The 57,671-nt window shown below is 68.1% G+C and carries 47 protein-coding genes (1 of these 47 cut by a window edge); 18 read left to right on the top strand and 29 right to left on the bottom strand.

All coding sequences use genetic code 11. The features are described 5' to 3' along the window. On the bottom strand, positions 1 to 236 hold the beginning of the coding sequence (gene betI, locus F3H57_RS09675; protein WP_149755697.1) for a choline-binding transcriptional repressor BetI. Its footprint begins 364 nt before the window's first position; 236 of the gene's 600 nt are visible here — the first part of the coding sequence; the start codon lies at positions 234 to 236; the stop codon falls past the left edge of the window. 172 nt (positions 237 to 408) lie between these two features. On the opposite strand from betI, the gene choW reads away from it, so the two are divergent. Beyond that, a complete protein-coding gene (choW, locus tag F3H57_RS09670; RefSeq protein WP_149755838.1) occupies positions 409 to 1,245 on the top strand; it encodes a choline ABC transporter permease subunit in 837 nt (278 codons plus the stop codon). Next, positions 1,242 to 2,276, top strand: a complete 1,035-nt coding sequence (gene choV, locus F3H57_RS09665; protein WP_149755696.1) for a choline ABC transporter ATP-binding protein — start codon at positions 1,242 to 1,244, stop codon at positions 2,274 to 2,276. Before choW ends, choV begins: the two co-directional genes overlap by 4 nt. Before the next feature lie 20 nt (positions 2,277 to 2,296). Here choV and F3H57_RS09660 read toward each other — a convergent pair whose 3' ends face one another. Both F3H57_RS09660 and F3H57_RS09655 read right to left on the bottom strand, forming a co-directional pair. Beyond that, positions 2,297 to 2,809 carry a hypothetical protein gene (locus F3H57_RS09660; protein WP_149755695.1) on the bottom strand — a complete coding sequence of 171 codons (513 nt, stop codon included), beginning with the start codon at positions 2,807 to 2,809 and terminating at the stop codon, positions 2,297 to 2,299. 124 nt (positions 2,810 to 2,933) lie between these two features. Next, on the bottom strand, positions 2,934 to 4,304 hold the full coding sequence (locus F3H57_RS09655) for a M20/M25/M40 family metallo-hydrolase (protein WP_149755694.1): 1,371 nt from the start codon (positions 4,302 to 4,304) through the stop codon (positions 2,934 to 2,936). 325 nt (positions 4,305 to 4,629) lie between these two features. On the opposite strand from F3H57_RS09655, the gene hemA reads away from it, so the two are divergent. The 3 genes from hemA (at position 4,630) to ispG (ending at position 8,887) form a co-directional block, all read left to right on the top strand. Beyond that, positions 4,630 to 5,853, top strand: coding sequence for a 5-aminolevulinate synthase (hemA, locus tag F3H57_RS09650; protein ID WP_149755693.1), 1,224 nt, complete (start codon positions 4,630 to 4,632; stop codon positions 5,851 to 5,853). 152 nt (positions 5,854 to 6,005) lie between these two features. Beyond that, positions 6,006 to 7,658, top strand: a complete 1,653-nt coding sequence (locus F3H57_RS09645; RefSeq protein WP_149755692.1) for a helix-turn-helix domain-containing protein — start codon at positions 6,006 to 6,008, stop codon at positions 7,656 to 7,658. A 95-nt stretch (positions 7,659 to 7,753) separates the two neighbouring features. Beyond that, on the top strand, positions 7,754 to 8,887 hold the full coding sequence (ispG, locus tag F3H57_RS09640) for a flavodoxin-dependent (E)-4-hydroxy-3-methylbut-2-enyl-diphosphate synthase (protein WP_149755691.1): 1,134 nt from the start codon (positions 7,754 to 7,756) through the stop codon (positions 8,885 to 8,887). 80 nt (positions 8,888 to 8,967) lie between these two features. Here ispG and F3H57_RS09635 read toward each other — a convergent pair whose 3' ends face one another. Together F3H57_RS09635 and F3H57_RS09630 are read right to left on the bottom strand one after the other, a co-directional pair. Further along, positions 8,968 to 9,498 (bottom strand): hypothetical protein, encoded by a 531-nt coding sequence (locus F3H57_RS09635; protein ID WP_188129657.1) that lies wholly within the window; start codon positions 9,496 to 9,498, stop codon positions 8,968 to 8,970. Then, the gene (locus F3H57_RS09630; protein ID WP_149755689.1) at positions 9,495 to 10,244 is read right to left on the bottom strand and encodes a DsbA family protein; all 750 of its coding nucleotides are present in this window, start codon (positions 10,242 to 10,244) and stop codon (positions 9,495 to 9,497) included. Before F3H57_RS09630 ends, F3H57_RS09635 begins: the two co-directional genes overlap by 4 nt. Before the next feature lie 261 nt (positions 10,245 to 10,505). On the opposite strand from F3H57_RS09630, the gene F3H57_RS22785 reads away from it, so the two are divergent. From F3H57_RS22785 to prfB, 4 genes are all read left to right on the top strand, one after another. Beyond that, complete coding sequence (locus F3H57_RS22785; RefSeq protein WP_262504504.1) at positions 10,506 to 10,628, top strand: hypothetical protein; 123 nt, start codon at positions 10,506 to 10,508, stop codon at positions 10,626 to 10,628. A 56-nt stretch (positions 10,629 to 10,684) separates the two neighbouring features. Further along, positions 10,685 to 11,908, top strand: coding sequence for an N-acetylmuramoyl-L-alanine amidase (locus F3H57_RS09625; RefSeq protein ID WP_223163030.1), 1,224 nt, complete (start codon positions 10,685 to 10,687; stop codon positions 11,906 to 11,908). A gap of 79 nt (positions 11,909 to 11,987) precedes the next feature. Further along, on the top strand, positions 11,988 to 14,540 hold the full coding sequence (locus F3H57_RS09620) for a penicillin-binding protein 1A (protein WP_149755688.1): 2,553 nt from the start codon (positions 11,988 to 11,990) through the stop codon (positions 14,538 to 14,540). A 546-nt stretch (positions 14,541 to 15,086) separates the two neighbouring features. Next, positions 15,087 to 16,208 (top strand): peptide chain release factor 2, encoded by a 1,122-nt coding sequence (gene prfB, locus F3H57_RS09615; protein WP_149755687.1) that lies wholly within the window; start codon positions 15,087 to 15,089, stop codon positions 16,206 to 16,208. A gap of 10 nt (positions 16,209 to 16,218) precedes the next feature. On the opposite strand, the gene F3H57_RS09610 is transcribed toward prfB, so the two are convergent. From F3H57_RS09610 to F3H57_RS09600, 3 genes are all read right to left on the bottom strand, one after another. After that, the gene (locus tag F3H57_RS09610) at positions 16,219 to 16,977 is read right to left on the bottom strand and encodes a helix-turn-helix domain-containing protein (protein ID WP_188129647.1); all 759 of its coding nucleotides are present in this window, start codon (positions 16,975 to 16,977) and stop codon (positions 16,219 to 16,221) included. Positions 16,978 to 17,287: 310 nt separating this feature from the next. After that, positions 17,288 to 17,848, bottom strand: coding sequence for an acetolactate synthase small subunit (gene ilvN / locus F3H57_RS09605; protein ID WP_149755685.1), 561 nt, complete (start codon positions 17,846 to 17,848; stop codon positions 17,288 to 17,290). Positions 17,849 to 17,970: 122 nt separating this feature from the next. After that, on the bottom strand, positions 17,971 to 19,725 hold the full coding sequence (locus F3H57_RS09600; RefSeq protein ID WP_149755684.1) for an acetolactate synthase 3 large subunit: 1,755 nt from the start codon (positions 19,723 to 19,725) through the stop codon (positions 17,971 to 17,973). 372 nt (positions 19,726 to 20,097) lie between these two features. Between F3H57_RS09600 and F3H57_RS09595 the strand changes: the two genes are divergently transcribed. After that, positions 20,098 to 21,078, top strand: a complete 981-nt coding sequence (locus tag F3H57_RS09595; protein ID WP_149755683.1) for a serine hydrolase domain-containing protein — start codon at positions 20,098 to 20,100, stop codon at positions 21,076 to 21,078. Positions 21,079 to 21,200: 122 nt separating this feature from the next. On the opposite strand, the gene F3H57_RS09590 is transcribed toward F3H57_RS09595, so the two are convergent. The 3 genes from F3H57_RS09590 to F3H57_RS09580 form a co-directional block, all read right to left on the bottom strand. Then, the gene (locus F3H57_RS09590; RefSeq protein ID WP_149755682.1) at positions 21,201 to 23,231 is read right to left on the bottom strand and encodes an ASKHA domain-containing protein; all 2,031 of its coding nucleotides are present in this window, start codon (positions 23,229 to 23,231) and stop codon (positions 21,201 to 21,203) included. A gap of 227 nt (positions 23,232 to 23,458) precedes the next feature. Next, positions 23,459 to 24,607: a CaiB/BaiF CoA transferase family protein gene (locus F3H57_RS09585; RefSeq protein WP_149755681.1), complete on the bottom strand. Its 1,149-nt coding sequence runs from the start codon at positions 24,605 to 24,607 to the stop codon at positions 23,459 to 23,461. A gap of 174 nt (positions 24,608 to 24,781) precedes the next feature. Then, positions 24,782 to 25,753, bottom strand: a complete 972-nt coding sequence (locus F3H57_RS09580; RefSeq protein WP_149755680.1) for an NAD-dependent epimerase/dehydratase family protein — start codon at positions 25,751 to 25,753, stop codon at positions 24,782 to 24,784. A 100-nt stretch (positions 25,754 to 25,853) separates the two neighbouring features. Here F3H57_RS09580 and F3H57_RS09575 point away from each other — a divergent pair, with 100 nt between their 5' ends. The 4 genes from F3H57_RS09575 to F3H57_RS09560 all read left to right on the top strand — a co-directional run bounded on the left by F3H57_RS09575 (position 25,854) and on the right by F3H57_RS09560 (position 31,858). Continuing rightward, complete coding sequence (locus F3H57_RS09575) at positions 25,854 to 26,735, top strand: LysR family transcriptional regulator (protein WP_149755679.1); 882 nt, start codon at positions 25,854 to 25,856, stop codon at positions 26,733 to 26,735. A gap of 87 nt (positions 26,736 to 26,822) precedes the next feature. Further along, positions 26,823 to 28,271, top strand: a complete 1,449-nt coding sequence (gene guaB, locus F3H57_RS09570) for an IMP dehydrogenase (RefSeq protein ID WP_149755678.1) — start codon at positions 26,823 to 26,825, stop codon at positions 28,269 to 28,271. A gap of 10 nt (positions 28,272 to 28,281) precedes the next feature. After that, the gene (locus tag F3H57_RS09565) at positions 28,282 to 29,436 is read left to right on the top strand and encodes an RsmB/NOP family class I SAM-dependent RNA methyltransferase (RefSeq protein ID WP_149755677.1); all 1,155 of its coding nucleotides are present in this window, start codon (positions 28,282 to 28,284) and stop codon (positions 29,434 to 29,436) included. Positions 29,437 to 29,563: 127 nt separating this feature from the next. Continuing rightward, positions 29,564 to 31,858, top strand: a complete 2,295-nt coding sequence (locus F3H57_RS09560; RefSeq protein ID WP_223163029.1) for a hybrid sensor histidine kinase/response regulator — start codon at positions 29,564 to 29,566, stop codon at positions 31,856 to 31,858. Here the strand turns inward: F3H57_RS09560 and F3H57_RS09555 are convergent. From F3H57_RS09555 to trpD, 5 genes are read right to left on the bottom strand one after another with little or no spacing between them, the layout of a single operon-like run. Then, complete coding sequence (locus F3H57_RS09555; protein WP_149755675.1) at positions 31,831 to 33,006, bottom strand: molybdopterin molybdotransferase MoeA; 1,176 nt, start codon at positions 33,004 to 33,006, stop codon at positions 31,831 to 31,833. The genes F3H57_RS09560 and F3H57_RS09555 overlap by 28 nt on opposite strands. Beyond that, positions 33,003 to 33,479 carry a cyclic pyranopterin monophosphate synthase MoaC gene (gene moaC / locus F3H57_RS09550; protein WP_149755674.1) on the bottom strand — a complete coding sequence of 159 codons (477 nt, stop codon included), beginning with the start codon at positions 33,477 to 33,479 and terminating at the stop codon, positions 33,003 to 33,005. The genes F3H57_RS09555 and moaC overlap by 4 nt, the downstream gene beginning before the upstream one ends. A gap of 3 nt (positions 33,480 to 33,482) precedes the next feature. Beyond that, a complete protein-coding gene (trpC, locus tag F3H57_RS09545) occupies positions 33,483 to 34,286 on the bottom strand; it encodes an indole-3-glycerol phosphate synthase TrpC (RefSeq protein ID WP_149755673.1) in 804 nt (267 codons plus the stop codon). Next, positions 34,283 to 34,933 (bottom strand): uracil-DNA glycosylase, encoded by a 651-nt coding sequence (locus F3H57_RS09540; RefSeq protein WP_149755672.1) that lies wholly within the window; start codon positions 34,931 to 34,933, stop codon positions 34,283 to 34,285. The genes trpC and F3H57_RS09540 overlap by 4 nt, the downstream gene beginning before the upstream one ends. After that, the gene (trpD, locus tag F3H57_RS09535; RefSeq protein ID WP_149755671.1) at positions 34,930 to 35,943 is read right to left on the bottom strand and encodes an anthranilate phosphoribosyltransferase; all 1,014 of its coding nucleotides are present in this window, start codon (positions 35,941 to 35,943) and stop codon (positions 34,930 to 34,932) included. The genes F3H57_RS09540 and trpD overlap by 4 nt, the downstream gene beginning before the upstream one ends. Positions 35,944 to 36,138: 195 nt before the next feature. On the opposite strand from trpD, the gene F3H57_RS09530 reads away from it, so the two are divergent. After that, positions 36,139 to 37,887: a polysaccharide deacteylase family 2 protein gene (locus tag F3H57_RS09530; protein WP_149755670.1), complete on the top strand. Its 1,749-nt coding sequence runs from the start codon at positions 36,139 to 36,141 to the stop codon at positions 37,885 to 37,887. On the opposite strand, the gene F3H57_RS09525 is transcribed toward F3H57_RS09530, so the two are convergent. The 3 genes from F3H57_RS09525 to F3H57_RS09520 form a co-directional block, all read right to left on the bottom strand. Continuing rightward, on the bottom strand, positions 37,881 to 38,528 hold the full coding sequence (locus F3H57_RS09525; RefSeq protein WP_188129646.1) for a DUF1638 domain-containing protein: 648 nt from the start codon (positions 38,526 to 38,528) through the stop codon (positions 37,881 to 37,883). The two genes, F3H57_RS09530 and F3H57_RS09525, sit on opposite strands and share 7 nt — an antisense overlap. A 7-nt stretch (positions 38,529 to 38,535) precedes the next feature. Continuing rightward, positions 38,536 to 38,709, bottom strand: a complete 174-nt coding sequence (locus F3H57_RS22170) for a hypothetical protein (protein WP_188129645.1) — start codon at positions 38,707 to 38,709, stop codon at positions 38,536 to 38,538. A gap of 103 nt (positions 38,710 to 38,812) precedes the next feature. Further along, positions 38,813 to 39,517 carry a corrinoid protein gene (locus F3H57_RS09520; RefSeq protein WP_149755668.1) on the bottom strand — a complete coding sequence of 235 codons (705 nt, stop codon included), beginning with the start codon at positions 39,515 to 39,517 and terminating at the stop codon, positions 38,813 to 38,815. Positions 39,518 to 39,711: 194 nt separating this feature from the next. Between F3H57_RS09520 and F3H57_RS09515 the strand changes: the two genes are divergently transcribed. Continuing rightward, positions 39,712 to 40,797: a PA0069 family radical SAM protein gene (locus tag F3H57_RS09515; protein ID WP_149755836.1), complete on the top strand. Its 1,086-nt coding sequence runs from the start codon at positions 39,712 to 39,714 to the stop codon at positions 40,795 to 40,797. A 240-nt stretch (positions 40,798 to 41,037) separates the two neighbouring features. Then, positions 41,038 to 44,283 (top strand): calcium-binding protein, encoded by a 3,246-nt coding sequence (locus F3H57_RS09510; RefSeq protein ID WP_149755667.1) that lies wholly within the window; start codon positions 41,038 to 41,040, stop codon positions 44,281 to 44,283. A gap of 131 nt (positions 44,284 to 44,414) precedes the next feature. On the opposite strand, the gene bmt is transcribed toward F3H57_RS09510, so the two are convergent. The 7 genes from bmt to F3H57_RS09475 all read right to left on the bottom strand — a co-directional run bounded on the left by bmt (position 44,415) and on the right by F3H57_RS09475 (position 52,285). Continuing rightward, the gene (gene bmt / locus F3H57_RS09505) at positions 44,415 to 45,425 is read right to left on the bottom strand and encodes a betaine--homocysteine S-methyltransferase (RefSeq protein WP_149755666.1); all 1,011 of its coding nucleotides are present in this window, start codon (positions 45,423 to 45,425) and stop codon (positions 44,415 to 44,417) included. 72 nt (positions 45,426 to 45,497) lie between these two features. Further along, positions 45,498 to 46,796 carry a branched-chain amino acid ABC transporter permease gene (locus F3H57_RS09500; RefSeq protein WP_188129644.1) on the bottom strand — a complete coding sequence of 433 codons (1,299 nt, stop codon included), beginning with the start codon at positions 46,794 to 46,796 and terminating at the stop codon, positions 45,498 to 45,500. Then, the gene (locus tag F3H57_RS09495) at positions 46,793 to 47,803 is read right to left on the bottom strand and encodes a branched-chain amino acid ABC transporter permease (protein WP_149755665.1); all 1,011 of its coding nucleotides are present in this window, start codon (positions 47,801 to 47,803) and stop codon (positions 46,793 to 46,795) included. Before F3H57_RS09495 ends, F3H57_RS09500 begins: the two co-directional genes overlap by 4 nt. A 76-nt stretch (positions 47,804 to 47,879) precedes the next feature. Continuing rightward, on the bottom strand, positions 47,880 to 48,701 hold the full coding sequence (locus F3H57_RS09490; RefSeq protein WP_149755664.1) for an ABC transporter ATP-binding protein: 822 nt from the start codon (positions 48,699 to 48,701) through the stop codon (positions 47,880 to 47,882). An 82-nt stretch (positions 48,702 to 48,783) separates the two neighbouring features. After that, positions 48,784 to 49,560: an ABC transporter ATP-binding protein gene (locus tag F3H57_RS09485; protein WP_149755663.1), complete on the bottom strand. Its 777-nt coding sequence runs from the start codon at positions 49,558 to 49,560 to the stop codon at positions 48,784 to 48,786. Positions 49,561 to 49,709: 149 nt separating this feature from the next. Further along, entirely contained in the window at positions 49,710 to 50,903 is a 1,194-nt protein-coding gene (locus F3H57_RS09480) for an ABC transporter substrate-binding protein (RefSeq protein WP_149755662.1), read from the bottom strand. Between the two features lie 380 nt (positions 50,904 to 51,283). Further along, on the bottom strand, positions 51,284 to 52,285 hold the full coding sequence (locus tag F3H57_RS09475) for a GlxA family transcriptional regulator (protein ID WP_149755661.1): 1,002 nt from the start codon (positions 52,283 to 52,285) through the stop codon (positions 51,284 to 51,286). 182 nt (positions 52,286 to 52,467) lie between these two features. On the opposite strand from F3H57_RS09475, the gene F3H57_RS09470 reads away from it, so the two are divergent. Further along, positions 52,468 to 53,835, top strand: coding sequence for a class II 3-deoxy-7-phosphoheptulonate synthase (locus tag F3H57_RS09470; RefSeq protein ID WP_149755660.1), 1,368 nt, complete (start codon positions 52,468 to 52,470; stop codon positions 53,833 to 53,835). A gap of 267 nt (positions 53,836 to 54,102) precedes the next feature. Here the strand turns inward: F3H57_RS09470 and ggpS are convergent, their stop codons facing one another. Genes ggpS through F3H57_RS09455 form a run of 3 tightly spaced genes read right to left on the bottom strand, consistent with a single transcriptional unit; the run spans position 54,103 to position 57,442 of the window. After that, positions 54,103 to 55,596, bottom strand: coding sequence for a glucosylglycerol-phosphate synthase (ggpS, locus tag F3H57_RS09465; RefSeq protein ID WP_149755659.1), 1,494 nt, complete (start codon positions 55,594 to 55,596; stop codon positions 54,103 to 54,105). Between the two features lie 15 nt (positions 55,597 to 55,611). Further along, the gene (locus tag F3H57_RS09460; RefSeq protein WP_149755658.1) at positions 55,612 to 56,358 is read right to left on the bottom strand and encodes an HAD-IIB family hydrolase; all 747 of its coding nucleotides are present in this window, start codon (positions 56,356 to 56,358) and stop codon (positions 55,612 to 55,614) included. Position 56,359: 1 nt separating this feature from the next. Further along, the gene (locus F3H57_RS09455) at positions 56,360 to 57,442 is read right to left on the bottom strand and encodes an NAD(P)H-dependent glycerol-3-phosphate dehydrogenase (protein ID WP_262504503.1); all 1,083 of its coding nucleotides are present in this window, start codon (positions 57,440 to 57,442) and stop codon (positions 56,360 to 56,362) included. Positions 57,443 to 57,671: the final 229 nt, after the last annotated feature.

The following is a 57,671-nucleotide window of genomic DNA, read 5'->3' as shown; positions in this document are numbered from 1 at the left end:
GAACCCTGTGCCGTGTCGAGCGCGTCGCGCACGTCGCGCGCGTAGTCGCGCAGGATCGACCGCATGGTGGCGAGAAACAGCGCCTCCTTGTCGCCGAAATAGTGGAAGGCGAGGCCGGGCGAGACGCCGGCCCTGCGCGCGATCTGCCCCACGGTCACGTTCAGCGTGCCGTGCTGGCCTATCTCGCGGATGGTCGCCGCGATCAGGTCGCGCCGGCGCTGGACCTCTTTTCCCATGCGTGCGGGATCCCTTGCCAAATTGGCGGTTGCGGCGCGGACCATATCGCGGCATTAATTGACCCGTCAATCAACAACGCGCCGCCGGGCGTCGCGAGGCCATGAGCCGCCGCGACCGGACATGCGATGAAAGAGCGCCCGACGCGGCGCCGTGACTGGGGGACGACCCGTGCTGGACTGGCTGACAGACTACAAGATTCCCGTGGGCGACGTGGCGGAAATCGTCTTCGACGGCATCCGCACCCATGCAGGCTGGCTGCTCGACGCGCTCGCGCGCGGGATGGAGGGGCTGATCGACGGCGTGCTCTGGGCGCTGGAAAGCCCGCACCCCTTCGTGATTATCGCCCTATTCATGGCGCTGGCCTACGCGCTGCAGCGCAGCTGGAAGGTGGCCTTGTTCGTGGGTCTGGGCTTTCTGTTCGTGCTCAACCAGGATTACTGGGAAGAGACGCTTGAAAGCCTGACGCTTGTCCTGTCGGCCTGCGTGGTGTGCATGGGGGTGGGCGTGCCCATTGGCATCGCAGCGGCGCACCGCCCGCGCCTCTATACCGTGATCCGGCCGGTGCTGGACCTGATGCAGACGCTGCCGACCTTCGTCTATCTGATTCCGGCCATCGTGTTCTTCGGCATCGGCATGGTGCCGGGCCTTATGGCGACGGTGATCTTCGTGGTGCCGGCCCCGATCCGGCTGACCTATCTCGGCGTCTCCTCCACGCCCGAGCCGTTGCTTGAGGCGGCGCGGGCCTTCGGCGCCACCGACCGGCAAGTGCTGTGGAAGGTGGAACTGCCGAGCGCCTTTCCGCAGATCATGGCGGGGCTCAACCAGACCATCATGCTGTCGCTGTCGATGGTGGTGATCGCCGCGCTCGTCGGGGCGGACGGGCTTGGCGTGCCGGTGGTGCGGGCGCTCAATCAGGTGAACACCTCGCTCGGCTTCGAGAGCGGTTTCGTCATCGTCGTCGTCGCCATCATGCTCGACCGGATGCTGAACGTCGGAGGCCGCAAATGACGCCTGCTGTCAAGATCGACAATGTTTCCATCGTCTTCGGGGAAGAACCTCAAGCGGCCTTGCCGCTGATGGACCAGGGCCAGGGCCGGGCGGAGATCCAGAAGCGCACCGGGCAGGTGCTGGGCGTGCACGATTGCTCCGTCGACGTCGCGCCGGGCGAGATGCTGGTGCTCATGGGGCTGTCGGGGTCGGGCAAGTCGACGCTCCTGCGGGCGATCAACGGGCTCAACCCGGTGGTGCGCGGGTCGGTGACGGTCAGCGACGGGCAGTGGACGTGCAACGTGACCCATGCCTCGGACGGGGACCTGCGGCAGGTGCGGCGCGAATGCGTGGCGATGGTGTTCCAGCAATTCGGGCTTCTTCCCTGGCGCAGCGTGCGCGAGAATGTCGGTCTGGGCCTCGAGCTTGCGGGGGTGGGCAAGGCCGAACGGACCGAACGGGTGGACCGACAGCTCGGGCTCGTCGGCCTCGACGGCTGGGGCGACCGCAAGGTGGGCGAGCTCTCCGGCGGGATGCAGCAGCGCGTCGGCCTTGCGCGCGCTTTCGCGACGGACGCGCCGATCCTCCTGATGGACGAGCCGTTCTCGGCCCTCGATCCGCTGATCCGCACGAAGTTGCAGGACGAGCTGCTGGAACTGCAGCGCGAGATGCAGAAGACCATCGTCTTCGTCAGCCACGACCTCGACGAGGCGTTCAAGCTGGGCAACCGCATCGCCATAATGGAGGGCGGCCGGATCGTGCAATGCGGACGACCGGAAGAGATTTATTCAGATCCGGCAGACGATTACGTGGCGGAGTTCGTGGCGCACATGAACCCGCTCGGGGTGCTTTGTGCGCGTGACGTGATGGAGCCGGCGACCGGCGCCGACACGGACGGGGAACTCGCGCCCGACGTGCCGGTGACCGACGTCATGGCGCGGCTGGCGGAGGGGCCGGAGCGGCTTCGCGTGGTGCGCGACGGCCGCGTCCTCGGCGAGGTGAGCGCCACAGGACTAGTCCGGCGCCTGGCCGCGCCGCGCCGGGGTGGCTGACGACACCTATGGTCGGTCGCTCAGCGCGCGGCGGTGAAGCTGATCGAGACGAGGTCGAACCCCACGCCATCCTGCATCGTCGCCCCGGCGCTGCGCAGGAGCCTTGACGTGTTGAAGTCGAGCATGGCGATTCCGGCCTCGAATATGCCGGTCGGGATGTGGCAAAACGCCATGGCGAAGAGGCCGCCGGCAAGGATCGATCCGCTCGTTCCGCGGTGCCCGCGCCGCAGCAGGCGGGCAAGATGGACGATCACCATGACCGCGCTGACCGCGAGCATTGCGGCGAGGCCGGCCATTACCCAGACCTGCGCATGGGGTGGCAGGGCGCTTGCCTCGATGCTGGCATGCAGGTGGCCTCGGTTCTGCGCCACGGAAACGGCGAGATAGATCCAGGCGAAACCCAGAAGGCCCAAGGCGAAAGGCGAACCCGATTGCGGCGGTGGTGCCGTCCGGCTTCGCCCGTAGCCGGGAGCGACCCGCTGCACACGAGCGGCGAAGTCGGCCTTGGTCTGTTTGCGGATCGCGTGTGTCATGGCGCGCAGGATGCGCAGGGATTGCGGCGTAAAAGCGGAAAGCTCCGGGCCACGAGGGGCAATTTCTTAACCGTTTCTTGGTAAACGCCCGCGCCGACGCTGCGGTGCGAGCGCGGCCGCAGGATCAGGCCAGCGCGTCGAGGATGCGCGCCCAGCTCCGGATTCCGCGGTGAAAGCTGTCGAGATCATATTTCTCGTTCGGCGAATGGATCTGGTCGTCGTCCTTGGCAAAGCCGATCAGCATCGCGTCGGTGTCCAGGACGGACTTGAAATGCCCGGCCACGGGGATGGAGCCGCCGGCTCCGATATACGCGGCCTCCTGAGGCCACTCGGCCGACAGCGCCTGCCGCGCCTGTTCGAAGGCCGGGTGATCGGTCGCCATCACCGAGGCCCCGGACGCGCCGTGGTCTCGGAAGGTCACCTTGCAATCCTCCGGCACCTGATCGCGCACCCAGGCGCGGAAGCTGTCGCGGATCGCCAGCGGGTCCTGGTCGCCCACAAGCCGGAAGCTCACCTTTGCCGAGGCGCGCGAGGGCAGCACGGTCTTGAAGCCGGCGCCGGTATAGCCGCCGAGAATGCCGTTGATCTCGGCGGTCGGACGCGACCAGATCTGTTCAAGCGCGCTGTGCTCGGCCTCCCCGGCGGCGAGGCCGAGCCCGACGCTGCCCAGAAAGCCGGTCGGATCGAACCCGAGCGCGTCCCAGCGCGACCGCAGGCCCGGGTCGAGGTCCGGCACACCGTCGTAGAAACCCGGCACGGTCACCCGGCCGGCGTCGTCGTGCAGGTTGCCGAGGATGCGTGTCAGCACCCGGATCGGGTTCATCGCCGGCCCGCCGAAAAACCCCGAATGCAGGTCGCGGTCGGGGCCGGTGATCTCCACCTCCTCGCCCAGAAGGCCGCGCAGCATGGTCACGATCGCGGGTGTCTCGGTGCCGTAGAGCGTGGTGTCGCAGATCAGCGCGACGTCGGCGCGCAACTCTTCGGCATTCTCCTTTAGGAAAGGCACCAGCGACGGCGAGCCCGACTCTTCCTCGCCCTCGAAGAAGAATGTGATGCGGCAGGGCATGCGGCCGGTCTCCGCGTGCCAGGCGCGGCAGGCCTCCACGAAGGTCATCAGCTGGCCCTTGTCGTCCGAGGAGCCACGGGCACGGATCACGCGGCCGCTTTCCGTGTCTTCCAGCGCCGGGTCGAACGGATCGCGGTCCCAAAGCTCCAGCGGGTCCACCGGCTGCACGTCGTAATGGCCGTAGAACAGCACGTGCGGGCCGTCGCCGGGTACGTGGCCGACGACCATGGGGTGACCGGGCGTGTCGCGCAGCCCCGCCTCCACGCCGATCGTGGCAAGGTCGGCAACCAGCCATTCGGCGGCGCGGCGGCATTCGTCCTTGTAGGCGGGGTCGGTCGAGATCGACGGGATGCGCAACAACTCGAACAGCCGCTCCGTGGCGGCGGGCAGGTCGGCGTCGATCCGGGCAAGGACGGCGTCGAGGGACATCGCGGCACTCCTGATCCTGTGGTCTGGCGGCGACGGTACCAGCGCGCCGGGCGGTGTCCAGCCCGCCTGGACGGCCAAGACCATCGGAGGGGTGGCGCGGCGAAGGCCCGGGATGGTCCCATAACAGCCGGATACCCATGACTCGGGAAAGTTTCCGAAAGGCGCGCAACCGATATGACTTATGTCAAAGCTGCGACTTTCGGTCTTGGGGTAACCGGTTGTTCGGGCGAGCTGTGCTCTATATGCACAGCATACGCGGAATACCGCCCGGGACGTGGGCGGCGCGGGCCGACTCGGCTTCGCGACAGGAAGTGGGAGACGCGGCGTGGACTATAACGCGCAACTGGAACAGGCCATCGACCAACTGCACGAAGAGGGCCGGTACCGGACGTTCATCGATATCGAGCGGCAGCGCGGACATTTCCCCCATGCCACTTGGCGCAAGCCCGACGGGTCGGAAACGCCGATCACCGTCTGGTGCGGCAACGACTACCTGGGGATGGGGCAGCACCCGGCGGTCCTGTCCGCGATGCACGAGGCGGTGGATGCCGCCGGCGCCGGTTCCGGCGGCACGCGCAACATCTCCGGCACCACGGTCTTCCACAAGCGTCTGGAAGCCGAACTGGCCGACCTGCACGGCAAGGAGTCGGCGTTGCTCTTCACTTCGGCGTACATCGCCAACGATGCCACGTTGTCGACCCTGCCGAAGCTGTTTCCGGGCCTCATCATCTATTCCGACGCTCTGAACCACGCCTCGATGATCGAGGGCGTGCGCCGCAACGGCGGCGCCAAGCGGATCTTCCGGCACAACGACGTTGCGCACCTGCGCGAACTGATGGCGGCGGACGATCCGGCCGCGCCGAAGCTGATCGCCTTTGAATCCGTCTATTCCATGGACGGCGATTTCGGCCCGATAGAGGCGATCTGCGATCTGGCCGACGAATTCGGCGCGCTGACCTATATCGACGAGGTGCATGCCGTCGGCATGTACGGCCCGCGCGGCGGCGGCGTGGCCGAGCGGGACCGGCTGCTACACCGGCTCGACATCATCAACGGCACCCTGGCCAAGGCCTACGGCGTGATGGGCGGATACATCGCCGCGTCCGGAAGAATGTGCGATGCAATAAGGTCTTACGCGCCGGGCTTCATTTTCACCACGTCGCTGCCGCCCGCCGTCGCCGCCGGGGCTGCGGCCTCTGTCGCTCATCTCAAGCGCGACCAGGCGCTGCGCGAGCGGCACCAGACCCAGGCGAAGATCCTCAAGACCCGGCTGAAGGGCATGGGCCTGCCGATCATCGACCACGGCAGTCATATCGTGCCGGTCATCGTCGGCGATCCGGTGCACACCAAGGTCCTGTCGGACATGCTCCTCGATCGCTACGGGATCTACGTTCAGCCGATCAACTATCCCACTGTCCCCCGCGGGACGGAGCGTCTGCGCTTCACCCCGTCGCCCGTACACGGCCCGAAAGAACTCGATCATCTCGTTCACGCGATGGATGAACTGTGGTCGCATTGTGCGCTGAATCGCGCTGATCTTTCCGCCTGACACTCAAAGTTGTGTCGAAAGCCTTGTCCTGTGGTACGCTCGCTCCAATAAGAGGGGCGACTCGACTCGTCAGGCAGAGAGTCGGGATACGCGCCTGATACAGGCACGGGACATGTGACGGTGACATCGGGGCAGCCGCAATGACTTGGCGGATGACATCTCCGCAGGACGGGTTCGAGACCGAGGGCGGGTCACCGCGCGGTTTCGACGACTTTGCGCTGCGCCTCGGCGACGTCATGCGCGGGGAGCGGGCGACGCTCGCCAAATCGCTTCTCGACGTGCAGCGCGAGTTGCGCATCAAGGCGAGCTACATCGCCGCGATAGAGAATTGCGATCCCTCCGCCTTCGACACGCCCGGCTTCATCGCCGGCTACGTACGGTCCTATGCGCGCTATCTCGGGATGGATCCCGACGAGACCTTCCACGCCTTCTGTCAGGAAAGCGGCTTTTCCGTCGCGCACGGCATGTCTGCCGAGGCCTCCGTGCTCAAGCGTCCCCGCGAGGCCCCCGAAGCGAAAGCCGCCCAACCCGCGCGCGACCCGTTCAAGCAACCGGCGCTGCCCTTCGCCCCGGCCAATGACAGCCTCTTGTCGCGGATCGAGCCGGGCGCCGTGGGGTCCATGCTGGTTCTGACCGCGCTGATCGGCGGGATCGGCTACGGCGGCTACACCGTGCTGCAGGAGGTGCAGCGGGTGCAGGTTACGCCGGTCGATCAGACGCCGGTGGTGCTGTCCGACCTCGATCCCGTGGCCGCGGCCCGGCCTGCCGCGCCTGAGGACGAGGCCGAGGCGGTGGAATCCGCCGGGGTCTTTTCACCGCCGTCGAACGAGGCGCTGGACCGGCTCTACCGGCCGCAGGCGCTCGACGTGCCGGTGCTTGTGGCGCGGGACGCGCCGATCTCCACCCTCGATCCGAGCCGCGTCGGCGCCTTCGCCGGGGCCGGCCGGAACGAGCTGCCGAACGTGCAGACCGCCAATTCCGCCACCAGCGCGATCGAACAGACGCTGGCCGAGGTGCTGGGCGGCGACGGCAGCCGCACGCCCGTCACCGGCCCACGCGACGGCGTGACCACGATCGCCGTGCGCCCCGCATGGGTGCGGGTGAGCGACGCATCCGGCGCCAAGGTGTTCGAGGGCATCCTCAACGCCGGCGACACCTACGCCCCGGGGCCCGATGTCGAGGGCCCGGTCCTGCAAGTCGGCGAATCCGGCGCGGTCTACTTCGCGGTGGCCGGCGAGACCTACGGCCCGGTTGGCGCCCGCGGGTCCGTGACGTCCGGTGTCGCGCTCGAACCCGAGGCGGTGACGCAACGCTTCGCGGAGGCCGCGCCGTCCTCGGATGCAGATCTCCAGCGCGTGGTGGCCGAGCTCAATCTCGACCGCGCCCCGCGCGTGGCGAGCGCCGAGCCATCGGAGCAGACGGTGCCGGCCCCGACGCCGCAGGTCCTCGAAGAGGGAAATCCCCGCGTCACGATCGTGGCCACCGCCGAAACATGGGTGCGCGTGCGCGACGCCACCGGCGCCGACCTGTTCGAGAGCGTCATGCAGGCCGGCGACACCTACGACGTGCCGCAGACCTCGGAGCCGCCGACGATCCGCAGCGGCAATGCCGGGGCTGTCTACTTCGCGGTGAACGGCGAGACCTACGGACCTTACGGCAGCACCGGCGCCATCGCGGACAATCTTGCACTGACCGTGGCCGAGGTGACGCAGACGATGCGCCCGGCCGACCCGGCGCAGAACGCGGTCCTGGGCCAGGCGGTGGCGGAGCTTTCCGGCGCGGCGGCCCCCGTCGCCGAGGAGTGATTGCCGCGCCGGTTGAAGCGGCGCGCGCCGTCGTTTAGCTAGCGATGCAGGAACGGGCCCTGATGCGGCCCGCGGCGTCGCTCGACGGAGGATCCATGAGCCTCAACCACGTTCGCCCCTGGCGCAACATCTATCGCCGCACCTCGCGACAGATCATGGTCGGCTCCGTGCCGGTGGGCGGCGACGCCCCCATCTCGGTCCAGACCATGACGAACACCGCGACGACCGACGTTAAGGGCACGATCGAACAGGTGACCCGCGCCGCCGAGGCGGGCGCCGATATCGTGCGCGTGTCCGTCCCGGACGAGGACAGCGCCCGCGCGATGAAGGAGATCTGCAGCGAAAGCCCGGTGCCGATCGTGGCGGATATCCACTTCCACTACCGCCGCGGAATCGAGGCGGCGGAGGCCGGCGCCGCCTGCCTGCGGATCAATCCGGGCAATATCGGCTCCGAAGACCGGGTGCGCGAAGTGATCCAGGCGGCGCGCGACAACGGCTGCTCCATGCGGATCGGCGTGAACGCCGGCAGCCTGGAGCGGCACCTTCTGGAAAAATACCGCGAGCCGTGCCCGGAGGCGATGGTCGAGTCGGGGCTGGAACATATCCGCATCCTGCAAGACAATGATTTCCACGAGTTCAAGATCTCGGTGAAGGCCTCTGACGTGTTCCTCGCCGCGGCGGCCTACCAGGGCATCGCGGAGGCGACGGACGCGCCCATCCACCTCGGCATCACCGAGGCGGGCGGGCTGACCTCCGGCACGATCAAGAGCGCGATTGGCCTCGGCAACCTGCTGTGGATGGGGATTGGCGATACAGTTCGCGTGTCGCTCTCGGCCGATCCGGTGGAGGAGGTGAAGGTCGGATACGAGATCCTGAAATCACTCGGCCTGCGCCATCGCGGCGTGAATATCATTTCCTGTCCGTCCTGCGCGCGCCAGGGCTTTGACGTCATCAAGACGGTCGAGGCGCTGGAAGAACGGCTGGCGCATATCAACACGCCCATGTCGCTGTCGATCATCGGCTGCGTGGTGAACGGCCCCGGCGAGGCGCTGATGACCGATGTCGGCTTCACCGGCGGCGGCGCGGGCCGCGGCATGGTTTACCTTGCGGGCAAGAAGTCGCATTCGATGTCCAACGACGAGATGATCGACCATATCGTCGAACAGGTGGAGAAGAAGGCCGAGGAACTCGACGCCGCCGACGCGACCGCCAAGGAAGCCGCCGAATAGCGACCAGCCCGCGCGCTCCCGGCCGCCTCTTGGCCTCTTCGGGCAGGAATTGCAGGGCGGGCCGGACCCACCCTGTTCATTCACTCGGAGAGATAGCGCTCCAGGACCACGGGTGGAATGTGCCCGCGGATGAGCTTGTCGCGCATGGCGTACGACGGCACCTGATCGAGCGTCAGCCGCGCCATCATCGCGGCATCCTCCGCATCGCCGATGTCGATCACCGTCGCCGCAACGCCGAGCCGGCTGGCGAGCCGGTGCAGCTCCTCCTGCGCTGCCGCGCACTCCTCGCAGGCGGGACCGACGAATAGCGCGATGGCGGGGGGCTTGCCGTCCGCGCCGATCATGGGGCGCTCCTCCCCGAACAACGAGGCGGTCTCGCCTTCGATCCGAGCGAGGTCGGAGGCGATCTCCTCGGAATACATGGTCCGTGCGATGGTGTTCACGAGCGCGGGCGAGGGGCCGACCGCCGGGGCCACGAGTTCGGGCTCTGCGCGGAACAGCTCGCGCAATTCCTCGCCGAGCGCAGCGTGCTCCGACGCCGTGTCGCCCAGACCTTCGGCCGCCGCCCCGGCGGGCAGCAGCGCAATGCAGAGAGCTGCCGCGCGGATCACCCGGCCTCGCGCGCCTCGGCGACGATCTCGCGCATCTGGTCGATCGTCACGTAGCCGCGCACCAGTTCGTCCCCCATCACGAAGGTCGGGGTGCCGTTGATCGCCAGATCCTGCGCCAGCGACCGCACAGACTGCAGCTCTTCGCGGACCGCGTCGCTTTCCATCTCGGCCATGATCGCGTCCGCATCGAGCCCGAGCGTGCCCGCCAGCCGTTCCAGCGCCACCTCGGACGGCTCGCCCGACATGCTCATCAGCGCGTCGTGCACCTGCTTGTAGGCCTCGTCACCGGCCACGTTCCGGGTTGCCACGGCGAAGCGCGACGCGATGACGGAGGCTTCGCCGAGGATCGGGAACTCCTTCAGGATGAAGCGGATGTTGCCGTCGCTCTCGACCAGCTGCTCCACCTCTTCCTTGGCGCGGCGGCAATAGCCGCAGCGGTAGTCCATGAATTCCACCACGGTCACGTCGCCGTCGGGGTTGCCGCCGACCCAGGAATAGCCGTCGTCGAAGATCGCCTCCGAATGCTCCGCCACCAGTTCCGAATCCGCCTGCGCCTGCTGCGCCGCCTGGCGGGATTCGAGCGTCTCGACGGCTTCGAGGATCACCTCGGGGTTCTCCATCAAATAGGATCGCACCTCGGCCCTGAACGCCTCGCGTTCGGCATCGGTCATGTCGGTGATGTCGAAGGCGACGGCCGGCGTCGCGCAAAGCGCCAGGACGGCGGCGGCGCTGCGAATGGGGGTCATGGACGTGGCTCCTCTCACGGCTTCCGGCGCCCGCGCGCCGCGTCATCCGCCAGAGCATAGGGAAGGGCGGGCCGCAAGCTCAACCCGGGGGGCGGGCCGTCGCCGCTTTGTGATGAGGCGCCGCACGCGGGCGGAGCCTTGCCGATGCCGCAAGATCGGTCGTGACGGGCCCGCCGCTTTGACGGATGATTGATGACTCAGAGGCACGCGAAACAAGCGGCCCGGCAGAGGCAGATACGAAAAAGGCAGGAGCTTGAGATCATGGGAAGCATGCTGACGACCGTTTTGCTGGTCGTGGCGCTGGCCACGGCGATGTGGGCGGCCACACCCGCGCGGATCGTGCCCCACGTGGGTGTGACCGGCGGGATCACATCCGAGGGGTGAATCCGCCCCGCATTCGCGGTAGGCTCGGGACAATCACAAGAGGCTCGGGCAGGGCGATGGGCGGTTTACTGAAAGGCATGGCGCTGGCGGCGGCATTTGCGGTCGCGGCTCCTGCTGCGGCGCAGGAGATGGGCGCGCTCGCGCGGCTCGACGCCGAGCGCAGCTTCGTGCGCGACGGCCGGCTGGGGCAGGGCGCGGAGATGCGCCTCGCCCTCAGTCAGGGCGTGCCGTGGCGCATCTTCACGCTCGACGATCCGCCACGATTGGTGATCGACTTCCGGGAAGTGGACTGGGGCCCGGTGGACCCCTCGTCGCTGCTGGCGGGCGAGCAGGTGCAGACGCTGCGCATCGGGGCCTTCCGCGCCGGCTGGTCGCGGCTGGTTGCTGACCTTGCGGGGCCGCTCGAGGTCGCGACCGCCGGGCTGGACGTGTCGGAGGATGGCGGCGGCGCCATGCTGCGAGTGTCGCTTGCGCCGACCGACGCCGCGACCTTCGCCGCCGGTGCGGGTGCGCCGCGGGATCCACGCTTCGACCTGCCCGAACCGGCGGCGACGCCGGTGCTGCCTCCGAAAGACGGGCTCTTGCACGTCGTTCTGGACCCCGGGCATGGCGGCATCGACCCCGGCGCTCAGCACGGCGGTGCGACCGAGGCGGACCTGATGCTGACTTTCGCGCGCGAACTCGAGGAGGTTCTGATGCGCGCGGGCGGCTTCCAGGTGGCGCTGACCCGCCAGGGCGACATCTTCATGTCGCTGGAGGCGCGCGTCGCCGCCGCGCACCGCGCCGGAGCGGAGGTCTTCATCTCTCTCCACGCCGACGCGATCGAGGAGGGCATCGCACGCGGCGCCAGCGTCTACACGCTGGCCCGCGACGCGCAGGACGCGGCCAGTCGCGCGCTGGTGGAACGGCACGAGCGCGGAGAGATCCTCGCCGGGCTCGATCTGTCGGGCGCCGATGACCGCGTCGCGGGCGTCCTGATGGATCTGGCCCGCCAGGATTCCGCCCCGCGCAGCCGCGCCTTGGCCGAGGCGCTTGTCGGCGGTATCCAGGAGCAGGAGGGCGCGGTGCACAAGCGCCCCTTGCGCGAGGCCGGCTTTTCGGTGCTGAAGGCGGCGGACATCCCCTCGGTCCTGATCGAACTGGGGTTCCTGTCCACCGACGAGGAACTGCGCAACATGCAGGATCCGGAGTGGCGCGCCCGCATGGCCCGCGGCATCCGCGACGGGCTTGAGGCGTGGGAGCGCGAGGACACCGCCGAGGCGGGGCTGCGGCGGCGTTAGGTCGCGGACGAAGACGTGTTTTGACTGATTGTGGTGAACCGTTTATCGCGCATTCACCTGTCTCGTGGGAGAAAAAGCCATGTTGCGTTTCGTCATGTCCTTCTTCGGGGCCATCTTCTCGATGGTCACGCTCGGGGTCGGCATGGCTGCGCTGTCGATCGGGGCGGTCTTCTGGATCTACGGCGAGGATCTGCCGAGCCACGAGAGCCTGGCGCAGTACACGCCGCCGACGATCAGCCGGATCTATTCGGTCGAGGGCCGGATCATCGACGAGTTCGCGCAGGAACGGCGTCTCTTCACGCCCGCGCGCGAAATCCCGGACCTGGTCAAGCAGGCTTTCATTTCGGCCGAGGACAAGAATTTCTATCAGCACCAGGGGTACGATGCGCGCGGCATCGTCTCGGCAGCGGTCGACGCGGTGAAGAGCCGGGGGCAGGACATCCGCGGCGCCTCCACCATCACCCAGCAGGTGATGAAGAACTTCCTGCTCGGCGGCGACCGGCGGGCGGAGCGCAAGATCAAGGAGATCATCCTTGCCACCCGGCTGGAAGAGACGCTGTCCAAGGACAAGATCCTTGAGCTGTACCTCAACGAGATCTTCCTGGGGCAGAACTCCTACGGCGTGACGGCGGCGGCGCAGACCTATTTCAACAAGTCCCTGAGCGAGCTGAAGGTGCACGAGGCGGCGTTCCTCGCCGCGCTGCCCAAGGCGCCATCGAACTATCATCCGGTTCGCAACAAGGACCGCGTGACCGCGCGGCGCAACTACGTGCTCGGAGAGATGTTCCAGAACGGCTACATCTCCGAAGACGCCTACCGGGATGCTCTGAACGAGCCGCTGCGCACCGTGCAGAGCGGCGATATCGAGCCGTTCCAGGCCAGCCTGCCGCCGCGCGGCTACTTCACCGACGAGATCCGCCGTCAGCTTTCGGAAGATTTCGGCGAGGCGGAGTTCTTCTCGGGCGGCTTCTCCGTGCGAGCCACGCTCGATCCGGAAATGCAGGTCGAGGCAGAAAGCGCCCTGCGCGAGGCGCTCGAGGATTACGACCGATCCCGAGGGGTCTGGCGCGGCACCGGCAAGAGCATCGGGGCCGCACAGCTGGGCACGGAAGCGGACTGGCGCGCGGCGCTCTCGGCGACGGATGTGCCGCGCGACATCGACCTTGAGGATCCCTGGCACCCGGCGGTGGTGCTCGAAGTCGGCGCAAGCGACGCGCGCATCGGCATCGAGGGTGTCGAAGAAGACGAGGACGGTCACTGGATCCCCGCCGCGGACGTCGACTGGGCCCGCAAGTGGAACCGGGAAACCGAGCGGCTGGAGAGCCGCGCCAGCGTCGCCGGCGACCTGCTGGAGGTCGGCGACGTCGTGCTCGTTCGCAAGATGACATCGGACAGCGACGGCAGCTTCATCCGCTGGACGCTGCGGCAGGTGCCGGTGGTCGAGGGCGCGTTCATGGCGATGGATGTGAACACCGGCCGCGTGCTGGCCATGCAGGGCGGCTTTTCCTACCAGCATTCGGTGTTCAACCGCACGACACAGGCAAAGCGGCAGCCCGGCTCCTCGTTCAAGCCGTTCGTCTACGCGGCGGCGCTCGATTCGGGCTACTCGCCGGCGACCATCGTCGTCGATGCCCCGATCGAGATCGACACCCCTCAGGGCGTGTGGCGGCCGAAGAACTCGTCGAACAAGTATTACGGCCCGACGCCCCTGCGCACCGGGATCGAGCAGTCGCGCAACCTGATGACGATCCGGCTCGCGCAGGAGATCGGCATGTCCACCGTCGCCCGCTACGCCGAGAGGTTCGGCGTCTATGACGATATGGGCCTGCATCTGGCCAATGCGCTCGGGTCCGAGGAATCGACCGTGTTCGACATGGTCGCGGCCTACGCGATGTTCGCCAATGGCGGCGAGAGGGTGGAGCCGACGCTCGTCGACCGAATCCAGGACCGCTATGGCAACACCGTCTACCGCCACGACAAGCGCGAGTGCGTGAACTGCGCCAATCCCAACGTGGCGCCGGGATCGTCTCCGCGCATCGTGTCGAACCTCGAACGCATCATGGACCCGGTCACCGCCTATCAGCTGACCTCCATGATGCGCGGCGTGGTGGAGCGCGGCACTGCCGCGGGCGCGGTCGATCTTGGCGTGCCGACCGCGGGCAAGACCGGCACCACCAACGACGCCAAGGACGTGTGGTTCATCGGCTTCACCTCCAACATCGTGGCCGGCTGCTATATCGGCTACGACCAGCCGCGCACGCTGGGGCGCGGCGCATACGGCTCGTCGATGTGCGGCCCGGTCTTCCAGTCCTTCATGCAAAAGGCGGTGGCAAAATACGGCGGCGGCGAATTCAAGGTCCCCGAGGCCTGTCAGTTCATCAAGATCGACCGCTTCTCGGGCTCGCGGCTCGGGGCAGATGCCTCGGGCTCCAACGTCGTGTCGGAGTGCTTTCGCGCCGGGGAAGAGCCGATCTTCGGCGTCCAGATGGATGGCGGCTGGGCCATGGGCTCGGGCTTCGAGGTGATCCAGCCGGACGGCCGCGCGCGTGAAGTGACTACTTCCACGGGGCGCAAGGCGGTTGTCGGACCGAAGGCGGATTTCGGGACCATGTCTTCGGGCGGGCTCTACTGATTGCCGGTGGGAGCCAGTCGCGCCATTGATGGGGTGGATGGCTGCCGCTCCCGGCATCGCAATGTGCCACATAGGGTGTCGTCATAGACGCATTGAGGGAGCCATCCATGGACCGGATTGCCGCCATCGGCGTCGATCTTGCCAAGAGCGTCTTCCAGATCCACGGGGCCCGGTAAGACGGCACAGTTGCATTGCGCCGGAAGCTGCGGCGCGGCCAGGTTCCGGCGTTTTTGAAATGCTGTCCGCTCCGCCTCGTTGCCTCGAGGCCTGCGCAGGGGCCCATTAACGGGCGCGCGAGCCGATCGCCATGGGCCACGACGTCCGGATCATGCCGGCATCGTACGTGAAGCCGTGTATTAAAGGGGGGTAACACGGACGCGGCCTGTCTCGGCCTCACTCCGCAGCCGCATTCGAGCGACGATGGCGGCGCCCCTCGCGCTCCGCGGAGTATTTGAGACGGTAACAGAAGACGCGGGTCGGTGTCTTGAGGCCGCGGGCGGGACGCGCTATCACGCCCGCCAATCCCATCAGCGTGCAGGACCCATCATGCGAGCCGAGGCCGAAAACACCGCTCTGCGTATCGAGAAATCGCTCGAGTTGCTCGGCCAGCGGCTGAACTGGGACACCGCCGAGCACCGGCTTGAGGAATTCAACGCCCGAGTCGAGGACCCCGACCTCTGGAACGATCCCGCGGCGGCGCAGAAGCTGATGCGGGAGCGACAGATGCTCGTCGATCAGATGGAGACCTACCGCAGCATCGCCCAGGACCTCTCGGACCAGAAGGACCTGATCGAGATGGGCGAGGCTGAGGGCGACGAGGAGATCATATCCGAGGCCGAGGCCGCGCTTAAGGCGCTGGCGGAGACGGCGGCCAAGAAGGAGCTCGAAGCCCTGCTCGACGGCGAGGCCGACGGCAACGACACGTTCCTGGAGATCAACGCCGGCGCCGGCGGCACCGAGGCCTGCGACTGGGCGCAGATGCTGCAGCGCATGTATGTCCGTTGGGCGGAGTCCAAGGGCTACGAGGTCGAGCTGCAATCGGAGGAGCCGGGATCGGAAGCCGGCATCAAGTCCTGCGCCTACAAGATTTCCGGCCCCAACGCCTATGGCTGGTTGAAAACGGAATCGGGGGTGCACCGCCTCGTGCGGATTTCGCCCTTCGGCAAGGGAACGCGCGAGACCTCCTTCGCGTCGGTGTGGGTGTATCCGGTCGTGGACGACAACATCGAGGTTGAGGTGAACCCCGCCGACATCCGTATCGACACGTTCCGCTCCTCGGGGGCCGGCGGCCAGCACGTGAACACGACCGATTCCGCGGTCCGCATCACCCACCATCCGACCGGGATCGTCGTGACCAGTTCCGAGAAATCGCAGCACCAGAACCGCGACATCGCCATGAAGGCCCTGAAATCAAGGCTCTACCAGATGGAGCTGGAGCGGCGCCATGCGGAGATCAACGCCCAGCACGAGCAGAAGGGCGATGCCGGCTGGGGCAACCAGATCCGATCCTACGTGCTGCAACCTTACCAGATGGTGAAGGATCTGCGCACGAACGTCGAGACGTCCGACACCTCCGGCGTGCTGGACGGCGAACTGGATCCCTTCATGGCCGCAACCCTCGCGTTGAAGGTATCCGGCAAGGCCCGCGCCGACGCGCGCGAGGATTGACGCTCGCCGCTCAGAGCCTGGCGCGCACCGCGTTGGGCAGTGCGCTCGCCGGCACGGGGCCGGCGCCGCGCGCTGCGGCATAGACCTCCGGGCTGACGGTGCCGAGATACTGCAACACCGCACGAGCCCCGTGGGCATCGTCGCCGTCCCCGTGTTCCGCGGCGTGGACGTGTCCGGACCAGAGGCCGGTTTCGCCCGGCACCGGTCGCATGTCGGTGTAACTCAGCGCGGTGCTGTTTCGGCGGGAGGTTATGGCGACGAAACCGGCCCAGTGCGCCACCAGCACGCCACGGAACTCGCGCATGGTGCCCGGAAGTTCGCCGGTGCCGCGCGGCTCGAATCCGCGCAGGAAGGCGTGACCGTCCTTGCGGTAGATCCGCACGAGCCCCGAGACCGCGTGGTCCGCGCCCGCCTTGGTGCGAACTGTGCGGTAGATGCCGGTCGGCAGCGACGCCTCGCTCACCTGCCGCTCCGGCGCGCTCAGGAATCCCGCCAGCTCCGAATGGCAGAACGGGCCCCTGGCCGAGGCAAGGATCGCGTCGACAGGCTCCAGAAGGATCCGGGCGTCCACCTTGAAGTGCCGGCAGATGCGCCAAAGCACATCCGGCCTCGGGAAACTCTCCCCGGAGCGATAGCGGTTGAATTGCGTGCGGTTGATGCCGAGTTCGCGGCACAGGGCAGAAATCGACGGTGCCGAACGGGACAGTGTCGTGAGATTCTCGCCCAGCCTCTGTCGAAGCTCCGCCGGGCTGGGTTCCCGCTCGCACATCGTCATATGGTCCTTGCTCCCGCCGACGGCGCCGCGGGTTCTCGCGGATCGTCGAGCGGCCCCGGCCGATAAGCTACAGAATAACGCCGTCTGTTGCCGGATTGGCAAGAATGCGGGGGGTCATTTCCCCGAATAACAATGTTTTGTACAGGTTTCGCGTCGGAAAAACCAGTGTGCGTTGTAACGAGACCTGCGCCGTACCACCGAGCGGGGACACCGCCAAACTGCGCAACGGGCGCCGCTGTCGCGGCGCCGAATCAAGTTCGGATCACGAGGCCCTCCACGTTGTGTGGAACCGCGTCGACTTTGCTCAGCTTCCGCGGGAAAGCGCCGCCACTCCGGTTCGCGCGATCTCGACCAGGCCCAGCGGGCGCATCAGGTCGGCGAAGGCATCGACCTTCTCGGGTGTGCCGGTGATCTGGAAGACGAAACTGTCCAGGGTGGAGTCGACCGCCTGCGCCCGGAAGATATCCGCGAGCCGCAGCGCTTCGACACGCTTGTCGCCGGTCCCCTCGACCCTCAGCAGTGCCAGTTCGCGTTCGACCGACCGGCCTTCGACGGTCAGGTCGTGAACTTCGTGCACCGGTACCATCCGGCCGAGCTGCGCCTTTATCTGTTCGATCACCTGCGGCGTTCCGGTCGTGACGATGGTGATGCGGCTCGTGTGCCCTTCATGGTCGATCTCGGCGACAGTCAGGCTCTCGATATTGTAGCCGCGCCCGGAAAACAGCCCGATGACCCGTGCCAGGACCCCGGCCTCGTTGTCGACCAGCACAGCGAGAGTGTGCGTCTCCAGGTGCTCGGAGAAACTGGGCCGCAGATTGTAGGCCGAATGCTTGGTCGACCCTTTCTTGATGTTCAGCGCGGGCATGTCCTGTCCTTCGTTTCACCGGCGGCGCGCAGACCCGCGCGCCCCTGCTTCGTCTTGATCCAAATATCCTCGGAGGGTCCGGGGGGCAGACAGCCCCCCGGCGTCTCATATGGCAGGGCGCGTTAGACCAGCACCGCGCCGCCTTCCTTGATCGCGTCCTGGGTCGATGCTTCGCCCAGCAGCATCTTGTTGTGCGGCTCGCCCGACGGGATCATCGGGAAGCAGTTCTCGTGCTTCTCCACCAGGCAGTCCAAGATCACCGGCCCGTCATGCGCGATCATCTCCGCGATCGCGTCGTCGAGGTCGGCCGGATCGTCCACCTTGATCCCCTTGGCGCCGAACGCCTCGGCCAGCTTGACGAAATCGGGCAGCGCCTCGGACCAGGAATGCGAATAGCGCTCGCCGTGCAGAAGCTCCTGCCACTGGCGCACCATGCCGAGCCGTTCGTTGTTGAGGATGAACTGCTTGACCGGCAGCCGGTACTGGATCGCGGTGCCCATCTCCTGCATGTTCATCAGCCACGACGCCTCGCCCGCGACGTTGATCACCAGGGCGTCGGGATGGGCGACCTGCACGCCGATGGAGGCCGGGAAGCCGTAGCCCATGGTGCCGAGCCCCCCGGACGTCATCCAGCGGTTGGGATCCTCGAAGCCGAGATATTGCGCCGCCCACATCTGGTGCTGCCCGACCTCGGTGCAGATGTAGCGGTCGCGCCCCTTGGTCAGCGCCTCGAGCCGGGCCATGGCGTGCTGCGGCCGGATCACCTTTTCCGACGGCTTGAAGGACAGGCACTCCGTCTTCTTCCAGTCCTCGATCTCGGCCCACCAGCGCTGCAGGCCCTCGCGGTTGACCTTGCGCCCGCGCGCCTTCCACAGTTCCAGCATCTCGCCGAGAACGTTGCCCACATCGCCGATGATCGGCATGTCGGTATGGACGACCTTGTTGATCGAGGACGGGTCGATGTCGATATGCGCCTTCGCCGAGCGCGGCGAGAATGCGTCGATCCGCCCGGTGATCCGGTCGTCGAAGCGCGCGCCGACATTGATCATCAGGTCGCACCCGTGCATGGCGAGGTTGGCCTCGTAGAGCCCGTGCATCCCGAGCATGCCCAGCCAGTTGCGCCCCGAGGCCGGATAGGCACCAAGCCCCATCAGCGTGGAGGTGATCGGAATGCCGGTCGCATCGACGAGCTCGCGCAGCAGCTGGCTCGCCACCGGGCCCGAATTGATCACGCCGCCGCCGGTGTAGAACACCGGCCGCTCCGCGGTCTCGATCGCCTCCACGAGCCGCGTGATCATCTCCGTGTCGCCCTGGACCTTCGGCTGGTAGCGCGCGGTCTTGGCCTCGGCCTGCGGCTGATACTTCGCGGAGGCGAACTGCACGTCCTTCGGGATGTCGACGAGCACCGGCCCGGGCCGGCCCGCGGTCGCCACGTGGAAGGCCTCGTGGATCGTCGCCGACAGGCTGCCGGTGTCCTTCACCAGCCAGTTGTGCTTCGTGCACGGACGGGTGATTCCGACCGTGTCGGCCTCCTGGAAGCCGTCGGAACCGATCATGAAGGTCGGCACCTGGCCGGTGAGAACGACCATCGGTATGGAATCCATCAGAGCGTCGGTGATCCCGGTGACGGCGTTGGTGGCCCCCGGACCCGAGGTCACCAGGACGACGCCGGGTTTGCCGGTCGACCGCGCGTAGCCCTCGGCCGCGTGCACCGCGCCCTGTTCGTGCCGCACGAGGACGTGGCGGATGTCGCTTTGCTGGAAGATCTCGTCGTAGATCGGAAGCACGGCGCCGCCGGGGTAGCCAAAGACCACCTCCACGCCCTGATCCTTCAGGGCCTGCACCACCATCTTCGCTCCGGTCATCGCCTTGGTCATCTTTCCAGCTCCACGTTCGAGGCGTCTGTCGCGCAAAAAAAAGCCCCCGAGGGTCTATCGGGGGCGCATGGGATCCATATGGGGTCCGTTACCGGCCCATGCGCCATAACCTTACGATAAGTACGATCGTCGCCGACATCGCGTCCTGAGTCCTTTTCCCTGCGCCACGGTTGCTTACGGCGCGGGCTCCGGCGCGTCAACCGCGGAGTCCCGAGAAAAGTGACTGCTGCCCGGCATTTTCTTTCCGTTTGTTTCGCTGAGCCTGTCGCTGTCGACATTTTCGGTAATTGCGCTGGGTGTTCGGCCTGCACACACGCAAAGGTGAGCGCCGCCGCGCTTGGCGGTGGAGGCAGCACCCCCACGTCCCGCCGCATGAGCTGTCCGTTCCGACCCTCCCGCCGCCGCCTGATCGGACTTGGCGCCGCGGCACTCGCCGCGCCGCCTCTCCTCGCGCAGGTCCCTGTCCGGTTCTCCGAAACCGCGCGCGAACTCGACCAGCTTCACAGCCTTGTCGTGCGCCGCGAGGGCGAGGAAGTCTTCGCCGAAGCGTTCGGCGGCCCCGGCCTCGATGCCGTCGCCAACGTCAAGTCGGTTTCGAAAACGCTGCTGGCGCTGCTGACCGGCATCGCCATCGAGCGCGGCGTTCTGGACGGCACCAACGAGCGGGTGATGCCGCTTCTCGGCCGGGGCCCCTTCGACGACGCGCGCGACTCGATCACCGTGGGCGACCTTCTGTCGATGCGCGCCGGCCTCGAAAGCGTCTCGGGCGGCAATTACGGCGCCTGGGTCTCCTCGGGCGATTGGGTCGGCTACGCGCTCGACCAGGGGCTCGCGGCCGAGCCGGGCGGCCGCTTCATCTACTCGACCGGCGGCTGGCATCTCCTCGGCGTTGCGCTGGCGCGCGCGGCCGACCGCCCGCTGCTGGCGCTCGCCCGCGACTGGCTCGGCGATCCGCTGGGCGTCGATTTCGCACCCTGGGTCGCGGACCCGCAGGGAAACTATCTCGGTGGCAACGACATGGGGCTGAGCCCGCGCGGCCTCGCACGGATCGGCCAGGCCGTGCTGAACGGCGGCCGCCACGATGGCGCGCAGGTCATCCCCGAAGACTGGATCGCCCGCTCCTGGGAGCCCAATGCCCGCTCGCCTTTCTCCAACGACCGTTACGGCTACGGCTGGTTCCTGACCAGCCTTTCGGGCACGCCGGTGCGCTACGGCCGCGGCTATGGCGGTCAGATCCTCGCCGTCGCGCCGGAGCGCGACACTGTGATCGCCATCACCTCGGACCCCACGCGTCCCGCACGCTCTGGCGGCTATTTCGGTGACCTCAAGGCGCTGATGACCGACATCCTCTGACCGTCAGCTGCGTGTCCGACATACGGACCGGCGTCCGTGGTTTTCATCTGCCCTCAAATATCCCGGGGAGCGCGAGGGGCTGGCCCCTCGCTCCCGTCCGCTGAACCGGCGAGCCCCCTGGATCAGCCGCGCCGCCGCCGCCGCTCTCGCCCGCCGCTCGCGCCGAACTGCACCTCCGGCAGAACGACCACCCTGCGCAACTCCGGAAACGGCGCGCTGTCATGCGGGATGGCGTTCGCGGCCACGAAATGCTCCTGGAAGCGCGGCTCGATTGCCGTCTCGACCTTGGTGATGGCGCCGACCAGTTCTTCGATCTCCCTCCGCGCGTCGATGTTGCACAGGGCGATCCGCGCGCCGGTGCCGGCCGCGTTGCCCGCGCTCGTCACCTTGTCCGGCGGCACATCGGGGATCATCCCCAGCACCATTGCGTGCAGAGGCGAGATATGCGCGCCGAACGCGCCGGCCAGCACAACCCGGTCGACCCGGTCGATCTCCATCTCGTCCATCAGAAGTCGCGCCCCGGCATAAAGCGCCGATTTCGCCAGCTGGATCGCCCGCACGTCGCCCTGCGTGACAGTGACCAGCGGGCCGCCGGCCGCGCGCCCGTCATGCAGCACGTAGCTCCAGGTCCGCCCGTCCGCGATCACCCGGTCCGAGCCGGTCGCCTGCGGCGATCCGATCAGCCCGCTCCGGTCCATCAGCCCGGCGAGGCGCAGCTCCGCCACCGCCTCGATGATGCCCGACCCGCAGATGCCGGTGATGCCGGCCGCGCGGGTCGCCTCCTCGAAGCCCGGGTCGTCCGACCAGAGCTCGCAGCCGATCACCCGGATCCGTGGCGCCTTGGTCGCGGGATCTATCCGCACCGCCTCGATCGCCCCGGGCGCCGCACGCTGCCCCGAGGAGATCTGCGCTCCCTCGAAGGCCGGCCCGGTGGGCGACGAGCAGGCCAGAACGCGCGTGCCGTCGCCCAGCAGCAGCTCGGCATTGGTTCCGACGTCGACGATCAGCGTCCGCTCCTCGGCGCGGTCGGGACGCTCCGACAGCGCCACGGCAGCGGCGTCCGCGCCGACATGGCCGGCGATGCAGGGCAGCACGTAGATCCGGGCGGAGGCGGGCAGGGAGCTCAGCCCCAGCGCGCCGGCGTCCATCGACAGGCTTCCCGAGGTCGCCAGCGCAAAGGGTGCCTGCCCGAGTTCCACCGGATCGAGACCCAGGAGCAGGTGATGCATCACCGGGTTGCACACGAAGACCGCCTCGAGGATCGCCTCCGTCGCAACGTCTGCATCCGAAGCGATCTGCCGTGTCAGCGTCGTCAGCGCCTGGCGCACCGCTGCGGTCATCTCCGCGGCCCCGTCGGGGTTCATCATGGCATAGGACACCCGGCTCATCAGGTCCTCGCCGAAACGGATCTGCGGGTTCATGATCCCGGCCGAGGCGAGCACCGCCCCGGTCGAAAGGTCCGTCAGATGCGCCGCGATGGTGGTCGATCCCACATCAACCGCGAGGCCGAAAAGGCCGCCCTCGTGCAGGCCCGGCCACAGGCCGGTCAGCCGCCACCCCGTATCCCTGTGCGACTTGTGCAGCGCGCAGGTGACGTTCCAGGCGCCCTGCCTCAGGACCGGCTGCAAGCGCGCCAGCATGGTCAGGTCCGCCGACAGTCCCTCGACGCCCCATTCGTCGGCCAGAGCCCGCGCCAGCCGCTCGAAATCCCCGGCGGGCTCGTGCATGTCGGGCTCGGGCACCTCGACATACATCAACCGCGTCGCGGGGTTCATGGCGATCTCGCGCCGGTCGACATCCTTGCGCACGACCTGCCGATGCACCTGGCTTTCGGGCGGCACGTCGATCACCGCATCGCCGAGCACCTTGGCCTGACAGCCGAGCCGTCGCCCGGCCGCGAGGCCGCGCTTCCGGTCGTAACGCGCCTCCACCGCGTTCCAATCCGACAGCGCGTCCGGAACGGCGGTGATCCCGTGCTTGGCAAAGCTGCCGAAGGCCGGTGCCACCTGGCACTTGGAGCAGATCCCGCGCCCGCCGCAGACCGAATCGAGGTCCACCCCGAGCCTCCGTGCGGCATCCAGAACGCTCGTCCCCGCAGGCACGCGGCCGCGTCGTCCGGACGGGGTGAAAACGACAAGGGGATCCTGGTTCATGACTGGCACCCGTTGAGACCTGACGGTCTGATGGCACGCTGCCCGTTTCCGCATCCTTTCCGCCGCGACGTTTCGCCCGTCAAAACAGACATCGCGCTTCTTTGGGCCGGAAATACTCCCGGGGGCGTGGGGGCGGCGCCCCCAATCCGGGGGGGTGGGGGTTCACCCCCAAACTTGGTGGGCGCGCGGAAGCGCGCGCCGCCGGATCGGAAACGTCCGACCCGTCCTCAGGACCCGTCGAGCCAGCGCAGGATCTCGCCGCGATTGCCGTCGAGGTCGGGGGCCGGTGCGCGCGCGGTGCGGTCCTCGGCATCGGACATCTTGATCGGGTTGCCCGCCGCCTTGAACGCCTGCCGCCCGTTGCGGTCGAGCACGTCGACGACCATGTTGCGCGCGACGATCTGGGGGTCTTTCATCACCTCGTCGACCGACTGGATCGGTCCGGCCGGGATTCCCGCAGCGGTGAGCTTCGCGATCCAGTGCGCGCGCGTGGCATCGAGCGTCACCGCCTCGATCAGCCGCTTGAGCAGCCGCGCGTTCCCGCACCGCGCGGCATTGGTGGCGAAACGTTCGTCGTCGGCGATCGGCAGGCTCAGTGCCACGCACAGCTTCTCGAACAACGTGTCGTTTCCGGCGGCGATCACGAACAGCCCGTCGGAGGCGTTAAAGGTCTCGTGCGGCGCGATGGACGGGTGCCGCCCCCCGGTGCCGCTCGGGGGTTTGCCGATCGCGCTGGCAACCGCGACGGCGTGTTCGAGGAGAGCGAACTGGCTGTCGAGCATGGAGATGTCGATCTTGCGCCCGATCCCGGTCCTGGCCCGGTCCACCAGCGCGGCCAGCACCCCTTGGGTGAGGTACATGCCCGCCGCGATGTCGCCGATGGAGGCGCCGACGCGCATCGGCTCGCCTCCCGGCTCGCCGGTGATCGACATGACGCCGCCGCGCGCCTGCGCGACCATGTCGTAGGAGGGGCGCCGGGCGTCCGGGCCGGTATGGCCGAACCCCGACACCGCGCCGTAGATCAGCTTCGGATCGCGCGCGTGCAGCACCTCCCAGCCGTAGCCGAGCCGTTCCATTACGCCGGGGCGGTAGCTCTCCAGGATCACGTCGGACCGGTCCAACAGCCGTTCGAAGGTCGCCCGATCGGCGTCGGCCTTCAGGTCCAGCGCGATCGACGCCTTCCCATGATTGATCGCCGCGAAATAGGCGCTGCGGCCGTGCTTGAACGGCGGGAAGCCGCGCGTGTCGTCCCCTGTTCCGGGCCGTTCGACCTTGATCACCCGTGCGCCCAGGTCGGCCAACGTCATCGACGCGAAGGGTCCGGCGAGGACATGGGTGAGGTCGAGCACGACGAGACCGGCCAGCGGCAGGGACATTGGGACGCTCCAGGGATCGAGTGTCGGTCCCCTCCAGATCAACGCGCATCCAGGCGACCTTGCAAGCCGCAATTCTGCAACGCGGCGTCAAGCTGCCGCCTTGCGGCCGCGTCACTTCCCGCCCGATCCTGCGCCGGCAATGCCCCGCGGCAGGACGGGCAGCGGGGAAAGCCCTCAAGCCGGACGCGGCAGGGCCGGCGCCCGAGGTCCCGGCAGACAGCCGAGCGACGCCAGGGTCGCGCGGAGCGCCGCTTCGAGCTCCGTCCTCGGCTCGGGACCGATCAGCATCTCAAGCCGGCTGTTGTCCAGCCGAACGGGATGGCGCCAGAAAGGCGCGATGTCCGCCGCCTCCCGCGGGAAGCGCGCGACCGGCGCCAGCGCGTGCATCAGCCACCAGGGAAAGCGATCCACGGTGAGCGGGCGTCCGGTCACGGTCTCCAGCCCGTCGATCAGTCGCCGGCCGGTGGCGTCATACAGGCCCTCGAATTGAAGCCGCTCGAAAGGGCGCAGGCCGGGCGCGTCGAGAAGGCGGGCCGCCGCCTCCGCCAGGTCGGGCAGGTAGGCCCAGCTGTGACCGGGTCCGCGGGCAGGGTTGACCACCCTGCGCAACGGCCGGCCGGGCCGGACCATTGCCTGAGAGAACCAGGAACTGCGGGCATCGCTGCCGAAGAAGTCGCCTGCGCGCAATATGATCGATGGCACGCCCGGCGCCCCCGCTGCGAGCATCGCTTCCATCTGCGCGCGGATGGCGCCCTTGCGCGAGGCGGGACGCTGCGGCGTCGTCTCGTCGATGACCCGACAGCGCTCGGGATCATAATTGTAGATCGTGCCCGGCAGAAGGATGCGCGCGCCGGTCACCCGTGCGGCGTGCAGGCTGTTTTCCATCATTGGCAGGACGAGCCGGTCCCAATCTCGATAGCCCGGCGGGTTGACGGCGTGCACGATCGCCGAGGTCCCGGACGCTGCGCGCAGCACGTCGCCGCGCCGCATCGCATCGCCGCGAACCCAACTGAGCCCTGCGGGCCCGGTTTCGGGCAAGACGCGGGCCATACCGCGTACCTGCCAGCCATGACGCAGCAGCGCCCCGGCAATGGCGCGGCCGATGCCGCCGGTGGCACCTAGGACGAGCGCCGTTCTGTCATTCATCGGACTTTCCTTTCCCGAAGCGTGGTGGGTGACACCGTGTTAAGCGCGATCGGGTTGAAAGATAATTGCAATACAGTGATTATCCGTTAGAAAGAATTTTATGAGCGAACGGGTCTCTTGGGACGATCAGCGCCTCTTTCTCGCGGTTCTGGACAGCGGTAGTCTGTCGGGCGCGGCGCGGCGGCTGGGCCTGTCGCATCCAACGGTGCGCACGCGGCTCGAGGCACTGGAGGCGGCGCTCGGCACGGTGTTGTTCACACGTTCGGCATCCGGCCTCGTACCGACCGATACCGCGCTTGCATTGCGCGATGCGGCGCGGCGCATGGCGCTGGCCTCCGATGAATTCCGGCGCCTCGCCTCCGCGCCACCGGGCGCGGCGGCTGGCCGCGTGCGGCTCAGCGTGCCCGAATTCATGGGGGTCGAGGTGGTCCCGCCTATGCTATCGCCGCTGCGACGGACGCATCCCCGCCTGTCGGTGGAACTGTCGCTCTCGAACGAGCGCGCCGACCTCTTGGCGCACGAGGTCGACCTTGCAGTGCGGACGGTGGCGCCGACGCAGGCGGCTCTGGTGGCGCGCAAGGTCGCCGAGATCCCGCTCGGCTTGTTCGCGGCGCGCGGCTACATCGCGCGGCGCGGCCGCCCGGCGACGCGCGCGGCCCTGGCCGATCACGACCTGATCGGCCCCGATCGCAACGTCACCGATCTGCGCATGGCCGCGGCGTTCGCGCCGGAATTCACACCGGCGCGCTTCGCGTTGCGAACCGACAGCCATCCGGCGCAGCTTGCCGCCGCGCGCGCCGGTCTCGGCATCGCCGCGACGCAGGTGCCGGTGGGCGAGAGCGACCCGGATCTCGTGCGCGTGCTGCCGGATCTGACAGTCGCGCGGCTCGGGGTCTGGATCGTCACGCACGAAGACCTGCGCGACGCGCCGCGCGTGCGCGCGGTCTTCGACGCGCTGGTCGGAGGCTTTGCCGCGGCCTGACCGCGGCCGGCGCTTTGGGGCTTTCCCCTTCGCGTCATCCGTGCGATGGGGACGCGCCAACCGAACCCCTCCAAAGGAGTCCCGCCCATGGAGATTCGCGAGGCGCTGACCTTCGACGACGTCCTTCTGGTTCCAGCCGAATCGAGCGTGCTGCCCTCGACCGCGGACACGCGCACGAGGGTCACGTCCTCGATCGCTCTCAACATCCCGCTGATGTCGTCGGCCATGGATACCGTGACCGAGGCGCGCATGGCGATCACCATGGCGCAGGCCGGGGGCATCGGGGTCATTCACCGCAATCTCGACGTCGCGCAACAGGCGCGAGAGGTGCGGCGGGTAAAGCGGTTCGAGAGCGGCATCGTCTACAACCCGATCACCCTGCGCCCCGACCAGACGCTCGGCGATGCGCGTGCGCTGACCGAACGCTACGGCTTCACCGGCTTTCCGGTGATCGACGAGGGGCGGCGCGTCGTCGGCATCGTGACCAACCGCGACATGCGTTTCGCCACCTCGGACGAAACGCCCGTTCACGCGATGATGACCAAGGACAACCTTGCCATTCTCGCCGAACCGGCGGACCGCGACGAAGCCAAGAACATGATGAAGGCGCGGCGGATCGAGAAACTGCTCGTCACCGACGCCGCCGGCAAGCTCACCGGGCTGCTGACGCTCAAGGATACCGAACAGGCCGTGCTCAACCCCACCGCCTGCAAGGACGAGCTTGGCCGGCTGCGCGTCGCCGCCGCCTCGACTGTTGGCGATGCGGGCTTCGAGCGGTCCGAGGCGCTGGTCGACGCGGGGGTGGACCTCATCGTCATCGACACCGCGCACGGTCATTCGGAGGGGGTCGCGAAGGCGGTGGAGCGCGCCAAGCGCCTGTCGAACGACGTTCAGGTGATCGCCGGAAATGTCGCGACGGCGGAGGCGACCCGTGCCCTCATCGGTGCGGGCGCGGACGGCATCAAGGTCGGCATCGGGCCGGGCTCGATCTGCACCACGCGGATGGTGGCGGGCGTCGGCATGCCGCAGCTCACGGCGGTGATGGAATGCACCGCGGCGGCCGGCGACGTGCCGGTGATCGCCGACGGCGGCATCAAGTTCTCGGGCGATTTCGCCAAGGCGATCGCCGCCGGCGCCTCCTGCGCCATGGTCGGTTCGATGATCGCCGGCACGGACGAAAGCCCGGGCGAGGTGATCCTCTACCAGGGTCGGTCGTACAAGGCCTATCGCGGCATGGGCTCGCTCGGCGCGATGGCGCGCGGCTCGGCCGACCGGTATTTCCAGAAGGATGCGGCCTCGGACAAGCTGGTGCCCGAGGGGATCGAGGGGCAGGTGCCCTACAAAGGGTCGGCGGGCGCGGTGATCCACCAGCTTGTCGGCGGTCTGCGCGCGGCGATGGGCTATACCGGCTGCGCGACGGTGGAGGAGATGCGGCACAATTGCAATTTCGTGCGCATCACCAATGCCGGCCTTCGCGAGAGCCACGTGCACGATGTGGCGATCACCCGCGAGTCGCCGAACTACCGGATCGGTTGAGTCGCCGGCGATGACCCCCGCGGCGCGCTACCGCAGTGCGGCCGAGATCCTCGACCGCATCGCCGCCGGAGAGCCGGCCGAACGCGCGCTGACCGGCTGGGCGCGCGGTGCGCGATTTGCGGGGTCCAAGGACCGCGCGGCGGTGCGCGATCATGTCTTCGACGCGCTGCGCCGCTGGCGCTCTGCCGCAGTAAGCGGCGGCGGCGAGGGCGGGCGGGCCGTGATCCTCGGCCTCCTGCGGCTCAATGGGATCGACCCGGACACGGTCTTTACCGGCGAGGGGCACGCGCCTGCGCCGCTGTCGGCGGCCGAACGGGCGGAAGGGAATGCGCCGGAGGGTCGCGCGGCTTGGGACCTGCCCGACTGGCTCTGCGACCGGCTTGCCGCGTCCTGGGGGCCGGAGGCGGGCACGATCGCCGAGGCGCTGCGCCACCGGGCGCCGGTGACCCTGCGCGTCAACACCCTCCGCGCCGATCTCGCCGCCGCCCGGCGCATGTTGGAAGCCGACGGGATCGAAACCGCGACCAATCCGCTGTCGCCCACGGCGCTGACGGTCACCGCGAACGCGCGCCGCGTCGCCGGCTCCGCCGCCTACCGCGCGGGCCATGTCGAATTGCAGGACGCGGCGAGCCAGGCGGTGTCGGACCTCGTGCCGCTGCCTGCCGGGGCGCGCGTGCTCGACCTCTGCGCTGGCGGTGGCGGCAAGACCCTGGCGCTGGCCGCCCGGCTCGGTGGCGGGCCGGTCACGGCCTGGGATGCCGATCGCGGCCGGATGCGCGACCTTCCGGGACGGGCGGAGCGCGCCGGGGCCGAGGTCGGCCTGCCGGCGAGCCCCGAGGGCCTCTTCGACGTCGTGCTGACGGATGTACCCTGTTCCGGTTCGGGCGCCTGGCGCCGTGCGCCCGAGGCCAAATGGCGCCTGACAGAGACGCGGCTCGCGGAACTGCATCGCTTGCAGGACGGTATCCTGGACCGCGCCACGACCCTCCTGCGGCCGGGCGGCACGCTTGTCTACGCCACCTGCTCCGTCCTGTCCGACGAGAACGATGCGCGGATCGATACCTTCCTCGCGCGGCACGATGGCTGGCGCTGCACGCTTCGGCGGAACTTCCTGCCCGATCAGGCGGGAGACGGGTTCTTCACCGCGCACTTGATGCGCGAATAAGCGGCGCATAGGCTGGAGCAAGTTGGCTTAACGGTTTTTTAGATGACTGCCGGCCATCGTTTTGCGGGTCGTCGTTTTTCGGCAGGTGGTCATGAGTGAAGCAAGCGTTCTTACCGGAAAGCGTCCCGTGACAGCTCGATCGCGCATCGCGCATTGGGCGGCCGCGCTCCTTGCCGGGGTGACCTGCTTCGTCGTCTCCGTCCTTGTGCCGGACCGGACGTTGTCCGTCGCGCTGATATCGGCGGGCGCGGTGTTTACGTTTTCGGGCGCGTTGTTGGGGCTGTGGCGCCTTCCGGCGCGGCGGCGCGCGGCTTCCGCCAATGTCACGCTGGAGGCATTGCTGGCGGACGATCCGGCGCCCTGCCTCCTCTGCACTTCGGACTTTGCGCTGCATTTCGCAAACGACGCCGCACGGCGCAATTTTGCTGCCGATGCGTCGCTCCCGGGGTTGCTCAGGGGACGGCTCGCGCATCCCGCCGCGCTTCTGCAAAGGCTCGGCGAAGAGGTGGCGCGTAGCGGACGGGCCTCCGAAGACGTGATCGTGGGCGACGGTGCACTGCGGGTGACCGGCAGGGATGCCGGCGATGGGTTGACCTTATGGCGGGTCGAGGATTTTTCCGCCCCGCCCACCGGTGAGGCAGGCGTGCCCACGCTCGCGGTCGGACGCAAGGGCGCCGTGCTGGCGATGAACACGGCTGCGCGCGCGCTGCTGGGCCGCCGTGTCCGGGCGCTGTCCGAACTGATTCCGGGGGACGCGGTGAAAGACGGCGCGATCCACGACATTCCCGTTGCCACGGGAACCGCGCGTTACGAATTCCGCTCGATCTCCGCGGGCCCGGGGCGCAGCGAGATCGCCCTCCTGCCGGCGCCCGATACCGGCGCGGTGTCCGACATCCTGCTCGAGACATTGCCGATCGCGCTGCTGAAGGTCGCCGCCGATGGTGCGATCCTCGCGGCCAACCGGGAGGCGCGCGCGCTGCTGGAGCTCGACGGCATAGACGGTGTGCGCCTCGGCATGCTGTTCGAAGGTCTGGGCCGGCCCATCGCCGACTGGCTCTCCGACGCGGCAGAGGGGCGCGGCCTCAACCGTCCCGAATTCCTCCGCCTCAGCCGCGCGCGAGAGGAGACGTTCCTCCAGGTCGCGCTGACGCGCGGCGGCGGGCTGGACCTGATCGCGGTGATGACCGATGCGACGGAGCTCAAGACGCTCGAGGCGCAATTCGTGCAAAGCCAGAAGATGCAGGCGATCGGCCAACTCGCGGGCGGGATCGCGCATGACTTCAACAATCTTCTGACTGCGATTTCAGGGCATTGCGACCTTCTGCTCTTGCGTCACACGCGCGGCGACCAGGATTACGACGACCTCGTCCAGATCAATCAGAACGCCAACCGTGCGGCGGCGCTTGTCGGCCAGCTTCTGGCCTTCTCGCGCAAGCAGCCGATGAAGGCGGAACTGCTCGACCTGCGAGAGACGCTGTCGGACCTCACGCACCTTCTCAACCGCCTTGTGGGAGCGCAGATCACTCTTGAACTGCGCCACGAACCGGCGCTGCCGGCGATCCGCGGCGACCGGCGGCAGCTCGAACAGGTGATGATGAACCTCGTGGTCAACGCCCGCGATGCGATGCCTGAAGGCGGCCGCATCCTCGTGGAGACGGAGCGCCTGACGCTCAGCGCCCCACTGCGCCGCGACCGCGCGATGGTGGAGCCCGGCGATTACGTCGTGGTCAAGGTGACCGATACCGGCACCGGCATTCCGCCCGACCAGGTCCGCAAGGTGTTCGAACCGTTCTACACCACCAAGCGGAGTGGCGAGGGCACCGGGCTGGGCCTGTCGACCGTCTATGGCATCATCAAGCAGACCGGCGGGTTCATCTTCCTCGACAGCGAGGTTGGCAAGGGGACGACCTTCAAGCTGATCTTCCCCGCCCAGAGTGCGACGGCCCGGCGCGACGCCGCTCCCGCCGCGATCCCGGCCCGCAAGATCAGGGACGCGGCCGACGCCGCCGAAGGCGTCGTGCTCATCGTCGAGGACGAGGCGCCTGTCCGTGCTTTCGCGGCGCGGGGCCTCAGGCTGAAGGGCCTGACGGTAATCGAGGCCGATAGCGGTGAAGCCGCGCTCGACATCCTCAGCGATCCCGGACTCTCGGTGGACCTGATCGTCTCCGACATGATCATGCCGGGGCTCGACGGGCCCACCTGGGTGCGCCAGGCACGGGAGGACCGGCCCGAGACCGGGGTGATCTTCGTGTCGGGCTATGCCGCCGACTCGCTCGGCGACTCCGCCGGAGATGTCGGCAATGCGACTTTTCTGCAGAAACCGTTCTCGCTGAACCAGTTGGCTCAGGCCGTCCACGACAGGCTGCGCGACGAGGACGGGGCCATGGCAGACGATCAGGCGCCTGTTCGCAGCGGCAGGTAGTCCAGTTCCGCACCTGCACGCCGCGCCGGGTCGTGCGGCGGGCGGATCGCGAGGGCGTCGGCCTCGTTCAGTACGGTCAGAAGTGCGCTGTCTTGCCGTTCGAACACGTCGAGGCCCGAGCCGCCCAGCCGCGCCCGCATGTAATGCTCGCGCGGACCGTTCGCGGGCAGGTCCTGCGCCAGTGGCGCGCGCCGGCGCGGTGCGGGCTGCGCGCCCAGCCCGAGCAACGCCCGGATCACGGGGGCCACGAACACATGCCCGCAGACCATGGCCGAGACCGGATTGCCCGGCAGGCCGATCATCATCGCCGCGCCGAGCCGGCCAGCCATCAGCGGTTTGCCGGGCCGCATCGCCACCTTGTAGAACGCGCGATCCAGCCCGCGCTCCTCCGCCACCGTGGCGACGAGGTCGTGATCGCCCACCGACGCGCCGCCCACTGTGATGACGAGATCGGCGTCGTCCACGAGTCCGAGCACCGATCCGAGCGCCGCCGCGTCGTCCCGGGCGACCGGCAGCATCCTCGGTTCCGCCCCGAGTTCGCACAGCAGCGCATGAAGCCCGAACGTGTTGGAGGCGACGATTTGGTCGGAGCCGGGCAACTCGCCGGGCATCACCAGCTCGTCCCCGGTCGCGATCAGCGCCACGCGGGGGCGCCGCGTCACGCGCACATGGCCCGCATTCATCGCCGCGAGCAGGGCAAGGTCGTTCGGTCCGATCCGGCGCGGCGCAGACATCCTGGCCCCAGTGGTAAAGTCCGTACCCGCCGCACGCACATGGGTGGCCGCGTCGATCGTGCGCAGCGTCGCGCGATCGCCATCGCGCACCACGTCCTCTTGTATCACGACGCGCGTGGCGCCGGCGGGCATCGGCGCGCCGGTGAAGATCCGCACCGCCTCACCGGCGCGCACGATACCGGAAAATCCATGCCCGGCAGCGCTTTCACCGATGACCTTGACGCTCTCGCCGGGGGCGGCCTCCGCGATCGCGTAGCCGTCCATGGCGGAGGCGGCGAAGGGCGGTTGATCGCGCCCGGCGACCACGTCCGCCCGCAGCACGCGGCCGGCCGCCGACAGAAGCGGAACCTCCTCCGTCTCTAGCGGCGCGGCCAGCGTGAAGAGCGCGTCGAGCGCCTCGGTCACGGTGATCATGGCGCTTCGTATCGGCCGGACTTGCCGCCGTCCTTGAGGCGCAGGTGCATCCCGCCGATTTCCATGCCCCGGTCGACCGCCTTGGCCATGTCGTAGACCGTCAACGCGGCGGTCGACACCGCGGTCAGCGCCTCCATTTCGACGCCGGTCTGGTCGGTGGTCTTGACCGTCGCCTCGATCCTGAGGCCCGGCAGATCCGCGTCGGGCACGATGTCGACGGCCACCTTGGTGACCGGCAGCGGATGGCACAGCGGGATCAGGTCAGAGGTTCGTTTCGCCCCCATGATCCCGGCGAGCCTGGCCACGCCGATCACGTCGCCTTTCTTGGCTCGGCCTTCTACAATTATTTCAAGTGTTTCCGGGGACATCTTCACCCAGCCGACAGCCACGGCCACGCGGGCCGTCGTGGCCTTGTCCGAGACGTCGACCATGTGGGCGCGGCCCTCGTCGTCGAAATGCGTGAGGTCCGCCATGGCTCAGGCCGGCACCGGGTCGGCGAGGATGCGGGCGGTCGCGGCTTCCACGTCCGCCTCCCGCATCAACGACTCGCCGATGAGAAAACTGCGTGCGCCCGTCTCGGCCATCGCGCGCAGGTCGGCAGGCGTGTGCAGACCCGACTCCGAGACCAGAAGCCGGTCGCCCGGGACATGCGCGGAAAGATCGCGCGTCACATCAAGAGAGGTCTCGAAGGTATTGAGATCGCGGTTGTTCACGCCGATCAGCCGGGACTTGAGCTTGAGCGCGCGGTCAAGCTCGGCCCGGTCATGCACCTCGATCAGCACGTCCATGCCCCAGTCCATCGCGCAGGCCTCAAGCTCTGCCGCCTGGCCATCGTCGAGTGAGGCCATGATCAAGAGGATGCAGTCGGCGTGCAGCGAGCGCGCCTCGACCACCTGGTAGGGGTCGTAGATGAAATCCTTGCGCAACGCCGGCAGCATCGTCGCGCCGCGCGCCTGCGTCAGGTAAGGCTTGGCGCCCTTGAAATAGGCCATGTCGGTCAGCACCGACAGGCAGGTCGCACCGCCGCGTTCATAGGCGCGGGCCAGCTCGGCGGGATCGAAATCCTCCCGGATGAGACCCTTGGACGGAGAGGCCTTCTTGATCTCGGCGATGAGCCCGTAGCCGTTGCCCTGCGCCCGCGCGAGGCTGTCGGCAAACGGTCGCACGGGGTCGGCGTTCTTCGCCGCACCTTCGATCAGTTCGAGCGGCATCGTCGCCTTGTCCGATGCGATCTCGTTGAGTTTGGTGGCCTTGATTCTATCCAGAATGGTCTCTGTCATGTCCTCGTCCAGTTGATTTCGCTCTCGCCTCTGGCCCTAAGCCAGTCGTTGACACGCGAAAAGGGGCGGGACCCGAAAAAGCCCCGCCGCGCCGACAGCGGCGATGGGTGTGGCGACTGGAGGATAAGATGGCCGGGCACGGATATGAAGGGGGCGAAGCGCTGCGCATGTCCGCCCCAGAGTACAAAGGCCCGCGGCGCCTGCGAAAGATCCTGCAGCACCTCCTGTGCGAGGCGCGACCAGCCCAGCCGCGCGTGCCCACCCGCGTCGCCGGCAGGAACCGTGAGCGCCGTGTTGAGCAGCAGCACCCCGTCGCTTGCCCAGCCGCGCAGGTCGCCGTTTTCGGGAGATGCGCCAAGGTCGCTCTGCATCTCCTTGAAAATGTTCGTAAGAGAGCGGGGCAGGGGGCGCACCTCCGGCTCCACCGAGAAGGCGAAACCGTGGGCATGGCCGGGCGTCGGATAGGGATCCTGGCCGAGGATGACGGCCCGCACGCCGGCCGGTGGCAGCGCGTCCAGAGCGGCGAAGACCTGCCCCGTCGGCGGCAGCACGGGCCGCGTCTCGGCCGCGAGCGCCGCCTCGATCCGCGGCAGCTCGTCGGCGAAGAACGGCAGATGCGCCCAGGCCGGAGGCGGAGTGAGGGTCACGAAGAGGTCAGGCGCGCGAGCGTCTCGACCCGCGTTTTCGCGGCGCCGGAATCGATGCTGGTCGCCGCCATTTCGACGCCGGTGCGCAGGTCGGGTGCGACACCCGCCACCTTCAGCGCGGCGGCCGAGTTCAGCAGCACCGCGTCCCGGTAGGCCGAGGGCGTGCCCTCCAGCAGCGCGCGGAAGGCGGCGGCATTCTCTTCGGGGGTTCCGCCGAGGATCGCCTCGAACGGGTGTTCGGGCAGGCCGGCCTCCTCTGGGTGCAGCTCGAACTCCGTCACCTCGCCGTCGTCGAGCGCGGCGACCCAGCTGACCCCCGCGATGGACAGCTCGTCGGTGCCGTCGCCACCATGCACGAGCCACGCCCGGGTCGATCCCAACGTGCGCAGCGTCTCGGCCATGGGCCGGATCAGCATCTTCGCGAAGGCGCCGGTCAGCTGATAGGACACGCCCGCCGGGTTGGTCAGCGGCCCCAGGATGTTGAAGATCGTCCGGGTGCCAAGCTCCATCCGCGAGGGGCCGACATGGGCCATCGCCGGGTGGTGCATCGGCGCCATCATGAAGGCGATGCCGGCCTCTTGCAGGATGGCGGAAACGCGCCGTGCCTCCACCATCACGTTCACGCCCATCTGCGTCAGCGCATCGGCGGCCCCCGATTTCGACGACAGGTTGCGGTTGCCGTGCTTGGCCACCGGCACGCCTGCCCCGGCGACCACGAAGGCTGTCGCGGTGGAGATGTTGAGCGTGCCCTTGCCGTCGCCGCCGGTGCCGACGATGTCCATCGCGCCGGCGGGCGCCGTCACCTTGTGGCACTTGGAGCGCATGACGGCGGCGGCAGCCGCATATTCCTCGACCGTCTCGCCGCGGGTGCGCAGCGCCATCAGCAGCCCGCCGATCTGGCTCGGCGTCGCCTCGCCCTCGAACAGAAGGGTGAAGGCGCGCTCGGCCTCGTCGCGCGTCAGCGGGCGGTCGGCTGCGGCGCCGATCAGTGGTTTCAGTGCGTCGGTCATGCGGGCACGGGGAGAAAGGTCATGCGCGGCCAGTCGTTTCGGGGGGCGCGAGGGGTGGTCGCGGCCGGTCAGGTCACGCTATACATGCGGTGAGCGGCGAAGGCGCGTCAAGGGGGCGCCGGGGCGGATCCGGACCCGGGGAAACGAGGTTCGGGCCGGCGCGTCGCGCGTGGCGGAGCAGGAAAGGATCGGGCCATGGCAAGCGGGTTTCTGTCGGGTGCGGCGCTGGGGCTCGCGGCCACGGTCGCGGCGGCGGCCGTCCTGTCGGTTGCAGTGGGCGTGCCCGAGGATCCTGACCGAACCCGGGTCGAAGCGCCGGAACCGACCGTGGCGGAGACGGACGATGGAGGGCCATCCGCCGGCGCCGAGAGTGACGGGTCCGAGGAGAGCGCCGCCGAGCCTGCCTCCGACACCGCGGAGGCGGGGCCCGAGGACGATACGCAGCCGATGCCTGCCGAAGATGCAGAGCGGGAAACCTCCAGGACCGAGTTGCCGCCGCCGCCCGAACCGGCGCGCCGGCCGGAGGCGGAAAGCCGCGTCGCGGTGGGCGAGACCGTGCCCCTCGATACGCCCGAAACGCCGCGCGAGGGTGACGTTCCGGGTGGCGACACGGCGCCGGCCGGTCGGCCGGAAGCGGTGCAGGAGAGCGGCCCATTTCCCGCACCCGATGCACCGCAGAGCCCCGGTCGGGTTGCCGTCAGTACCGACGCCCCGGTCATGGCGCCGCCCGCCGTGGAGGAGCCGCAGGCGCCGGGCGCCGAAGCCGCCCCGAGTATCGCCACCGAACCCGCGCAACCGCCGAGCCCGTCCGTTCCGGGGGAGGACAGCGGCCTTGTCGCCGATGCCGGGGAGGAAGACGAGACCAATGACGACGCGGCGCCCTCCGACGCGGCCCCCGAGGCGCAGAGCGAAATCGGCGCGACACCGCCGCCCGCGCCGGAGAGCGATCCGGCTCCTGTGGCTCCCTCTGAGGACGCGGCGCCGAGACTCGCCGCCGCGGAGACCGGCCCCGAGGCGCCCGAACCGGACGCCGCCCCCGAGCCGGAGCTCGCCCGGCCGCCGCGTCCCGAGGTCGAGGCCAACGAGACCGGGAGCGAGGAAACCGAGGGCGACGAGGCCGGGACCGAGGAGTCCGGCGCGTCGGAGCGCCCCGGCGTCGGCGCGCCGGCGACCCGCCTGACCGACCGGGACGACGCGGTGCCGGTCCACCGGCCGGGCGACGATCCGGATGTGCCGGAGAATGCGCCCGAGGCCGAGGCCGAAGAGAGCGGCCCTCCCATCGAACGCTACGCCGCTCCGGCCGTGGAGGCCGGCGACCGGCCGCGGATGTCGGTGATCCTCATCGACGATGCGGGCGGGCCGCTGGGACCGCAGGCGGTGGGCGCCTTTCCCTTCCCGGTGAGCTTCGCGGTCGACCCGGCCCTGCCGGACGCAAGCGAGCGCATGGCGGCATACCGCGAGAAGGGCTTCGAGGTGCTCGCGCTTGCCGGCGTGCCGGAGGGCGCGGCGGCCTCGGACGTGGAAGTTGCGCTCGAGGCGGCGTTCAGTGCGCTGCCGCAGTCGGTTGGCGTGCTCGAGGCGCCGGGCTCGATGCTCCAGGGGTGGCGGGCTGTGTCCGATCAGTTGACCGAAGTCCTGAACGATACCGGGCATGGGCTGGTGATGCTGCCGAACGGGCTGAACACCGCGCAACAGCTTGCGGCGCGCGCCGGTGTGCCGTCGGGCACGGTGTTCCGCGATTTCGACGGCGACGGGCAGGACCCGACAGTGCAGCGGCGCTTCCTAGATCAGGCCGCCTTCCGTGCGCGCCAGGACGGGCCGGTGATCATGCTGGGGCGGCTGCGCGCCGACACGCTCTCTGCGCTCTTGCTGTGGTCCCTTCAGGATCGCGCGTCGCAGGTGGCGCTGGTTCCGGTGTCCCAGATCCTGCGCGGCGACTATTGATTCGCGGCCCAGCGGGCCAGCGTCGGGGCAAGATCGCCGTAGCCGGTGAAGCGTCGTTCGAAGGCGAGACCGAGGCGGTCCGCGCAGGCGCGCGCCGTCTCGGTCAGGTCCGGATCGTCGGTCTGTGCGAGGTAGACGAGGGTTTCGTAATGGCCGAAATACGCCTCGCGCAGCTCGGGATGGCGGTCGAGGCCGAGCGGTCGCCAGACGAAAGCGTCGAACTGCCGCGCGAGGAAGTCGGTCAGGTAGAAGGCCGTCATCTCGTCCCGCGCGGCGAAGGCGGCGTTGCCCTCGAAGAAGCTGTAGCAATGGGGGCCGGCGACCATCTCCACCCCCAAGGCGGCGCAGCGCGCCGCGAGCCGTCCGCCGGTGCCGCAATCGGCGTAGACGACGTGGAGGCTGTCATAACGGTCGCGATGCCGCTCGACGGCGGCCTCGACCGCATCGGGGATCGACTCAGGCGTGTTGTGCAGGATCGCCGGCAGGCAGACGAGATCGAGGTGGTCCCAGCCGTTGGCGTCGCGCAGGTCGAGGATTTCCCTGGCGAGGGCGCCGCAGGCAATGAGCAGGACGCGACCCGTCCGATCGGCGGCGCGTCCTTCTAGCGTCAGCGCGTCGTCGTCCGGGAGCGGCGCGTCCAAGGCGCGCTCAGATGTGACGGTCGTCGAAAGGGACGTGCCCAAGCCCCCAGCGCAGCGCCAGCGCCACGATCAGCAGGATCGGCAGTATCGTCATCGCGCCGAAAGCGCTGAGCGCCCAGATCGTGAGGCCTGCCGCTGACAGGACAAAGAGCACGAGCAGGGCGAAGAATGTCACGGGCATGAACGTCTCCTCTCTTGACAGAGAATATGGGACGGAAGTGCCCGCAAGAAAAGCCCCGCCGGGCCCGGCGGGGCGCTTTGACGCTGCGGCAGCGGCCCTTCGCTCACCCGGCCACGAGCGAATTGTGCTTGCGCGACATCATCGTCTTGGCCGTCTCCACCGCTACGGCGGCATCGCGGCAATAGGCGTCGGCGCCGATGGCCTGGCCGAATTCCTCGTTCAGGGGCGCACCGCCGACGAGCACGATGTAATCGTCGCGGATGCCCTGCTGGACCATCGTGTCGATGACGGTCTTCATGTAGGGCATCGTCGTGGTCAGCAGCGCCGACATGCCGAGGATGTCGGGCTTCTCGGTCTCCAGTGCCTCCAGGTACTTCTCCACCGGGTTGTTGATGCCGATGTCGATGACCTCGAAGCCGGCGCCTTCCATCATCATCGACACCAGGTTCTTGCCGATATCGTGGATGTCGCCCTTGACCGTACCGATCACCATGCGGCCCACCGTGGGCGCGCCGGTCTCCGCCAGGAGCGGTTTGAGGATCGCCATGCCGGCCTTCATCGCGTTCGCCGCCAGCAGCACCTCGGGCACGAAGAGGATGCCGTCGCGGAAGTCGCGACCGACCACCGTCATGCCGGCGACGAGCGCCTCGGTGAGGATGTCGTAGGGTTGCCACCCCCGCTCGAGCAGGAGGTTCACGCCCTCCTCGATCTCTTCCTTGAGACCGTCGTAGAGGTCGTCATGCATCTGGGGGACAAGCTCTTCGTCGCTGAGCTCCGCCAGGATCAGGTCGTCTTCCGCGTCAGACATGGCATACACTCCTTGCCGCCACTCGTAGAGGTCGCTGCGTCCCCCGACTTCGTTCACACATGGCGCCTGCCGTGACAGCGCAATCGCCCGTTTCCGACACCAATGCCGGAATATGCGACGAGACCTCTGAATAATTCGTTAGTGTGGCGAGACCGACATTGCCGATGTTCGCTAAATGTTCTATGTCAGCGGTTATGGGGCGGCATCTCAATCCGGTCGATGGCGACATCCGCAAGGCGCGCGGCGCGGGGTCCTGCGACGCCGGGCGATTTGAGCGGCATTCCCGGGCGGTCGACCATGACGGCTGGGACATTCCCGAAGAGGCGCGGACCCTGCGCACACAGGTCACCGATGAGCGGCCGCGCAGCATCATCAATTACGTCGCCTCGCCCGGCATTCCCTTCGACCGGACGATCAACCCCTATCGCGGGTGCGAGCATGGCTGCATCTACTGTTTCGCGCGGCCGACCCATGCCTATCTGAACCTCTCGCCGGGCCTCGATTTCGAGACGAGGCTGATCGCGCGACCCGGCGCGTCCGACGTCCTGGCAAAGGAACTGTGCGCGTCGCGCTATCGCGTCGCGCCGATCGCCATCGGTACCAACACCGACCCCTACCAGCCGATCGAGCGGGACCGCGGTATCATGCGGAGGATCCTGGAGGTCCTGCGCGATTTCCGCCACCCGGTCGGGATCGTCACCAAGGGCACTCTGATCGAGCGAGACATCGACATCCTCGCTCCGATGGCGGCCGAAGGGCTGGTACGCGTCGGATTGTCGGTGACCACGCTCGATCCGATGCTCGCGCGGCGGCTGGAGCCGCGGGCGCCGTCCCCGGCGCGCCGCCTTGCCGGGATCACGCGGCTGACGCAGGCCGGGATACCGGTGCGTCTCATGGTGTCGCCAGTGGTGCCGGCGCTCACCGATCCCGAGATCGAGCGCATCCTGGAAGCGGGTGCAGCCGCCGGTGCGGACGCGGCAAGCTGGATCATGCTGCGCCTGCCGCGCGAGGTCTCGCCGCTCTGGCGGGACTGGCTGGAGGAGCATTATCCGGACCGTGCAGACCGGGTGATGAACCGGCTGCGCGAGATGCATGGCGGCAAGGAGTACGACAGCCGCTGGCACCGCCGGATGCGCGGCGAGGGGCCCTATGCCGAGATCGTCGCGCACCGTTTCGCGCTGGCCGCCCGACGCCTGGGGCTCGACCGGCCCACCGCGCCGCTGCGTTGTGACCGCTTTGCGCCGCCGCCAAACGCGGGCGATCAGCTCACCCTGTTCTGAGTGTCCGCCAATGGTGCAACGGCGGGGTGACGCAATTCGGCGTCGATCGCGCCTTTCCCGCGGGTTTTGCGGGGGATTCACAGCAAGATGTTCATTTCATGGGATCGCCGGAAGGATCTTGCGCAACAAACGAGCGGCGCGTGAACGACGATCGGTAACTTTGGTGAAGATTTTTCTGAAACTCGTCGCCGCCCAGGTGCGTGGGTGCCGCATTGACCATTCAAACCCAGTGGAGGTTCCATGGCTGCGACGTCACAATCCCTAAGCGAATTCGAGGCCGGTCTCGGCACGGCCGAGGCAATCTACGCGGTCGACTTCGCATCGCTCAACAATTCCGGCGTGACCGGGACGGCGCTGGTTTCGCTGAGCCCTGAAACGGAAGATGGCGTCCAGAACGTCAACGTCTCCATCGCGGTGGAGGGCATGGAGCCGAACCAGCCGGTGCCGCAGCACATCCACGGCCTGTTCGACGGCGACGGTGCGCCGGTCGACTCGACGACCCCTGACATTGGTGCCGACGCAGACGGCGACGGCTATGTCGAGGTTCTCGAGGGTGTGCCCAGTTACGGCGACGTGATCCTTACCCTCGTCGACGAGGAAGGCAATGCGCCGACGACCAACGGCGACGGCAGCTTCACCTACAACTACGCCTTCGACGTGAACAACGACGACGATTTCGGCAGCCCGGTCACGATGACCGACTACGAGGGCGATGACATCATGCCGCTGCCGTTGCGCGAGATCGTGCTGCACGGCGTGGAAGTGCCGGAAGGCGCGGGCGCCGACAGCGACGACAATGACGGCGACGGCGAGCCGGACGGCGAGGTCAACGGCACCGGCGGTTTCATCCCGATCCTGCCCGCCGCGGCCGGCGAGATCGAGCAGATCGACCTCGAGACCGCGCAGCAGATTCTCGGCGCCCAGAAGGACGTGAACGGCATTGTCGCGGCGACTCCGGATGCGGGCGGCGCGATTGTCGGCGGCGCCGGCAATGACGACCTGACCGGCGGGCCGGGCAGCGACACGCTCGACGGTGCGGACGGCGAGGATTACCTCGACGCCGGCATGGACACCAACGCCGAGAACGCGGCCGATGACGGCGCGTCCGGTGCCTTGGGTCTCTCCGATTACGACAACGGCTATGCCGGCGGTGCCGGTGACGACACGGTCGAAGGCGGTGTCGGCGACGACGTGATCACCGGCGACGACGACACCCGTGTCGCGGCGGCCGCAGGATCCGAGTTCGACGCCTCCGCCGATGGCGACGACATGCTGATGGGCGGGGCCGGCAACGACGAGATCCACGTCGGCACCTGGATCGACGGCGACGACGTCGAAGAGGGCGACGAGACCGCCAACACCCACCTCGGTACCGGTGACGACACCGCTTCGGGCGGCGAAGGCGACGACATCCTTGTCGGCGACATGGGCGACGACATACTCGACGCCGATGAAGGCGACGACACGATCCTCGACGTCGACAGCGACAATACCGTCAACAATGCCGACTTCGGCGCATCGGGCAGCCTGCCGCTGGCCGAGTACGACAACGGCTATGCCGGCGGTGCAGGCGATGACATGATCACCGGCGGGGCCGGCGACGACATCATCACCGGCGACGACGACAGCCGTGTCTCCGCGCTCTCCGATGGCGAATTCGACGCCGGGGCCGACGGCTCCGACACGATCGACGGCGGTGCCGGCAACGACGAGATCCACACCGGGTCCTGGGCCGACGGCGACGACGGCTTCGACAACACTCATACCGGCATGGCGGCGGACATTGCCAATGGCGGCACCGGCGACGATATCCTCGTCGGCGACATGGGCGACGACATCCTCGACGGGGACGAGGGCGACGACCGCATCCTCGACGTGGACGGCGACAACACCGAGAATGCCGCGGATGACGGCGCGTCGGGTTCGCTGATGCTGTCGGACTACGACAACGGCTACGCCGGCGGCGCGGGCGATGACACGATCACCGGCTCGGCCGGCGACGACGTCATCACCGGCGACGACGACACCCGTATCTCGGCGGCGTCGGGCACCGAGTTCGATGCCGAAGCCGATGGCAACGACATGCTCATGGGCGGCGACGGCAACGACGAGATCCACACCGGTACCTGGATCGACGGCGACGACCGCGATGATGACGACGCGACCGCCAACACCCACATGGGCGAAGGCTCCGACACCGCCGCAGGCGGCAACGGGGACGACATCCTCGTCGGTGACATGGGCGACGACGTGCTCGCCGGCGAAGCCGGGAACGACACCATCACCGATGCCGGCGATACCGACAACACGCTGAACGCGGCGGATGGCGGTGCCTCCGGTGCGCTTCCGCTGTCGTCCTACGACAACGGCTATGCCGGCGGCGCGGGCGATGACGTGATCACCGGCGGGGCCGGCGACGACATCATCACCGGCGACGACGACAGCCGGGTCTCGGCTGCAGCGGGCATCGAGTTCGATGCGACGGCGGACGGGTCGGACACCATCAACGGTGGTGACGGCAACGACGAGATCCACACGGGTACCTGGATCGACGGCGACGATGTCGACGACGAGACGGCCAATACCCAGACCGGCGTGATGGGCGACATGGCCAACGGCGAAGGCGGTGACGACATCATCCGCGGCGCCGGCGGCGACGACCGCCTGACCGGTGGCGACGGCAACGACGATCTCGCCGGTGCGGCCGGTGACGACACGGTGCTCGGCAACGACGGCGACGACCTCGTCGCAGGCAATGCCGGAAACGACATGCTCGCCGGCGGCAACGGGTCGGACACTGTGCTGGGCGGTGACGGCCAGGACAACATCGGCGGTGGGGCCGGCAACGACTCCATCGAAGGCGGGGCCGGTGACGACGTCATCGGGGCCGGCATGGACAACGACATCGTCAAGGCCGGCGGCGGCGACGACCTCGCCAACGGCGGCAGCGGCGACGATATCGTCTACGGCAATGCCGGTGACGACTCGATCGGGGGCGGCGATGGCGACGACACCGTGCTCGGCGGTCTCGGTGACGACTCTGCCGGTGGCGGTGCCGGTGACGACTCCATCATGACCGGCGCAGGTGACGACCTGATCGGTGGCGGCGAAGGCAACGACACCGCCTTCGCGGGCATCGGCGACGATTTCGTCGCGGGCGGCGCCGGGATGGACGAGCTGCACGGCAACGAAGGCATGGATACCCTCAACGGCGGTGCCGGTGACGACATGCTGTGGGGCAACGAAGGCGACGACACCTTCGTGTTCAACAATCTCACCGATGGCGAGACCGACACGATCATGGACTTCCAGGATGGCATGGACATGATCCGCGTGACCGGTGGCGGCGGCTTCGACAACGCCACCGTGACCGACACCTCCACAGAGGAGACGATGTCCGCGACCGTCACCATCGACGGCCACGACATCGTTCTGCTGGGGGTCGACAGCGCCGATATCGGTGCCGACGACTTCACCTTCATCTGATCCCCCGACTGGCGGGGCGCCCCGCGTGGTGCGTCCCGCCGCTTTTCCGGGCCAGGCCCGGAACGGGATACCGAAAAAGGCCCGCGCCGCATACTTGCGGCGCGGGCCTCTTCATGTCCTCCAGGGGGCGCTCAGCCGCGGCGGCGCCGGGTCTTTCGGGCCGGGCCGGCCTCCTCTCCGCTGCCGTCCCGATCCGAAGAGAACGGCCCGATCCGTGCCACGATCTCCTCGAGCCTGGGGCGCGGGCCGGGGGGCGTGTCTTCCAGCGCCTTGCGCATCGTCCGCAGGTGCTCCGGTGTCGTCCCGCAGCAGCCGCCTATGATGCGTGCGCCGGCGTCACGGGCGAGCACGGCGTACTCGGCCATCAGCTCCGGCGTGCCGTCGTAGTGTATGTGCCCCTCGACAAATTTCGGGACGCCGGCATTGCCCTTGGCGATCACCGGACGATCCGGCCCCGTGGCGGCAAAGCCGAGGACGGTGCGCAGAAGGTCCGAGGCGCCGACGCCGCAATTGGCGCCGAAGGCGAGGGGCGGGTTCGGCAGATCGTCCACCAGCCTGGCCAGTCCGTCGGAGGTAAGCCCCATCATCGTGCGTCCCGCGGTGTCGAAGCTCATCGTGCCGCACCAGGGCATGCCGGCAAGGGCGAAGGCCTCGGCAGCCGCCCGGAACTCCTCGGGGGCGGAGATCGTCTCCAGCCAGAGGACATCGGCGCCGCCCTCCTTCAGACCTTCGGCGGTCTCGTGGAACATCTCCACCGCGCGGGCATGCGACAGCGGGCCCACCGGCTCCATGATCTCTCCGGTCGGACCGACGGAACCGGCGACGATCACCGGCCGTCCGGCGGTATCGGCGACCTCGCGGCCCAGCTCCGCCGCGATGCGCGACAGCTCGTGCGCCCGCCCGCTGGCGTCGTGCAGCGCCAGGCGCGAGGCGTTGGCGCCGAAGGAGTTGGTCAGGAAGATATCGCTGCCGGCCTCCACCGCACCGCGGTAGAGCGCGCGGATCTTGCCGGGCTCGTCGACGTTCCAGAACTCCGGCGCATCGCCCGAGGATAGGCCCATGTTGAACAGGTTCGTGCCCGTTGCGCCATCGGCCATAAGCCAGTCGCGGGTGGACAGGAGGGCGGAAAGAGCATTGGCCATGGCGATCCCCGTGCGGATTCGGATGATCGCGGCCAATGGCACCGGCCGGGGCGCTTGGCAAGACGCCCCGGTTTATCGCTCCGGCAACAGACCCCGAGGCGAGAACCGCAGCACCAGAAGCAGCACCACCCCCATGGTCAGAAGTCGCATGTGCTGCACGCTGCCGAGAAGATGCGCCTTGAGCGCGCCGTCCGACAGGCCCGAGGTCACGAAGCCCATCAGCGCCTGCCCCATCGGTTCCACCTGCACCCAGAGGAACCAGATCAGGAAGCCGCCGATCACCGCGCCGTAATTGTTGCCCGACCCGCCGACGATCACCATCACCCAGATCAGGAACGTATAGCGCAGCGGCTGGTAGGAGGACGGTGTGAGCTGCCCGTCGAGCGTCGTCATCATCGCGCCGGCCATGCCGCAGATCGCCGAGCCCAGGATGAACACCTGCAGGTGCCGGCCTGTCACGTCCTTGCCCATGGCGCGGGCGGCGGTCTCGTTGTCGCGGATCGCCCGCATCATCCGCCCCCAGGGCGAATTGAGCGCCAGCTGCGCCAGGACCAGCACCACGGCGAGCACCGCGGCAAAGAGGATCCCGTACCCAGCCTTGACGTAGAGCGTCGAGGCCGTGGTCGCGTCGAGCCCCCATTCGCCGGCCCGCGCCACGAAGTCCGCGTCGCGCTGCAGGTCCACCTCGTAGGGGACGGGGCGGGGCAGGCCGATCACGTTCTTGACTCCGCGCGCCAGCCAGTCCTCGTTCTTGAGGACGGCGATGACGATCTCCGCGATGCCCAGCGTCGCGATGGCAAGGTAGTCCGACCGCAGCCCCAGCGCCGTCTTGCCGATGATCCAGGCCGCGCCTGCCGCCAGCAGCCCGCCGACCGGCCAGGCCAGCAGAACCGGCAGCCCCAGCCCGCCGAGATAGCCGGTGGAGGCGGAGTTCACGCTCTCCACCGCGTCCACCGCTGGCGACAGCACCATCCGGTAGAGGATGAAACCGACGATCAGGATCGCCGCGACCGCCCAGCCGCGCCAGCGCCGCGGCGCGCGCTTCCAAGTCATCGCGGCGGCCGCGATGCTTGCGGCTCCAAGCGCGAGCCCGGCGAGGATGCGCGTGCCGCCCGCCGCCCAGGCCTCGCCCACGGGCGGCATCGACACCAGCACCACGGAGAGCCCGCCAAGCGCCACGAAGCCCATCACGCCGACGTTGAAGAGCCCTGCGAACCCCCATTGCAGGTTCACGCCCAGCGACATGACCGCCGAGACGAGTCCCATGTTCAGGATCAGCAGGGCGGAGTTCCAGCTCTGCACCATGCCGGTGCCGACGATCAGCACCGCGACCAGCGCGAACATGGCGAATGTGCGTGCATGTCCGTTCATACCGATTTCCCCCGGAAGAGGCCCGTGGGCCGGAACAGCAGCACCACCACGAGGATCATGAAGCTGACCGCGAACTTGTAGTCGGTGGCCAGAAGCTGGACGAGCCCGTCCGGCTCGAGCGGCTCGGGCAGAAGATAGGTCAGCACCTTCTTCCACGCATAGGTGATGCCGACCTCGGAGAAGGCGATCACGAAACCCCCGGCGATGGCGCCGAGCGGCGAGCCCAGCCCGCCGACGATGGCGGCGGCGAAGATCGGCAGCAGAAGCTGGAAATAGGTGAACGGCATGAAGGTCTTGTCGAGCCCGTAGAGCACCCCGGCGATGGTCGCGAGGCACGCCACAAGGAGCCAGGTCACGCGCACCACGCGCTCGGGGTCGATCCCCGAGAGAAGCGCAAGATCCTCGTTGTCGGAATAGGCGCGCATCGACTTGCCCGTGCGCGTGCGGTTCAGGAACCAGAAGAGCGCGGCCACCACAACGACCGCCGTGACCACGGTGATTGCCTGTGTCGAGCGGATCACCAGCGGCTCCGACAGGCCGGTCAGTTCGCGGAACTGGCGCGCGTTCATCAGGTACCGCGCGCCGTCCCCGAAGGTCCGGCTGTCCGGCCCGATGACAAGCCGTGTCAGCCCGTTATAGACGAACATCACGCCCATGGAGACGATGACGAGGATCACCGGCACGACCTTCTGCGCCCGGTAGAACCGGAACACGACCCGGTCGGTCGCCAGAAGCAGCAGCGCGCATCCCGCGATCCCGAACGGGATCGCCAGGAGCGCCGTCGGCAGCGGCCCGAGGCTCACCCCCAGCCCCTGCAGCCCCCATGTCACGAGGATCGCCACCATCGTCCCGAAGGCCATCGTGTCGCCGTGCGCGAAGTTGGAAAAGCGCAGGATGCCGTAGACAAGCGTGACTCCCAGCGCCCCTAGCGCCAGCTGGCAGCCATAGGCGATCGCCGGGATCAGCACGAAGTTCGACAGCGCCACGAAGGCGTTCAGAAGGTCCATGCGCGTGCCTCCGACCTGCGCCGGGGCAGGCCCGCGAATACGCCCGCCAGGGCGGGCAGGGTCTCGACGGTCATGCTCATCCCCCCAGGAAGCTCCGGCGCACGTCCGCGTCGGCCAGGAGTTCCTTGCCGGTCCCGGTATGGGCGTTGCGCCCCTGAACGAGCACGTACCCCTTGTCCGCGATCTCGAGCGCCTGGCGGGCGTTCTGCTCCACCATCAGGATCGGGATGCCGGTCCGCGCCACCTCGATGATGCGGTCGAACAACTCGTCCATGACGATCGGCGACACCCCCGCCGTCGGCTCGTCAAGCATCAGCACCTTCGGCTGGGTCATCAGCGCCCGACCCACGGCGACCTGCTGGCGCTGCCCGCCCGACAGCTCGCCTGCCGGCTGGCGGCGCTTGTCCTTCAGGATCGGGAACAGCTCGTAAACCTGCGCCATCGTTTCGGAAATGTCGTCCTCGCGGATGAAGGCGCCCATCTCGAGGTTCTCCTCCACGCTCATCGAGGTGAAGATGTTGGAATTCTGCGGAACGAAGCCCATGCCTTTTTTCACCCGGTCCTGCGGGCTGAGCCGGGTGATGTCCTCGCCGTCGAGCCGGACCGCACCCTCGCGAAGCTCCAGCATGCCGAAGACGGCCTTCATGGCGGTGGACTTGCCCGCACCGTTGGGGCCCACGATCACCGCGATCTCGCCGCGCTCCACCGCGATGGTGCAGCCGTGCAGGATGTCCGCGCCGCGGCCATAGCCGCCGGTCATCGCATCCCCGATCAGGAACGGCCCACCCGGCGCCGGAACCGCCTCGCCGCGATAGTTCGGCAGCGGGCTGCCTTGGCCGGCGGGATTGGTGATCGACCTATCGCGGTTGCCTCGGTCGTCGTGCAACGGATCGCTCATCCCCGACCCCCGGCTTCTTCTCGTCCGAAATACTCCGGGGGGTGTAGGGGGCAGAGCCCCCACCGACGCGACGGTGCGGCCATCACGCCGTCTCCTTGTTCTTGAGCCCGGTGCCGAGATACGCCTCGATCACCCGCTCGTCGGCCTTGATCTGGTCGATATTGCCCTCGGCCAGCACCTTGCCCTCGGCCATTACAATGACCGGGTCGCACAGCCGGCCGATGAAATCCATGTCGTGCTCGATCATGCAGAACGTGTAGCCGCGCTCCTCGTTGAGGCGGCGGATCGCGTCGCCGATGGTGTTCAGGAGCGTGCGGTTCACGCCCGCGCCGACCTCGTCGAGAAAGACGATCTTGGCGTCGACCATCATCGTGCGGCCCAGCTCCAGGAGCTTTTTCTGGCCGCCCGAGAGGTTTCCGGCGCGTTCGTCCTTCAGATGTGAAATAGTCAGGAAATCAAGAACTTCGTCGGCTTTCTTCAGAAGTTCCGCCTCTTCATCGCGAATCCGGCCGCGTCCGAACCAGGCGTTCCAGAGCGTTTCCCCGGACTGCTCGCCGGGGACCATCATCAGGTTCTCGCGGCAGCTCATGGAGGAAAACTCGTGCGCGATCTGGAAGGTGCGCAGGAGCCCCTTGTGAAAGAGCGCGTGCGGCGGAAGGCCGGTGATGTCCTCGCCGTCCATGAGAACGGTCCCGGATGTCGGTGGAAGAGCGCCTGCCACGCAATTGAAAAGAGTGGATTTTCCGGCGCCGTTCGGCCCCACGAGCCCGGTGATGGAGCCGGGGGCGATCTCCAGCGTGGCGCCGTCCACGGCGCGGAAGCCGCCGAAATGGCGGTGAAGGTTCTCGACCCGGATCACGGCGTCATCCCTGTGCGGGCCGGGCGCGTCCGTGTCGCCTCGGCCGTCTTGTTATCGTACGTTTCGTACACTTGCGGCGCAGTTCCGGGCGCCGGATGTACGGAACGGCCGCATCTCTGTACGGCCATTCCGAAAAATTCAAGCTTTCCTCAGCGGAATTCGACCGTCTCGAAGGCGCCGTCCGTGATCGTGTAGTAACGGTACGTGCCGGCGGCTTCGCCCGGGCCGATCAGCTCCACGTCGGTCGCGCCGACGTAGTCGATCTCGCCGCCCTCGGCGAGGATCTCCAGCGCCTTGCCGAGCTCGCCCGGCATGATCTCTTCGCCCGGGGCGTTGGCCACGTCCATGACGTTCGCCGCCGCGGCCTCGGAGGTCGCTTCGCCGCCGGCCTGCATCGCCAGCACCAGAAGTGCCGCCGCGTCGTAGCTTTCGCGGGTATACGTGCTTTCGGGATCGAATTCGCCGCGTTCGTTGACGAGGGCGGAGAACGCCTCCGCGCCTTCGCCCTGCGACCACGGCACCGCGCCGTAGGAGCCTTCGAGCACATCGCCGAAGTCGTCGAGCAGGACATCGGAATACATCCCGTCGCCCATCATGAAGGTCGAGAAGGCGCCGGTGTCGGCGGCTGCCTGGATCATCCCGCGGCCGCCCGAATCGGCGTAGCCGAGCACCACGAGGACGTCGCCGCCGGCCGAGGCCAGGGCACCGATCTCGGCCGAGTAGTCGGCCTTGTTGTCCTCGTGCGGGGCGGTGAGCGTGACCTCTCCGCCGGCCTCCTCGAAGGCGGCGACGAAGCTGTCCGACAGGCCCTTGCCGTAATCGTTGTTGGTGTAGGTCACGGCGACGGAGTCGACGCCCTCGGTTTCGAGAATGCCGGCGAGCACTTCGCCCTGGCGCGCGTCCGACGGCGCGGTGCGGAAGAACAGCCCGTCATCCTCGGCCTCCGACAGACCCGGAGAGGTCGCCGAGGGCGAAATCATCGGCACGCCGTTCGGCACCGCGACGTTGGACAGGACCGCGCCGGTCACGCCCGAGCAGTCGGCGCCCACGATCGCCACGACTCCGTCGGTCGTCACCAGGCGTTCGGCGGCTGCGGTGGCCGCGGCGCTGTCGACGCAGGTGGAATCGGCGGTGACCGGGGTGAGCGTGGTGCCGCCCAGGAAAGCACCGCTCTCGTTGATTTCTTCCAGCGCCAGTTCGGCGGAGGCGCCCATCGCGGGTGTGAGGGATTCGATCGGGCCGGTGAAACCGAAGACGATTCCGATCTTCACGTCGTCGCTTTGCGCCATTGCGCCGCCCGACGCCAGCGCCGTCGCGGCGGTGGCCATCAAGAGCTTTTTCATCTGGTCTGTCTCCCTGTTCTCGGATGCTTGTCCTGCGCCGGAGGGTGCGGCGGGCTGCATCGAAAGTAAAGAGCCCGGCGGCGGCTTGTGTGCACGAGCGGGGTGAAAGCTAGAGTGTAAGGGATTGTTTTGAATGCTTGCGGGGGCAGGCTCGCCCGTCATGCCGGCGGAGCAGCGCGCCGATCGGCCCGGACCGGCCCGTAGACGCCGGACCCGCCTCCTGCGCGCATCGCATGCCTGCCGCAGTCCCGCGCCGGGAGCGGCGCCTTGTCCGCCGCGTGCGGGGGGCTGAGGTATGTGACCGGGACAAAGCGCGGACCTCAGGGGGCATGGCCGTGAACCCGCGGGCCGGCTCTGGCCCGGCGCCGTCTGGCCACGCCTTACGCCTGTTCGCGTGTCCCGTGGCTGCCGCGTTCGCGGTAGGGCGTCGTTTCGTAATGGGCGCGGTAGCACTTGGAGAAGTGCGACGGGCTCGCGAAGCCGCAGGCGAGCGCCACGTTGATCACGCTCATGTCCGTCTGCATCAACAGGTTGCGCGCCTTCTGCAGCCGCAATTCCATGTAGTAGCGCTTGGGCGAGCGGTTGAGGTAGCGTCGGAACAGCCGTTCGAGCTGGCGCGTCGACATGCCGACCTGGCTCGCGAGCTGTGCCGGGGTGATCGGCTCCTCGATATGCGCTTCCATCTTGTGGATGACCTCGGCCAGCTTGGGATGGCGCACGCCGATGCGGGTGGGCACGGACAGCCGCTGGGTGTCCTGGTCGGTGCGGATCGACGAATAGATCAACTGGTCCGCAACCGCGTTGGCGAGGTCCGGCCCGTGATGCGCGGCGATGAGGTTGAGCATCAGATCGATCGTCGCGGTGCCGCCGGCGGCGCTGACCACGTTGCCGTCAACCACGAAGACCGATTTCGACAGGTGCACCTCGTCGAAATCCTCGGCAAAGCTGTCGTGGTTCTCCCAGTGAATGGTGGCGCGCTTGCCGTCGAGAAGACCGGCCTCGGCGAGGACCTGCGTGCCGGTGCAGAGCGCGCCGAGGACCGGCCCGTGCCGCGCTTCGCGCCGCAGCCAGTTGAGCAGCCGCTTGGTCATCGCCTCGCGCACCTTCAGCCCGGCGCAGACCATCAGCGTGTCGTCGCGGCCCAGCGTCGGCAGCACGGTGTCGAGCTGGAAGACCGGGCCGGCCGAGCAGGCCACCGTGCCGCCGTCCTCTCCGGTCGTGGTCCAGGTGTAGAGTGCGCGGCCGGCCATGCGGTTGGCGATGCGTAGCGTCTCGACCGCCGAGGCAAAGCTCAGCAGGGTGAAATTGGGCAGGAGGACAAAGACGAAACGGCGTTGCTTGCCGGTGGCGTAAAGATCCTCCGCGGGGGCCCTCTGCTTCATACGCGCATCTCACACACACAGACCGGACCCGGTCCGGATAGAGGGCCAGAGTCCAGAAGTCGCGGGCGGCGTCAAGCGACTCGCGGGATTTCTTCGCTGGCCAGCGTGCCTCCGCTTCGATATAGACCTCGCGTGCTGTCGAATGGCAGGGTTCAGGCCCTGCAAGTTAACGGAGAAAGACGATGACGGAGTGGCAGAAATCGGCCTGGCGCGACAAGCCTCGGGTGCAGATGCCGGACTATACCGACGCGGCCGCGCTGCGGTCCGTGGAAGGCCGTCTTGCCAAGTATCCGCCGCTCGTCTTCGCCGGGGAGGCGCGGCGGCTGAAGCGCGAGCTTGCCGCCGCCTCGCGCGGGGAGGCGTTCGTGCTGCAGGGCGGCGACTGCGCCGAGGCGTTCGACCAGTTCTCCGCGGATGCGATCCGCGATACGTTCAAGGTCATGCTGCAGATGGCGATGGTGCTGACCTACGGCGCCAAGGTTCCGGTGGTGAAGATCGGCCGCATGGCCGGACAGTTCGCCAAGCCGCGCTCCGCGCCGGTCGAGGTCAAGGACGGGGTGGAGCTGCCGTCCTACCGCGGCGACATCATCAACGAGCTGCCGTTCACCTCCGAGGCGCGGCTGCCGGATCCCGAGAAGATGCTGCAGGCCTACACCCAGGCGGCGGCGACGCTGAACCTCCTTCGCGCGTTCTCGACCGGCGGGTATGCCGACGTGCACCAGGTCCATGCCTGGACGCTCGGCTTCACCGAAAGCGAGAAGGCCGCGCAGTACCGCGAACTTGCGGGGCGGATCTCGGACACGCTCGACTTCATGAAGGCGGCGGGTCTGGAGAGCGACACGAACCACAACCTTCGGACGGTGGAGTTCTACACCAGCCACGAATCGCTGCTGCTGGAATACGAGGAGGCGCTGTGCCGGCTCGATTCCACCTCGGGCAAGTGGCTGGCGGGTTCGGGCCACATGATCTGGATCGGCGACCGCACGCGGCAGCCGGACGGCGCGCATGTGGAATTCGCGCGCGGCGTGCTGAACCCGGTGGGGCTCAAGTGCGGGCCGTCGCTGACGGCGGACGATCTCAAGACGCTCATGGCCCGGCTCAATCCCGAGAACGAGGAAGGCCGGCTGACGCTGATCGCCCGCTTCGGCGCCGGCAAGGCCGCCGAGCATCTGCCGCGCCTGATCGAGGCGGTGCGAGAAGAGGGCGCCAACGTGACCTGGGTGTGCGACCCGATGCACGGCAACACGGTCAAGTCGGCCTCCGGCTACAAGACCCGGCCGTTCGAGGCTGTGCTGCGCGAGGTGCGCGACTTCTTCGCGGTGCACAAGGCCGAGGGCACGGTGCCCGGCGGTGTGCATTTCGAGATGACCGGCCAGGACGTGACCGAATGCACCGGCGGCGTCTACGCGGTCAGCGACGAGAACCTGTCGGACCGCTACCATACCGCCTGCGATCCGCGGCTCAACGCCTCGCAATCGCTGGAACTGGCGTTCCTCGTGGCCGAGGAGCTCACGGCGCACCGCGACGGGCGCGCCGTGGCCGCAGGCTGATCGTCTCGGTCCTTGAGCGGCGGTTGGGCGGCGCCTTCGGGCGCCGCTTTTCGTTTGTCGCCCGCGAAACCGGGCCGCCGGAACGGTCCGCCCCGGTCCGGGCGGGACACGTGCCCGGCGACACCGCCGGCCGAGCGCCGGCAAACCGCAAGCACCGGCCTCCGCCCGCGCACTCCATGTTCAGCGGAAGCGCGTACTTGCGCTTCTTTGGGCCCCAAATACTCCCGCCGGAGGCGTCCAGCCTCTGCCGCACGCGCCGGCTGTGGGTCAGGCCGCTTCGGTGCCGAAATCCTCGGGGTTCAGCAGCGCCAGCTGGTCCCTCGCCCAGGCTTCGGTGTTGTAGGTCCGGACCATGCGCCGAAGCTCGGACATGCGGGCGCGCCGGTCTTCCTCGGCCATGTCCAGTGCCATCTCGACGGCATGGTCCATCGACTTGTTGGAATAGGGATTGGTGAGGATGGCGGAGCTCATCTCCATCGCCGCGCCGGCGAATTCCGACAGGATCAGCACGCCGTCGCCGTCGCTGCGGGCGGCGACGAATTCCTTGCAGACAAGGTTCATCCCGTCCGCGAGCGGCGTGATCCAGGCAACGTCGGCGGCGCGGTAATAGGACACCAGTTCCTCGAACGGGATGGCGTTGGAGATGAGCGACACCGGTGTGCGGTCGAAGGTCGCGAAACGGCCGTTGATGCGCCCGGCGATCTGCTCGATCTCAGACTGGATCTCGGCATAGGCGGTCATGTTGCGGTTGGCCGACACCGAGATGTGCAGAAGCTTGAGCTGCTGCGCCATGTCCGGCCGCTTCTCCAGCAACCGCTCGAAGGTCAGGAGCTGTTCGGCCCCGCCCTTGGTGTAGTCGGTGCGCCCGACCGACAGGATCAGCCGGCGCCCCGCCATGGCGTTGAGCACCTCTTCCGTGCGGGTGGCGGTTTCGGGGCGCTCCGCGACCTGCGTGATATAGCTGGTGTCGACGCCCACGGGCGTGGTGCCGAGTTTGACCACCCGTTCGTCGGTGTGGATCGCGGTGGGCACCGTGCGGTCCGACAGCGCCGAGCCGTCGGAAATGAAGTCGGGCTCCACCGGTTTGCGCGGCACATGCCCGACATCGCGCAGACTGCGCACCACCGAAACGAAGTTCGACGCGTAGCGCGGGATGTGAAAGCCGACCACGTCGCAGGCCAGAAGCGAATCGACGATCTCGCCGCGCCAGGGCAGCACGTTGAACATGTCGGCGGCCGGGAACGGCGTGTGGTGGAAGAAGGAGATCCGCACGTCCGCCCGCATCTGCCGCAGATAGCCGGGCACGAGCCAGAGGTTGTAGTCGTGAACCCAGACCGACGCGCCCTGCGCCGCCTCGGCGGCGGCGGCCTCGGCGAAGGACCAGTTCACCTGCTTGAAGGTCGGCCAGTCCACCGGGTCGTAGTTGTACTTTTCCTTGAAGCCGTGAAGGATCGGCCAGAACGCCTCCTTGGAGGTGACGTGGTAGAAGGACGAGACCTGATCCTTGGTCAGCGGCAGGCGCGAGACGGTGTACCTGCCGAAGCTGTCCTCGATCTCGATCACGCGCTCGAAGCCGGGGTTCGAGGTATCCTCAGCCTCTTTCCAGGCGACCCAGGCGGCGTTCTTCACGCGTCCGAAAAAGGACTTGAGCGTCGGCACGATGCCGTTGGGGCTCTTGTTCTCCTTGAAGACGGTCTTGCCGTCCTCGATGACCTCTTCGTAGGGCTGGCGGTGATAGACGATGACGAGCTCGCTGCTCATGACTGGTTACCCTCCTTAGGGGAGCGGATGCTGATTGTTGGCCGCCACGGCCTCCAGGATCCCGGCCGCTCCGATGCCGTCCGCCACGTAAACCGATGGTAGCGCCGCGACGCGGTCGAGCAATGCAGGTTCGGACCCGCCGACCGCCACCGCCGGCAGCCCGCATTCCAGCATAGAGGCGTCGTTGAGCGTGTCGCCTGCGGCCAGCACGCGCGGCTCCTCGATACCGTAATGGGCCACGAACCGGCGCAGCGACGGCCCCTTGGAGACGCCGCGCGGCAGGACGTCGAAATAGCGGTTGGCGGAAATCAGCGGATCGAAGCCCATGTCGCGCACGCGGACGATGGCGCTGTCGTCGAACGCGTCCGGGTCGAGGTCGAAGCTGACGCGGTAGCGAAACTCCGTCGGCTGGAGCGTGAGGCCGGGATGGTCCTGCAGCGCCTGTCGGACGCGCGGGCCGGCGTCGCCCCAGGCGTCCGCGATTTCCTCTTCGAGCGCGGGGATGGGAACGACCGCGCCGTTCTCTATCCGGGCGATGGTGGTGCCGACATCGCCGATCACGTATTCCGGCCAGGGCACGCCGCTGGTGCAGAGTTCCGCGATGAAGCCGGGATCGCGGCCGGTGACGAAGACGAGGCCGATCGTCCTCCGATTGTCCTCGATCCAGTCGTACAGCCGGCGGCGGTCGGCGTCGGAGCCGCCGAGGAAGGTGCCGTCGAGATCGGTGGCAAGGACGAAGGTCTTTTCGGAAAGGTCGGTCACGTCAGGCCTCTGGCATGGCGGCGGGATGGACGAGCTCCAGCTCGAGCGCGCGGGGTTCGGATTCGATCGGGCGCGCCCAGAGATCGACGAAGGTCTGGTCGAGGTTCGCGCCGTCGTAGAGAATGGCGTGGACAGCCTCGCAGATCGGCATCGACACGCCGATGCGGCGGGCAAGCTCTACCACCGAGGCGGCGGAGATCTCGCCCTCCACCACGACGTCCTTGCCGTCGAAGCATTCCGCGCGGGTCTTGCCCTCACCGAGCTGCACGCCGAGAGACATGTTGCGCGAGGTGGTCGAGGAGCAGGTCAGCGTGAGGTCTCCGGCCCCCGAGAGGCCAGTGACGGTTTCACGTTTTCCGCCAAGGGCTTCGGCGAGGACCTTCATCTCGTCGATGCCGCGGGTGATGAGCGCGGCGCGGGTGTTCTCGGCAAAGCCGGCGCCGGTCATCATCCCGCAGGCGATGGCGATGACGTTCTTGACCGCGCCGCCGACCTCCACCCCGACGAGGTCGTCGGACATGTAGGGCCGGAAGGAAGCCGAGGACATCGACACCGACAGCCGTGCCGCCGGGCTGCGGTCGGGTTCCAGCCGGTCCGTATAGCGGAACTCGAAGGCGATCGTGGCCGCGGTCGGGTGGCCGAGCGCGGTCTCGCGCGCGAAGGTCGGGCCGGAAAGGGCGCCGACTGGGTGGCCGGGCAACTCCTCCTCCACGAGATGCGACAGCAGGTAGCCGGTGTGCCGCTCGATCCCCTTGCAGCAGAGCGCCAGGGGCGTGCCGGCGGCAAGGTGGGGGCGCATGTGTCCACACATCTCGCGCAGCGACGACGACGGCGTGACGATCAGCACCGCCTCCGCGCCGTCGAGCGCGTAGGCCAGCTCGGAGGTCGGCTCGATTCCGTCCGGCAGCGGCGTGTCGGGCAGGTAGTCGGGGTTCTGCCCGGTCCTGCGCATGGTCTCGGCCAGCGCTTCGCGTCGGCCCCAGAGCCGCACCTCGCGGCCCGAGGCGGCGGCAACGGAGGCCAGGGCGGTACCCCACGAGCCCATGCCGAGCACGGCGAGGCGGGAATATGGGCGGGAATACACGATTCCCGGGCGGGCGGGCTGCGGTGTCTGGTCGGGGAGTCTCAGGGTCAGTCCATCCGTTGATGTCTTGCGAGCGGCGGGCCGCGGCGCGTTCCCGGCGGGGTTCGCCGTTGTGTCATAGCCTAGCTGCGACAGGCGCCAAGTCCACAGCGTTGCGACCGGTCGGGCTTCGCGTCCTGGCTGCCCGGTTATTGGGCGAAATCAGAAGGATCCTGCCCAAGTTGACCGC

The sequence above is a fragment of the Roseivivax sediminis genome, from assembly GCF_900112685.1.
Taxonomy (GTDB): Bacteria; Pseudomonadota; Alphaproteobacteria; order Rhodobacterales; family Rhodobacteraceae; genus Roseivivax; species Roseivivax sediminis.
Note: the sequence above shows the minus strand (reverse complement) of the source record. Positions and strands in the feature narration are given on the sequence as shown.

Coding starts and splice junctions, on each gene's coding strand:
- choV (WP_149755696.1), top strand. CDS start 1,242: ATGACGCCTGCTGTCAAGATCGACAATGTTTCCATCGTCTTCGGGGAA.
- F3H57_RS09660 (WP_149755695.1), bottom strand. CDS start 2,809: ATGACACACGCGATCCGCAAACAGACCAAGGCCGACTTCGCCGCTCGT.
- F3H57_RS09655 (WP_149755694.1), bottom strand. CDS start 4,304: ATGTCCCTCGACGCCGTCCTTGCCCGGATCGACGCCGACCTGCCCGCC.
- F3H57_RS09645 (WP_149755692.1), top strand. CDS start 6,006: ATGACATCTCCGCAGGACGGGTTCGAGACCGAGGGCGGGTCACCGCGC.
- ispG (WP_149755691.1), top strand. CDS start 7,754: ATGAGCCTCAACCACGTTCGCCCCTGGCGCAACATCTATCGCCGCACC.
- F3H57_RS09630 (WP_149755689.1), bottom strand. CDS start 10,244: ATGACCCCCATTCGCAGCGCCGCCGCCGTCCTGGCGCTTTGCGCGACG.
- F3H57_RS22785 (WP_262504504.1), top strand. CDS start 10,506: ATGGGAAGCATGCTGACGACCGTTTTGCTGGTCGTGGCGCTGGCCACG.
- F3H57_RS09625 (WP_223163030.1), top strand. CDS start 10,685: ATGGGCGGTTTACTGAAAGGCATGGCGCTGGCGGCGGCATTTGCGGTC.
- F3H57_RS09620 (WP_149755688.1), top strand. CDS start 11,988: ATGTTGCGTTTCGTCATGTCCTTCTTCGGGGCCATCTTCTCGATGGTC.
- prfB (WP_149755687.1), top strand. CDS start 15,087: ATGCGAGCCGAGGCCGAAAACACCGCTCTGCGTATCGAGAAATCGCTC.
- F3H57_RS09610 (WP_188129647.1), bottom strand. CDS start 16,977: ATGTGCGAGCGGGAACCCAGCCCGGCGGAGCTTCGACAGAGGCTGGGC.
- ilvN (WP_149755685.1), bottom strand. CDS start 17,848: ATGCCCGCGCTGAACATCAAGAAAGGGTCGACCAAGCATTCGGCCTAC.
- F3H57_RS09600 (WP_149755684.1), bottom strand. CDS start 19,725: ATGACCAAGGCGATGACCGGAGCGAAGATGGTGGTGCAGGCCCTGAAG.
- F3H57_RS09595 (WP_149755683.1), top strand. CDS start 20,098: ATGAGCTGTCCGTTCCGACCCTCCCGCCGCCGCCTGATCGGACTTGGC.
- F3H57_RS09590 (WP_149755682.1), bottom strand. CDS start 23,231: ATGAACCAGGATCCCCTTGTCGTTTTCACCCCGTCCGGACGACGCGGC.
- F3H57_RS09585 (WP_149755681.1), bottom strand. CDS start 24,607: ATGTCCCTGCCGCTGGCCGGTCTCGTCGTGCTCGACCTCACCCATGTC.
- F3H57_RS09580 (WP_149755680.1), bottom strand. CDS start 25,753: ATGAATGACAGAACGGCGCTCGTCCTAGGTGCCACCGGCGGCATCGGC.
- F3H57_RS09575 (WP_149755679.1), top strand. CDS start 25,854: ATGAGCGAACGGGTCTCTTGGGACGATCAGCGCCTCTTTCTCGCGGTT.
- guaB (WP_149755678.1), top strand. CDS start 26,823: ATGGAGATTCGCGAGGCGCTGACCTTCGACGACGTCCTTCTGGTTCCA.
- F3H57_RS09565 (WP_149755677.1), top strand. CDS start 28,282: ATGACCCCCGCGGCGCGCTACCGCAGTGCGGCCGAGATCCTCGACCGC.
- F3H57_RS09555 (WP_149755675.1), bottom strand. CDS start 33,006: ATGATCACCGTGACCGAGGCGCTCGACGCGCTCTTCACGCTGGCCGCG.
- moaC (WP_149755674.1), bottom strand. CDS start 33,479: ATGGCGGACCTCACGCATTTCGACGACGAGGGCCGCGCCCACATGGTC.
- trpC (WP_149755673.1), bottom strand. CDS start 34,286: ATGACAGAGACCATTCTGGATAGAATCAAGGCCACCAAACTCAACGAG.
- trpD (WP_149755671.1), bottom strand. CDS start 35,943: ATGACCGACGCACTGAAACCACTGATCGGCGCCGCAGCCGACCGCCCG.
- F3H57_RS09530 (WP_149755670.1), top strand. CDS start 36,139: ATGGCAAGCGGGTTTCTGTCGGGTGCGGCGCTGGGGCTCGCGGCCACG.
- F3H57_RS22170 (WP_188129645.1), bottom strand. CDS start 38,709: ATGCCCGTGACATTCTTCGCCCTGCTCGTGCTCTTTGTCCTGTCAGCG.
- F3H57_RS09520 (WP_149755668.1), bottom strand. CDS start 39,517: ATGTCTGACGCGGAAGACGACCTGATCCTGGCGGAGCTCAGCGACGAA.
- F3H57_RS09515 (WP_149755836.1), top strand. CDS start 39,712: ATGGGGCGGCATCTCAATCCGGTCGATGGCGACATCCGCAAGGCGCGC.
- F3H57_RS09510 (WP_149755667.1), top strand. CDS start 41,038: ATGGCTGCGACGTCACAATCCCTAAGCGAATTCGAGGCCGGTCTCGGC.
- bmt (WP_149755666.1), bottom strand. CDS start 45,425: ATGGCCAATGCTCTTTCCGCCCTCCTGTCCACCCGCGACTGGCTTATG.
- F3H57_RS09500 (WP_188129644.1), bottom strand. CDS start 46,796: ATGAACGGACATGCACGCACATTCGCCATGTTCGCGCTGGTCGCGGTG.
- F3H57_RS09495 (WP_149755665.1), bottom strand. CDS start 47,803: ATGGACCTTCTGAACGCCTTCGTGGCGCTGTCGAACTTCGTGCTGATC.
- F3H57_RS09490 (WP_149755664.1), bottom strand. CDS start 48,701: ATGAGCGATCCGTTGCACGACGACCGAGGCAACCGCGATAGGTCGATC.
- F3H57_RS09480 (WP_149755662.1), bottom strand. CDS start 50,903: ATGAAAAAGCTCTTGATGGCCACCGCCGCGACGGCGCTGGCGTCGGGC.
- F3H57_RS09475 (WP_149755661.1), bottom strand. CDS start 52,285: ATGAAGCAGAGGGCCCCCGCGGAGGATCTTTACGCCACCGGCAAGCAA.
- F3H57_RS09470 (WP_149755660.1), top strand. CDS start 52,468: ATGACGGAGTGGCAGAAATCGGCCTGGCGCGACAAGCCTCGGGTGCAG.
- ggpS (WP_149755659.1), bottom strand. CDS start 55,596: ATGAGCAGCGAGCTCGTCATCGTCTATCACCGCCAGCCCTACGAAGAG.